Genomic DNA, 55,543 nt, shown 5'->3' with positions numbered 1-55,543 from the left:
TTGGCCGATCAGGCCCGGGCGCAAGAGGATATCGCTGCGTTGGAAGATCAGCGCGCATCTTTGAACCAGGCCCTGGCGCAAAGTCGCGCGGAAATTGACGCGCAGGCCGAGGCCGCACGCCTTGCCGCCGCCCGCCGTGAGGCACTGGAAGCGCTGGTTGCCGATCTGGAACAAACCGGCGCGGAGCGGGCCGCTCAGATTGCAGAACTGGAACAACAGCTGACCGAGGAAGAGGCCGCGCGCCTCGCTGAAGCCGCAGCAGCCGAAAATCTACGCAATCGGTTGCAGGATGCCGATGCAGAATTGACGGCTATGACTCTTGCGCTTGAAGCACAGCGGAAAGAGGCCGAAGAAACCCTGACACTGCTGGCCGCAGCGCGCGCCGCGCGCGCGGAACTGGAACGTCAGTTTGGTGATCTGGATACCGAAGAACTGAGGGCTCAGTTGCAGGCCGCTTTGGATGCACAGACCGAAGCGCAGGCAGAGGCGGCAGAGCAGCGATCGCTGGTCGAACGACAAGCCGCGCTTCTTGATGTCGCGCGCGAGACGCTGTCGGCCGAGCAAGCGATTTCCGCCAAGGCACAGCGCGAGGCGGCCTTGCTGAATCAGCAAATTGCAGCCCTGCGTGGTCAATTGGGGTCTTTGCAGGCTCTGCTGGATGACTATGAAGAACGCAACACCGCCGCAGAAATTCAGATCCAGACCTTGGGTCAGGATCTGAACGCCGCGTTGGCCCGCGCCGCTTCAGAGGAGCGCCGCCGCCGATTGCTGGAAGAGGCAGAGCGGATCCGGCTGGAGGCCGAGGCCGAGGAACTGACGGATCAGAACCAGGAGCTGACGGCGCAGGCAGAAGATCTGCAACGTTATCGGTCTGAGTTTTTTGGACGATTGCGCGACGTTCTGGGCAATCAGGAAGGCGTGCGGATCGAAGGCGACCGGTTCGTGTTCTCGTCCGAAGTATTATTCGACACGGGTTCGGCCGTGTTGTCGCCGGAAGGTAGGCAAGAGGTGGCGAAAGTTGCTGCGATCCTGCGCACTGTGGCCGCAGAAATCCCTGAGGGTTTGAATTGGGTCATTCGGGTCGACGGTCACACTGACAACGTACCGCTTGCCGGGTCCGGACGCTATCGCGACAATTGGGAGCTAAGCCAGGGCCGCGCGTTGTCGGTGGTCCGCTATATGGTCGACGCTTTGGGCATCCCGCCGAACCGTCTTGCGGCCAATGGGTTTGGAGAGTTCCAGCCGGTAAACCCAGACAATACGCCACAAGCACGGGCACAGAACCGGCGGATCGAGCTGAAGCTGACCGAAAGGTAGCTTCAGCCTACGCGATGCGGGTTTCAGGGCTTCAACGCCTTCCGAATTTGAAGCTTTGATCAGGTGTCCCTGAGAAACAGCGTGGAACTACCGGGTAATCTTCGGTCAGAAAGTAGGCATATGTCCCGTAGGGATACTCTTCAGATACTGTAAAGGCGCCGTTGCATTGATCCAGCCTACCGTGGCCAGGTCTATAGACGTAGTCCTCGTTGAACGTACCGTCGTATCGTCCGCTGGGGCCGTTCCCGCCGGGGCGGTTACCGGATTTCAAGCGGTAAGATGAGGTCATTTCAGCGACACGCCCGTTAACGACCCCGGTCATGGCGTAAATCGGAAACCCATCAGCGGCATATCCGATCAATGGCGAATGTCTTTCTGGCGACCAATCCAAAAGCTCGATCAGTCCGGTTGGGATGCCGTGGTAGTGGTACTTTCCGTTCGGCTGAACATGCGCATAGTTCGCATCCAGTCCCAAGGCAATCGCACCGCCTAGCGCATTGTAAGACCAGCCCGAATTTGGATCGCCATGCCAGAATTCCGCAGCGAGCGGGTCGAACACAACACCGTTCAATGAAACACCAAAATTCCACCCCATGCGCAGCGGTGTTACGTTTTCGGTGTTTTTGGGGTTGGCAGGAACGCTCAGCTTGACCTTCTGAGTTGAGATCTGGTGCGGGTTGCCGCGATTTGGAAACTGTCCCACCAGATGATCCGGAATGCCGTTAGCCGACAGTTTGATGTTCGAGCCGGTCATCTTTATTTTCGATCGGCTTTTGCCTGGGTCAACGGTTGCGGGAAGCAAATCCAGTGGTCTGGTCTGTGTTTCGTCATGATAACGGAACCGATGCTGAGCCGTGGCAACAACAGCAGCGGCTGAGATTGCAAACGCGGTGCTCCAGATAATGGCGATCTTGGTGTTCACACCGTTCTCCCTTGCTGATGTGTTATGGAATTGAAACGCAAGAGCGAGGTTTTTCCGTCGCCAGAGCTATATGAAATTATCTTTGTTCCACTCCCTAGGCGCAGAAAAAGCGCCCGACGGCGGATGGCCATCGGGCGCTCAATTGGGTGTACCAGTTCAGTCAGCCGTTAGTCGGCGGTCAGCAATGGGGGCTTATCCCCTGGAATGCGCGGCTGATCGGGACCCAGAATCTCAAGGTTAAGCTCACCTTTCTTGACCGACACGCGCACCACGCCACCCTTGGCCAATTTGCCAAACAGCAGTTCCTCGGCCAGAGGCTTCTTGATGTGCTCTTGGATCACGCGGCCAAGCGGGCGGGCGCCCATCTTGTCGTCATATCCTTTGTCAGCCAGCCACTCTGCCGCCTTGGGCGTCAGATCAATGGTCACTCCGCGATCCAGCAATTGAGCTTCAAGCTGCAGCACGAATTTCTCGACCACTTGCAAGATGACCTCTTTCGGCAGCGGCGCGAAGGAGATAACGGCGTCCAGACGGTTGCGGAATTCTGGCGTGAACATACGCTCAATTGCGGCGGTATCTTCGCCTTCGCGTCGGTCACGTGCGAAGCCGATGGCGGCCTTGGCTTGTTCCTGCGCGCCTGCGTTCGAGGTCATGATCAGCACAACGTTGCGGAAATTCACCGTCCGGCCGTTATGGTCGGTCAACTCGCCGTGGTCCATGACCTGCAGCAGGATGTTGAACACATCCGGATGGGCCTTTTCGATCTCGTCTAGCAGCAGCACGCAATGCGGATGCTGGTCAACGCCATCGGTTAACAGACCACCCTGATCGAACCCGACATAGCCCGGAGGGGCACCAATCAGGCGGCTCACGGCGTGTTTCTCCATGTATTCCGACATGTCGAAGCGAAGCAGCTCGACCCCCAAGGTATCAGCCAACTGTTTTGCAACTTCGGTTTTACCCACACCGGTCGGACCAGCGAACAGGTAGTTGCCGATGGGCTTTTCAGGCTCACGTAGACCGGCGCGCGCCAATTTGATCGCGCTGGACAGTGCCTCAATTGCCAAATTCTGCCCAAAAACGACGCGTTTCAGCGAGGCTTCAAGGTCTTTTAGAACCGCGGCATCATCCTTGGTGACATTTTTCGGCGGGATGCGCGCAATTTTGGCCACGACAGCCTCAATCTCTTTGACGCCAATGGTCTTGCGACGCTTGCTTTCAGCAACGAGATGCTGAGCAGCACCGGCCTCGTCAATCACATCGATGGCCTTGTCCGGCAGTTTCCGGTCGTTGATATAGCGCGCCGCCAATTCAACGGCAGTCTTGATTGCATCTGCGGTATATTTGATGTCGTGATGGTCTTCGAAATACGGTTTCAGACCCCGCAAAATCTTGACGCTGTCCTCAACCGAAGGCTCGTTCACGTCGATCTTCTGGAACCGGCGGCTGAGCGCGCGATCTTTTTCGAAATGCTGACGAAACTCCTTATAGGTGGTCGAGCCCATGGTGCGCAGCTTGCCGCCCTGCAACGCAGGTTTCAGCAGGTTGGACGCGTCCATTGCGCCGCCCGAAGTAGCCCCGGCACCGATCACAGTGTGAATCTCGTCAATGAACAGCACCGCGTCGGGATGATCTTCCAACTCGGTTACAACCGCTTTCAGGCGCTCTTCGAAATCGCCGCGATAGCGGGTTCCGGCCAGCAGTGCCCCCATATCGAGCGAATAGATAGTGGTCTCAGATAGCACATCTGGTGCCTCACCGCCTACGATCTTGTGGGCCAGACCTTCGGCAATGGCGGTTTTGCCAACACCTGGATCGCCCACCAGAAGCGGGTTGTTCTTGCGACGACGGCACAGGACCTGGATGCAGCGTTCAACCTCATCCGAGCGCCCGATCAGCGGGTCCACATCGCCAGCCCGCGATTTGGAGTTCAGGTCGACGCAGTATTTCGCCAGTGCGCTTTCCTTCTGCTCGCCCTCGCCGGCGCTGGACTGAACCTCTTCCTCGGCCTGATCCGCGCCGGAAACTGTACGGCTTTCGCCATAGGCAGGGTCCTTGGCGACACCATGCGCGATGAAGTTGACCGCGTCGTAACGGGTCATGTCCTGTTCCTGCAGGAAATAGGCGGCGTTGCTTTCGCGCTCGGCGAAGATGGCCACCAACACGTTGGCGCCTGTTACTTCGGTACGACCAGAGCTTTGGACGTGGATCGCGGCACGCTGTATGACACGCTGGAAAGCAGCCGTTGGAACGGCCTCTGATCCGTCGATATCGGTGACAAGGTTCGACAAATCTTCGTCGATAAACTCGACCAAAGTGCTGCGCAGCTCATCCAGATCGACGCTACAGGCTTTCATGACGCGGATCGCGTCAGGTTCTTCCAGAAGCGCCAGAAGCAGATGCTCCAGCGTTGCAAACTCGTGTCGCCGTTCATTCGCAGCCGCCAGGGCAGCGTGGATGGCTTGTTCTAATGTGCTCGAGAATGAAGGCACGCGGGTGCTCCTCTGTCTTGGGTCAGAAGGGGGCGGGCTGTCGGCCGGATCCCCATCCCAACCATGTCCTCATAGTATTAGAGTTTGGTTGATCGTGGCCCGGCTTCAAGGGTTTTCTTTCACTTGACAGTCACATTTGTTGTGACCGTGGCCGTGAAGAGGGGGAAATAGGCATCAGAACCGGTCTTTTCGAGCCCTGATTTCGGCAAAAACTACAGCGGGATCAGCGCCAACCATGCCCAGATGCGCCTGAATCGCAGAATCTGCAGCGCGCAGAAACGGATTTGTCGCCTTTTCCAGCGCCAGAGTTGAGGGCACTGTTGGTTGCTCGGCATCTCGTGCCCGCGCTATATCCATAACGCGTTGTTGCAATTCGGCGTTATCAGGATCGACCGTGACCGCAAACTTAGCGTTGGATTGTGTATACTCGTGGCCCGAGCAGACAATTGTTTCGTCGGGTAGCGCCGCCAGCTTACTGAGTGATGACAACATTTGCGCCGGTGTCCCCTCGAACAGGCGGCCACAGCCCAAGGCCATCAGGCTATCTGCGGTGAAGACAGTCGCGCTGTCGGGCAGGTAAAATGCGATGTGACCTACCGTGTGCCCCGAGACGTCTAGCACCTCGACCGGTTCGCCACCCAGTTCGAAAATATCCCCTTCCGACACCTGTTGGTCCAGTGGCGGCAGACGATGGGCATCTGCGGCCGCACCAATCACCTTCGCCGGGTGCTTTTCGAGAATGCCAGGCAGGCCATCGACGTGATCCCAGTGATGATGCGTCAGCAACACGTGGCTCAGGGACCACTCGCGTCGGTCCAGTTCGGCCAGAATCGGGCCGGGTTCTGGCGCGTCCACCAACGCGGTCTGGCCAGAGGCGGCATCATGCGCCAGAAAAGCATAGTTATCGCTGAGACATGGGATAGTTACGATCTCAAGAGGCATGGCCTTTTGCCCTTTCGTTGCTAGACTGCGCCCAGCTAAGCTGATTGATCAGGTCACCGCAATGCATCTTGATGTGCAGGATCTCAGGAATTTTTACTACCGCAGCACGTTGGGGCGCGCGGCACAGGGCGCTATTCGCGGTCGCCTGCTGGACCTTTGGCCCGAGGCCAAGGGGCAGACGGTTGCCGGTTTTGGCTTTGCGGTACCACTCTTGCGGCCATACCTGAAGGATGCGCGCCGCGTGATCGGCCTGATGCCGGGGCCGCAGGGGGTGATGCCCTGGCCTGCCGGTATGCCAAACGTGTCGGTTCTGACCGAAGAAACTATGTGGCCGATTGAGACCGGGCATGTGGATAAGCTGGTGGTGATGCATGGGCTTGAGACCTCAGAACGCCCAAGTCAGTTGCTTGAGGAATGCTGGCGTGTGCTCGGTCCTGGTGGCAGGGCCTTTTTTGTGGTGCCGAACCGGGCGGGGCTATGGTCTCGGTCGGATAAAACCCCATTTGGATATGGGCGACCCTATTCTGCGACACAGCTGGAAAATCAGCTGAAGGCCCATCACTTTGTGCCCGAAAAACACTGTTCTGCCTTGTATCTGCTGCCCTCGTTTCGAAAATACTGGCTGAAATCCAGCGGGCTGATTGAAAAAACCGGTCAGCGCTTGCCAACAATCATGGCGGGCGGCGTGTTGATGGTTGAGGTCAGCAAACACCTGCGCCCACCTAGCGGCAGCGTGACAAAAGATGCGGTGAGACGACCGATCAAAGCATCCGACGGATTGCTGAGACCGGCCTGACACAATGTCGTCGTTTTGAGGCGAATTCAGGTGTAAATCCGCGGCAAATAGGCCGCAGGAATCGCAAAAACCTACAGTTTCGAAACATTTTTTAAACGGTCAGACAGGTTCAAAGCGTCGCACTTTTTCTAACTTGCTGAATTTAAACGTTTTGTGGATAAATTCATTGCCACTATATTATGTTGCTAGGTTGGTTCACCTCTGCTACATCCCCGGTGATTTTGATCCCCGCCCTTTACGGACGGGGTTTCCTCACGCCCCAAGGTAGCGGCCGCTACTCAAAATCGGGGCCTCAAATATCGGAAGGGTGGACGTGTCCGAACCAGCTTCGATTTCCACAGGCATCGCCGAGCGCTATGCCACTGCGATCTTCGAGATCGCGAAAGAGAATAACGACCTTGCAGGTCTGGAAACCGGAATCAACGATCTGGCAGCAGCTTTGGGCGAAAGCGCCGATTTGCGCGATTTGATTGCTTCACCGCTGGTTTCCCGCGCCGAGCAAGAGGGCGCGATTGCAGCAATCGCTTCGAAAATGGGTCTGAACACCCTTCTCAGCAACACGCTCGGTCTGATGGCACAAAAACGCCGTCTGTTCGTGGTGCCTCAACTGGTGCAGGTTCTGCGCGAGATGCTGGCAGATGAGCGTGGCGAAGTGACAGCCGATGTCGCCTCGGCCAAGGCGCTGACCAAGACCCAAATGGATAAACTGTCCAAGACGCTGTCCGAGCGTGTGGGCAAGACCGTGACAATCAATGCGACCGTGGATGAAAGCCTCATCGGCGGTCTTGTCGTTAAAGTGGGCTCTAAGATGATCGACAGTTCGATCCGTTCGAAGCTCAACTCCCTACAGAATGCAATGAAAGAGGTCGGATAAATGGGAATCCAAGCTGCAGAGATTTCTGCAATCCTAAAGGACCAGATCAAGAATTTTGGTCAGGAAGCCGAAGTGGCCGAGATTGGCCGCGTGCTGAGCGTCGGTGACGGGATTGCCCGTGTATACGGCCTGGACAACGTGCAAGCCGGTGAGATGGTCGAATTCCCCGGTGGCATCATGGGCATGGCGCTGAACCTGGAAAGCGACAACGTGGGTGTCGTTATCTTCGGATCTGACCGCGACATCAAAGAAGGTGACACTGTTAAGCGCACCAACTCGATCGTGGACGTTCCAATCGGTGACGAACTGCTGGGCCGCGTTGTTGACGGTCTGGGCAACCCGCTGGACGGCAAAGGCCCGATCAACGCGTCGAAGCGTGGCGTTGCAGACGTTAAGGCCCCAGGCATCATCCCGCGTAAATCGGTGCACGAGCCGATGGCAACAGGCCTGAAATCGGTTGACGCGATGATCCCGATTGGCCGTGGTCAGCGGGAACTGATCATTGGTGACCGTCAGACCGGTAAAACCGCTGTGGCTCTGGACACCATCCTGAACCAGAAGGTCTACAACGAAGCCGCTGGCGACGACGAGTCGAAGAAGCTGTACTGCGTGTATGTTGCGGTTGGTCAGAAGCGTTCGACCGTTGCGCAGCTGGTGAAAAAACTGGAAGAGTCCGGCGCGATCGAATACTCGATCGTTGTCGCCGCGACCGCGTCCGACCCGGCGCCGATGCAGTTCCTTGCGCCTTACGCTGCGACTGCTATGGCTGAATACTTCCGCGACAATGGCCGCCACGCTCTGATCATCTATGATGACCTGTCGAAACAGGCTGTGTCCTATCGTCAGATGTCGCTGCTGCTGCGCCGTCCGCCCGGACGTGAAGCGTATCCGGGTGACGTTTTCTACCTCCACTCGCGTCTGCTGGAACGTTCGGCGAAGCTGAACGAAGATTTCGGCGCAGGCTCGCTGACCGCTCTGCCGGTTATCGAAACTCAGGGTGGTGACGTTTCGGCGTTTATTCCGACCAACGTGATTTCGATCACCGACGGTCAGATCTTCCTAGAAACCGAACTATTCTACCAGGGTATCCGTCCTGCTGTGAACACTGGTCTGTCGGTTTCACGTGTGGGCTCGTCGGCTCAGACTGATGCGATGAAATCGGTTGCTGGTCCGGTTAAACTGGAACTGGCACAGTACCGCGAAATGGCTGCGTTTGCGCAGTTTGGTTCGGACCTCGACGCTGCAACTCAGCAGCTGCTGAACCGTGGTGCGCGCCTGACCGAGCTGATGAAACAGCCGCAGTATTCGCCCCTGACCAACGCCGAGATCGTCTGCGTCATCTTCGCAGGCACCAACGGCTATCTCGATAAGATCGAAGTCTCGGATGTTGGCCGCTATGAGGCTGGTCTGCTGGCGCATCTGCGCGGCAAGCACGCTGACCTGCTTAAATGGATCACCGACGAAGATCCCAAGGTCAAAGGTGAAGCGTCCGACAAGATCAAGGCAGCGATCGACGAATACGCCGCAACCTTCGCTTGATAGGAGGTTCCGATGCCTAGTCTGAAGGACCTTAAAAACAGGATCGAGTCGGTCAAATCGACCCGCAAGATCACCAAGGCCATGCAGATGGTCGCGGCTGCAAAACTGCGCCGCGCCCAGGAATCTGCCGAAGCCTCGCGCCCCTATGCCGAGCGGTTCAATGTCGTGATGGCGGGGCTGGCGGCGTCGGTCGGGGGCAGCGACAGCGCCCCCAAGCTGCTCCGGGGTACGGGCAGTGATGATGTCCATCTGCTGGTTGTGCTGACAGCTGAACGCGGTCTGTGCGGCGGCTTCAACTCGAATATCGCCAAGCTGGCTCGCCAAAAGGCGGACGAGCTGCGAGGCCAGGGCAAGACGGTCAAAGTTTTGACCGTCGGCAAAAAAGGCCGCGACGCGCTCAAGCGTGATTTTGGCGATCTGTTCGTTGGACATGTCGACCTGAGCGAGGTCAAGCGCATTGGCTACACCAACGCGCAGGACATCGCCAAGGACGTTCTGTCCCGCTTTGACGGGGGTGAGTTCGATGTTGCCACGATCTTCTATTCGAAGTTCGTCAACGTTGTGACCCAGATCCCGACGGCACAGCAGGTCATTCCTGCCTCATTCGAGGACGATGCGGCGGGTGACGACAGCGGTGCCATTTTCGACTATGAGCCCAGCGAAGAGGCCATTTTGGCCGACCTGCTGCCCAAGGGGGTTGCAACCGCGATCTTCTCGGCTCTGCTCGAAAACGGAGCGTCTGAACAAGGTGCACGGATGTCCGCGATGGACAACGCGACACGCAACGCGGGTGAGATGATCGACAAGCTGACGATCCAGTTCAACCGCTCGCGTCAAGCCGTGATCACCAACGAGCTGATTGAAATTATTTCCGGCGCCGAAGCGCTGTAGAGACAAACCGGAGACGAAACATGGCGAATGCAAAAGGCAAGGTCACACAGATCATCGGGGCCGTCGTTGACGTGCAGTTCGATGATGCGCTGCCTGAAATTCTGAACGCGCTGGAAACCACCAACAACGGCAAGCGCCTGGTGTTGGAAGTTGCTCAGCACCTGGGTGAAAACACCGTCCGTACCATTGCGATGGATGCGACCGAAGGTCTGGTTCGCGGCGAAGCTGTGACCGACACCGGCGCTCCGATCTCGGTTCCCGTTGGTAACGCCACCCTGGGCCGCATCCTGAACGTGGTCGGCGAGCCGATCGACGAAAAAGGTCCGGTTGAGGCAAGCGAAGCCCGCGCAATCCACCAGCCTGCACCGACTTTTGCAGAACAGTCGACCGAGTCGGAAGTTCTGGTAACCGGCATCAAGGTTGTTGACCTTCTGGCCCCCTACGCCAAGGGCGGTAAGATCGGCCTGTTCGGCGGCGCCGGTGTTGGTAAAACCGTTCTGATCATGGAACTGATCAACAACATCGCAAAAGTGCACTCGGGCTTTTCCGTGTTCGCGGGTGTTGGTGAACGGACCCGTGAAGGCAACGACCTGTACCACGAGATGATCGAATCCAACGTCATCAAGCCGGACAACCTGTCGGAATCGCAGGTTGCCCTGGTTTACGGTCAGATGAACGAACCTCCGGGTGCGCGTGCCCGTGTTGCTCTGACAGGTCTGACCCTGGCCGAGCAGTTCCGCGACCAGTCCGGTACCGACGTTCTGTTCTTCGTCGACAACATCTTCCGCTTCACACAGGCGGGTTCCGAGGTTTCGGCTCTGCTAGGTCGTATTCCTTCGGCGGTGGGCTACCAGCCGACACTGGCCACCGACATGGGTGCCCTGCAGGAACGCATCACCTCGACCAAGTCGGGTTCGATCACCTCGGTTCAGGCGATCTACGTGCCTGCGGACGACCTTACCGACCCCGCACCGGCAACATCGTTTGCTCACTTGGATGCGACCACCGTTCTGAACCGTGCGATCTCGGAAAAGGGTATCTACCCGGCCGTGGACCCGCTCGACTCTTCGTCGCGTCTGTTGGACCCGGCCATCGTTGGGGAAGAGCACTACGCGGTTGCGACCGACGTTCAGCAGATTCTCCAGCGCTACAAGTCGCTGCAGGACATCATCGCCATCCTAGGCATGGACGAACTGTCGGAAGAAGACAAACTGACCGTGGCCCGTGCCCGTAAGATCGAACGCTTCCTGTCGCAGCCGTTCGACGTTGCCGAAGTCTTCACCGGTTCGCCGGGTGTTCAGGTTCCTCTGGACGTGACCATCGCATCGTTCAAAGCTGTTGTGGCTGGCGAATACGATCACCTGCCCGAGGCAGCCTTCCTGATGGTTGGTGGCATCGACGAAGTGATCGCAAAAGCGGAAAAGATGGCCGCAGAAGCCGCCTAAGGAGTATCCCTGATGGCAAACACGATGCAATTCGACCTCGTCAGCCCCGAGCGGAGCCTTGCTTCGCTTGAGGCCAGCGCGGTCCAGATTCCCGGCGCGGACGGGGATATGACGGCAATGCCCGATCATGCCCCCACCATCACCACACTGCGCCCCGGTCTGCTGAAAGTCGAGGCACCCGAAGGGTCCAGCGAATACCTGGTCACCGGCGGGTTTGCTCAGATCAACGGCGATAGCCTTTCAGTTCTGGCTGAAAAGGCGATCCCGGTTTCGGAAGTGACCCGGTCGCATCTGGATGAGATGATCGAAGAGGCGCGCGCCTCGCACGAGGCCGCCAAGGCCGGTGACGATCAGACCATCGTCGATGATGCCGCCAAACTGCTGGCCGATATGGAAGCCCTTGGCACGCACATGAGCCTGTAACAGGTTCAACAGCGCAACACTTGAACGGCCTCGCTTTTGCGGGGCCGTTTTTTGTCGTGCTTTCGCGAAAAAGGCAGAGTAGGTTTCTGGAATTCAAGAACAATGATGACAGAATGAAGAAATTTCTAACCCATCCCATCGGCATCGATCAGGGCGAAGAGGTGCTGTTTTCCGAGTTTGCCGAAGGGGGCGACATGTGGACGGGCGAAGGCCCGCGCGAGCGCCGATCTGCAATCCGGTTCGCCGAAGCGTTCCGCTCTGTACCGTTGGTGCAGGTTGGTATCTCTCTGTGGGACGTGGATACCTCGTCCGCGCTGCGCGCCGAGGTCAAAGCTGCGGATATAACACCTGAGGGGTTTACCGCGGTGTTCCGCACATGGTCAGACACCCGGGTCGCTCGAATTCGGGTGAGTTGGACAGCCATCGGCGAGGTCCCTCACGCGGATGATTGGAACATATCCTGAAGACACGCGGTGAGGGTGCCTAATCGTCCTCTGCCTCAATCATGTCCACGCGGGTCGCATGGCGGCCGCCCTCAAATTCAGCACCTAAAAACGCATCCACGATATCCAGTGCTGTGCCTTCACCCACAACGCGTGCGCCGATGGAGAGCATGTTGGCGTCATTATGCTGGCGGATCATACGGGCCGAAAAGGTGTCGGAGCATACGCCGCAGCGAATACCAGGCACTTTGTTGGCCGCCATCATAATGCCCTGTCCAGTGCCGCACAGAACAATCCCCAACTGACAATCGCCTGAGGCAACGACCTGAGCGGCGGCCTTGCCGTGTTTGGGGTAGTGCGTGCTTTCCGGCGTCGTCGGACCGATATCCAAAACATCCCAGCCTTGCGCCGAGATATGGGCTGCAACCGCCTGTCGCAACTCGATTGCAGCATGGTCACTGGAAAGGACGATACGTTTGATTGCGGTCATCTCACCGATATCCTGTTCAATATGGGTCGAATGATTGGCCTGCGCCTAATTTCGAACTCAGTCCATGTGATAGAGCGACTCGTAGATCGGCGTCAGCGTCTTGTCCTCAAACAGCGACGACACGCTGGTGCCGTTCCAGATATTCAGAATGGCCTGCGTAAAGATCGGTGCAGTCGGTACGACGCGGATGTTCGGGGCTTTCGCAACTTCGGGTGTCGGCTGGATGGTATCTGTCAGCACGAGCGACTTCATGACCGAGTTCGTCACACGCTCGACCGCCGGGCCACTCATGACACCGTGTGTGATGTAGGAATGGACTTCCTTGGCGCCGTTATCCAGCAGAACCTGCGCTGCTTTACACAGTGTTCCGGCGGTGTCGCACATGTCGTCTACAATCAGGCAGATCTTGTCCTTCACGTCCCCGATCACGGTCATTTCGGCGACTTCACCGGCTTTTTCGCGGCGCTTGTCCACGATCGATAGCGGCGCGTTGATCCGTTTGGCCAGTTCCCGCGCGCGGGCCACGCCGCCGACATCGGGTGAGACCACCATGATCTCGTCTAGATTGTTCTTGAACTGGGTTTTCACATCCAACGCAAAAATCGGCGAGGCATAGAGGTTATCGACCGGGATATCAAAGAATCCCTGAATCTGCGCAGCATGCAGGTCCATGGTCAAAACGCGCTCGATCCCGGCGCCGGTCAGCATGTTGGCCACAAGCTTTGCACTGATAGGCGTACGAGCCTTGGTGCGACGATCCTGACGGGCATAGCCGAAATACGGGATCACTGCGGTGATGCGCTGAGCAGAGGATCGGCGCAGCGCGTCAGCGATGATCAGCAGTTCCATCAGGTTGTCATTCGCCGGGTTCGAGGTCGGCTGGATAATGAACATATCCTCACCGCGCACATTCTCGAACACTTCGACGAAAATCTCTCCGTCATTGAAGCGTTCGACTCGCGCATCGACCAGTCCCTGGTCAACACCGCGATGCAAGCTCATGCGGCGTGCGATGGTTTCGGCAAGCGGAAGATTGGCGTTCCCAGCGATAAGCTTGGGTTCGTGAAGTGTCGGCATCGGCTGAGGTCCCCGGGCAGCTTTGGCAATGTGACAGATTCGTGATGTTGACACCGCTTAGCATGGGTCTACCGTCCCGCAAAGGTAACGCAGCGGAGAAAGTGAACATGACCCAGATTGACTACTATTTTGCGACAATTTCGCCCTATAGCTACCTTGCCGGCACCCGACTGGAGGAGGTCGCGGCGAAGCATGGTGCGACGATTAACTACAAACCGCTGGATATCATGGGCCTGTTCGCGCGCACCGGGGGCATTCCGCCGAAAGACAGGCATATCTCTCGCATTGAATACCGCGCGCAAGAGCTGCTGCGGCAGTCCAGGAATCTGGGCATGGATTTCAATCTGCAACCGGCGCATTGGCCCACCAATATGGCACCGTCGTCCTATGCGGTGATCGCGGCGATCAAGGATGGATCAGGCGATGTAGGTAAGCTGTGCCATTCGCTTTTGCGCGCGTGCTGGGCTGAAGAAAAGGATGTGGCACAAGATGATGTGATCCGGTCCTGCCTGTCTGATGCCGGGTTTGACCCGGATCTGGCCAATAGTGGGCTATTGGTTGGGGCAGAAACTTATGCCGCCAATTTAGAAGAGGCCGTAGACCGAGGCGTGTTCGGTGCACCATTCTACATCACACCAGATGATCAAAGGTTCTGGGGGCAAGACCGATTGGACGACCTCGATCGGCATCTGGCTGAACTGAAAGGGTGACATTTCCTTCCGAACCACAGCCCTCGATCTATGTCAGGCGGATCGGAGAGGGCGCGCGCGACGTGTTCGCCCTTCATTGCACGATTGCGCATTCCGGGGCGTGGGTCGCTTTGGCTGGAGCATTGGTCCCCGATGTTTGTATCACCGCACCGGATATGCTTTCGCATGGCCTGAGTCCGGATTGGGATGGGCAGGGTGACTATTTCGATGCGGTAAGCGGATTGTTTGCTGCTGAGTTGACCAAACCCATGGATATGGTGGGGCATTCGTTTGGCGCAATGATCGCACTGAAACTGGCGATCGAACATCCCGATCGCGTTCGCAGTTTGGTTTTGATCGAACCTGTCTTCTTCGCGATAGCAAAACGGGACGCGCGACATCTTTTTGACCAGCACGAAAAGGATGCTGAGCCGATAGCTGACGCCTTTGCCAATGGTGACAAGACCCTGGCGGCGCGGCTGTTCAACCGGATGTGGAGCACGCAGATCAGCCCCAAATGGTCTGATCTACCGGAACGTACACGGGCCAGTATGGTGCGAGGCATTGATGCAGTCCCCGCTGTTCATGCTGCGCTTAATGATGACGCGTTTGGGTTGCTCGCCCCGGAAGCCCTAAAGCGCGCCTCAATGCCAATCCTGCTGCTGAGCGGGTCCGAAAGTCATCCGGTGATGCCAGCCATTTGCAATGGACTAAAACAGCGCCTGCCCGATGCAACCCACACCAAAGTGTTTGGCGCAGGGCATATGCTGCCAATTTCACATCCGGCTGAAACAGCGGTGCTGCTTGATGAGTTTTGGGAAAGCCGAAGCCCGCTCAAAGCAGATTGAGAAAGCGATCGATATCCTCAGCCCCGATTGACCAGTCGCAAACCAGCCGACAGGCGAGCAACTCGCTCTCATCTTCACCGTCTAACGTAGCACCCCACAAATGATAGAGAGCACCCGCCTCATGCAGGTGCTTATGTTGAGAGCGTGGGAAGGAGGCGAAGATCATATTGGCCTGCGGTTCATGCAAAAACTCGGCCCCTTTTCCACGCAGGCCATCGGCCAGCCGGGCTGCGTTTGCATTTGCCCGACGCGCCAGTTTCAGCCACAGATCACCGTCCAGATAGGCCGCCATCTGGGCAGACAGGTAGCGGTGTTTGGAAAACAGATGCGCCCCGCGCTTGCGGCGCAATTCAAACTCCCATGCCTTGCTTTCGTCAAAGAATACAACGGCTTCGACACCCAACAACCCGTTCTTGGTGCCGCCAAAACTGAGCGCATCGACGCCGGCTTTCCATGTCATCTCAGCGGGCGAACAGTTCAAAGCAACCAAAGCGTTGGAGAAACGTGCGCCGTCCAGATGCACAGGCAGCTCGAATTCCTTGGCCACGGCGCAGAGAGCTTGCAACTCTTCCAGCGTATAGACCGATCCGCGTTCAGTCACCTGCGTGATCGACACAGGCCCGCGCTGCGGGCCGTGAACGCCGCGTGTTTCCTCGCCAAGGATCGAACCCCGCAACGCGTCGGGCGCCATCTTGTCACCGCCCGGAACAAGCGTCAGCTTGGCTCCGCTGTAGAATTCGGGCGCGTTGCACTCATCCTCGTGAATGTGGGCAACTGGCGAGCAAAAGATCGTCTCCCACGGGTTGGACAAGGTGGCCAGAGCCAGCGAATTCGCCGCCGTCCCGGTTGCTACCAGGTAGACCGCAGCGTTCGGAGACTCGAAGATCTCGCGAATGCGTGCACGAACCTCATCCATCATCGCGTCCGCCCCGTAGGCCATCTGATAGCCCTGATTGGCCTCGGCCAGTTTGGCCAGAACATTGGGATGGACCGGGCCGGAGTTGTCAGAGGCAAAGAACATTAGGTTGGCTCCTCAATAATGTGGTCTTCCCACTCTTCCATGGGAGTTTCAAACTCGGAGACGGTGCGCCCCTGAACGGAAACGCCCGCCGCGTGCACGCTGTCCGGCGTGCCAGATATCAGAGGGTGCCAATCGTACAGCCGCTTGCCTTCCCAGAGCAGACGATAGGCGCAGGTTTGCGGCAGCCAATAGGCGTGATCGTCGATGTTGTCGGGCGTCATGACGATGCATTCAGGCACAAATTGATGTCGAATATCATATTGCGTGCACCGGCAGCTTTCATCATCCAGCAATCGGCAAGCAACGCAGGTCAGGGCAACCTCGCCACTGTCCTCATCTTCCAGCTTGTTCAGGCAACATTTGCCGCAGCCGTCGCACAAAGCTTCCCATTCGCGCTGGTTCATCTTGCGCAGGGGTTTGCGTTCCCAGAACCGGGCAGGCAAGCCTCTGCGTTCAATCGGGTCTTTGCTCATAGGCTGTCCAGAATGCTGCGCGCCTTTTCGCAATCCGCATCCATTTGCACGATAAGGGCGTCCAGCCCGTCAAAGGTCAGTTCCGGGCGCAGGAAATCAATCAAACCCACCGACAGAGTCGCCCCGTAGAGATCGCCTGAAAAGTCGAAAAGGAAGGTTTCAATATTGGGCACTTCACCGTTGAACATGGGCCGCACCCCAACTGACGCTGCGCCGTGATAGCTGCCCTGATGCGGGCCATCCAGCACATCGACCAATACGGCATAGACACCGAATTTTGGTGGGTGCAGCCCTTCGATGGACATATTGGCGGTGGGAAAACCCAACTCGCGCCCGCGCTGCTCGCCCCCAATCACTTCACCTTCGATCCGGTGCCAGTGGCCGAGCATGGTGGCAGCGTCCCGCGGGTGGCCTTCGCTGAGTGCTGTGCGGATCGCGGTCGAGGATACCACGTTGTCGGAGCGCTCCATCAGCGGTGCGATGGTCACGCCAAATCCCATATCCTGCCCAAAGCGGACCAGATCATCTGCCGTTCCGCTGCGCCCTTTGCCAAAGCAGAAATCGGCGCCGACAACTACATGCGACAGGCCGAGGCCATCGCAGATCACATTGCGGGCAAACTCTTCGGGTGACAGACCAGCAAGTGCAGCGTTGAAGGGCAGTTCATACAGTTTTTCCACGCCCAGCTTTTCCAGCCGGTGCGCCCGCGCATTCCCGCGCATCAGCCGAAAGGGCTGTGTGTCGGGGGCAAAATACTCACGCGGATGTGGCTCGAACGTCAAAACACCCAGCGGCGCATCAGGGGCCGCGTTGCGGGCCAGCGTGATGACCGACTGATGCCCAAGGTGTACGCCATCAAAATTCCCGATCGCCACGCTCGCGCCGCGATCTTTTGGCTCAACAAACTGGAAGTCTCGGATGATCTGCATGCGAAGTGGGTACTGTTCATCCCAGCTATGTTCAAGCACCTCATCCGAGTGGTCGAAAAATTCCTGCTAGGAACGCTGCGGGTCTTTCTGACTAGTCAGCGCGTTAGAGCGACTTCAGCCTTGCCCTAATGTACTTGGCGGCTGACCGGAAATGACTGGGTCCTGCTGCCTCAGCCCAACGGCCTGTTGTCCAGTTGTTGTTCGCCCCTTTCATAGGGCCATCATAAAGTTCGGCGTTTGAACAGGAACGCAAGAATGCGTCCAGCTTTTCCGTAGCTTGATCCAAAGCCACCAGCGCATCTTCCCAAGAGATGTGTGCCTGTTGCTGACGCAGTTCAGCATTGTAGCGGCGCAGATCGTTCCATTTGTAGCCCTCTGCCGGAAAATACACTGTCTTTCCAGCCTGACCGTCGGTGTACCAACCCAAGAACAGCTCGATCCAATGTGCCCTGTGCGCGATTACATCCTTGATTGATGTATCCTCATCATCCTTGCGCAGTGCATTGGCCGCCGAAATAGGGGCGATCAGTGTCTTCAGTTTCAGGAACTCTTTCCGCGTAATGCTTAGTAATTCTTCTTTGCTTGTTGCGGCCATAGATAACCTCTGATGCGAAACCTGTGGATTGCGCAGAGGCTAGCGGTTTTGCATCTGAGGCGAATGACACAGATCAACTGTGCACCATGGCATCTTAGAAAATAGTGCTTATCAGTCGAATTTACGCGACGGGGCCAGTACCATGGCTTCGCCGATCAGAACCTTCTTCCCATCGACCGAGCAATGACAGTCCAGCTTGACGCGGCGCTTGGCGAATTCGATGTCGATCACTTTGACCTCTGCATAGACCATATCGCCGGGGCGTACCGGGGCCAGGAATTTTAGCGATTGGCCCATGTATACTGTGCCATGGCCCGGCAGTTGCTCGCCAATCACGGCCGAGATCAGACCCGCTGTTAGCATCCCATGTGCAATACGGCCCTCAAAGATCGTATCGCGCGCATAGTCATCATCCAGATGCACCGGGTTCCGGTCGGTGGACACCTGGGCAAACATCTCGATATCTTCGTCTGTCACCACTTTGCGCAAGTAACGGGTCATGCCCATTTCGATGTCTTCGATACAGATCGTTCCGCGCGGAAGATTGTCCAACATGTTGCCCTCACTTGACATCGATCGTGAAACAAAAATCCACTGATCGCCCTAGAATGGCAACTTTATTACTTCGCAACTGCAGAAAATCAAGCCCAAAATTTCTATCTCAAACGCCCAATCGTGTAGGTTGGGTTGATCTTTTCTTTTTGAATATAGCCAGTTAGGGATTCTTCGTGCGGATGATGTGTTGTTTTTGTTTCAGCTGCGGCCAAACCGCCCGAGATAAACAGCGTATCGATTCCCTCACCCATACCACCCAGAATGTCGGTGTGGGGGCCATCACCAATGGCCAGGATGTCCCCATCCGGGATGTCTGCGCCCAGCTCCTGTAACCTGCGACGGGCCAAATCGTAGATCGGCGGATGAGGTTTGCCAAAATAGAGGCTTTCGCCTCCCATTTCAGTGTAAAGCTTCGCCAGGGCCCCGGCACACCACTCGCGCACCTCGCCCCGATCCACCACGATATCCGGGTTCGCACAGAGCAGTTTCATTCCCATCTGCTTGGCATACAGAAAATCCGCGCGGTTCACATCCGGGTCCGCCATGGGATCAAAGGGCCCGCAACATACGATCCCTTCGGCCTGATCCAGTGGAACGCGGTCGATATGGATTGGGTGATCCAGCAGCTTCAGTGGCTCGAAAAAACCAGCGTCGCGCTCCCATTCTCCCATGAAATAGACCTTGTGCCCCACAACGCCGCGGAACATTGCAGACCGGGCGGAATCTCCACTGGTCGCGATGGTGTCATAGGCATCGGCTGGCACATTGAACTGCGCCAATTGCGACGCAACCCCGGCCCGTGGTTTGGGCGAATTGGTCACCAGAACAACCAAACCGCCCGCCGCACGATAGGATTGCAATGCAGCTACCGCTTCGGGAAACGCCGTAATACCGTTGTGGACGCATCCCCAGAGGTCAACAAACAGCGCTTTGTAACGGTCCGAAATCTCGGTCAGCGAGGAGATGATCTGGGTCATTGGCTCTCTTTCAGCGATGGGGCGCGGGTTGCTTAGGCTATGGCAGACGGAAACAGGTTTTGCCAGAGGGGGCTCTGCCCCCGCCGCCCTTTGGACGGCTCCCCCGAGATATTTAGAGCCAGATGAAGCAGGGATCCTTTGTTCATCTGGCTCTAAATATCTCGGAGCGCGAGGCAGAGCCTCGCAAAAAGAAGAAAGGCGCCCGGATGGGCGCCTTGGTCTGTTAGGTGGTCTGCGATCAAACTTTCAGATTTGGGATGATCTGTTTCTTACGGCTCATGACGCCGGGCAGGACCACGGTGTCTGCATCAACGGTAGCGTCAAAGCTCTTTTCGGCGACAGTTTTGACCAGATCGTTGGGCACCAGCAGCGTGGCTTCTTCGTTCAGAATATCAACGACGAACATCAACACCTGATCGACGCCGTCTTCCTTGGCAACGTCTACCATCGAAGCAGCCAGGCTGTCTTTGCGGTCCAGCACAACTCCGGGCGCTGTTGTTTCCAGAACCGAGACGCGGAACTTGGTGCCGTCAACTTCGTATTCCTTGCTATCCATGCGGATCAGTTCGGCGTCCGAGAAAGACGAAACATCCGATTTTGCTGCGAACATATCGGCCGCATATGCCGAAACGTCCAGCCCCAGCTCAGCCGCCAGTTTCTCGGCTACGGCGCGGTCATGCGCAGTGGTGGTGGGTGAGCGGAACTCCAGTGTGTCGGAAAGGATGCAGGTCAGCGCGGCCCCTTTGACGGCGTCGGGCATCTTGGCCACGTCGTCGCCGATCAGGTCGACCATGATCGTCGCGGTACACGCAAGCGGGCGCACAGTGATGTCGATCGGGCCTTTGGTTTCCAGACCGCCAACCAGCTTATGGTGGTCGATGATGGCGCGGATATCCGCGCTGTTGACGCTTGCGGGCAGTTCGGCCGGGTTGTTGGTGTCGACGATGACAATTGGCGAGTCTGCCTCGACATCCGAGATGATGCGCGGTTTGGGCAGGTCCCAACGCTGCAGCATAAAGGCGGCCTCGGTGTTGGGTTCGCCCAGCAAGACGGGCTCGGCTTGTTCGCCTTTGATTTCGTTCAAATACCAGGACCACAGGATCGGTGAGCCTGTGGAATCGGTGTCCGGAGATTTGTGGCCAAATACAAGGGTTGTCATGATTGTATCCTGAGGATTGTAATTTTGCGCGCCTTATAGGTTGGTCCAAACCAATTGTCACCAACAGCTTCGCGCATGCGACGGTTCGTCTGATGCGTCCTGGGCGGTGCCCGAATGACTAAAAAGGTGCAGGGGTCAGCGTGTATCCGGCCTGTTCCAGCAAGGCCAATAGCCCGAAATCATCACCTAAGTGGCCAGCGCCCACCGCGATGACGGCGGTCTGGTTCTGAATGCTCAGGATGTGCTCCATCCAATTGGCATTGCGTTGTACCAACATCTTATATTCGAACCGGTCCCATTCCACCGCGTATTCGGTTTCAGAAAGCCCCGACGCCTCAAGCCCTTGTAGCCGCGCGAGTTGCAGGATTTGGGCGTGCTTTTCTTCCAGATAGGCGTTGGCCATCGTGGCCAGGTGATTGGCGTCGCTTTGTAACGCACCGGTCATCCGAACCAGTGACTCTACCTGCTCTTGCATTGGAAGATCGTCAAACATGGTCATCAGATCTTCGACCCGTTCAAGGGATTGCTGCGGGATGTCATGTGTCTCGGCCAGATCGGTCAGCCGCGCATCCATACCATATTTGGCATCTGGGCTCTGCATCAGGCAGGGCGGGATACCCAGCATCATGCTGAGAAACCAGGGGCGCATCTTTGCCGCCATCCAGCTGGGAATGCCACGCTCCGCCAGTGTGTTGGACAGCTTCGCCCAGTCCTCAGCGCTCATCAGGTCGATCAGTGTGGGCCCTGAGGTGATCATGACTGGGCTGAGATCCTGTGCGAGACCCTGTTCAAATGTCTTCATCTCGGCCTGAGTGACCTCGAAGTAAAAGGCATCCGCCTGGCTGAGGGCAGGGGTCAGGCGTTCAACCACCGCATCCATGCGAGGATCATTGGTATGGAGCGTTCCGATCAGGTGCAGCGTGGTGTCCCCTTTGCGGGCGATCCAATGGTTGCCTTCCGCATAGGGAATGCTGGCGAGGGATTGATCCAGGCGGTCCTGCTGTGCGGTAGACATCAGCGGGCGCAGGTCGTGCCCTTCGCAGGTGGCGTGTACCGTGGCGGGCAGCAGCATAAATCCGATCAGGGCCAACAGGCGCATGTGCGATCCTCCGGGATGGGTCAGGCAAGGACTTAGTCATGCAAATGCAGCATATTCAAGGCGACGCATCTGGTATTTCTGCCCGAAACCCATAGCATCGGGCCATGGAGCGCGAGCAGGATCTTTATCCCCCGATCAAGGCGTTGTTAGAGCGTCAAGGTTATACCGTGAAGGGCGAGGTGGGCCCGGCGGATATCATGGCGGTGCGCGACGGGTCTGACCCCGTAATTGTCGAGCTTAAATTGCGGTTCTCGCTGGCCTTGTTTCATCAGGCCATTGCGCGGCTAAAGATCACCGATCAGGTCTATCTGGGGGTCAGCAAGCCTACGGGGCGCACGGCCAGACGCGCGCTGCGCGATAACCTGGCGATGTGCCGCCGTTTGGGTTTGGGGCTGATCACTGTTCGTGCCGATGGCGCGGTCGAAGTGCAGTGTGATCCCGGGCCCTACGCGCCGCGAAAGAACAAGGTCAAAGCAGCGCGCATGCTGCGGGAATTTGATCGACTGGAGGGTGACCCCAACGCTGGTGGTGCGACTCGGTACGGGATTGTGACCGCTTATCGTCAGGATGCATTAAAGTGCGCCGCTCATCTGGCAGAGCACGGCGCAACCAAAGGTTCTGAGGTTGCGGCTGCGACCGGTGTTTCCGTCGCTACACGTTTGATGCGTGAAAACCACTATGGCTGGTTCGATAAGGTTGAGACAGGTGTTTATGGCCTGTCCCCTGCGGGTGAAGAGGGGCTGAAGCACTGGGCCTATAGCTGGGAAGATGCGGATGAAACCTAGCCGCGCGGATGGGCTTATTCACTCAGCATGCGCGTCGATTTCGGCAATCATTGCACGGCCAATATCGGAAATCACAGCGTTGCGTTTTGCAAAGGATGCGCTTGTTTCAGTGAGATAGATAGCCGCCAGATAGGTGCGAGGTTCTGGTGTTTGGAGAAAAGCGATGATCGCGCGGTTACCGTGGCCGCCAGCGCCGGTCTTGTCACCGATTGTCCAACCTTCCGGGACATGAGGGCGGATGAGCTCGTCGGCGACCTGATCTTCGATCATCCATTGCCTGAGTTGAGCGGCGGAGGCTGGTGAAAGGCGCGTGCCATCCAGCAGCCTTTCCAACGTCTCCAAAATCGCCCGGGGCGTTGTTGTGTCGCGTGGATCACCTGGTGTGGCTTGGTTCAGCGCTGTTTCCCAGCGATCAAGGCGAGTGGTGGCGTCGCCTGTAGTCCGCAGAAAGCTGGTTAGTTCGCTGGGCCCGCCCAATCGCTGCAACAACAGGTTGGCTGCGGTGTTGTCGCTGATCGTTATGGTTGCTTTGCACAGGTCTCGCACGGTCATGCCGGATTCCACGTGCTTACTGGTGACTGGCGAGTAGTCGACGAGGTCAGATGACTGATAGGTAACGCGTTCCAATAACGCTTGGGTACCTGTGTCGACCCCTGCCAAAATCGCGCCGCACAAAAGAGGTTTGAATGTGCTGGACATCGCAAACCGTTCATCCGCGCGATAGGCAACCTCCAATCCGCTGTCGACCTCGTACAGCAGCACCCCAATCCTTGCGTCAAGTTCGCGCTCCCATGCCTTGACAGTATCAGTCAGGCTCTGCGCTTGAACCGGCGTGGCCGGACCTGTGGTCACATAAGTCAAAAGTAGAAGGCCGACGGCAAGAAATTGGAATCTGCGCATCGAATTTGCCCCATATTGTTTTTGTCGTGGCCTACCTATGCAGCTGGCCTTCGCAATCAACCACATGACCGATCAGGTTTGGCCAAAAAATTTCGCTTCAACTTGTTGACTCGCTTCTTTCGACACCCTAGCTATGCCGCGTTATCACTCGAACCCACTGAGTGCTAACGCCTCACCGACAGGTGAGGGGAGGATAGATAAACTTTGAGCCCAAGGAGCTGCAAAGATGGCATTGAAACCGCTTCATGACCGTGTGCTGGTTCGCCGTACCGAAAGCGACGAAAAAACCGCAGGCGGACTGATCATTCCCGACAGTGCAAAAGAAAAGCCCAGTGAAGGCGAAGTTGTCGCGACCGGCGAAGGCGCCCGCAAAGACAGCGGCGAGCTGATCGCAATGGCTGTCAAAGCTGGCGACAAGATCCTGTTCGGCAAATGGTCGGGCACCGAGGTTCAGGTCGACGGCGAAGAGCTGCTGATGATGAAAGAAAGCGACATCATGGGGATCATCGAGTAAGCCGCCGCGCTTCACTCTGATCTTCATTTACAACTTATTTCTCAAGGAGAAACGACATGGCTGCAAAGGACGTCAAGTTCGACACCGATGCCCGTAACCGCATGCTGGCAGGTGTGAACATCCTGGCCGATGCTGTTAAAGTGACCCTGGGCCCCAAAGGCCGTAACGTGGTTCTGGACAAATCCTTCGGTGCACCGCGCATCACCAAAGACGGTGTTTCGGTTGCCAAGGAAATCGAACTGGAAGACAAGTTCGAAAACATGGGCGCGCAGATGGTGAAAGAAGTCGCCAGCCGTACCAATGACGAAGCCGGCGACGGCACCACCACCGCAACCGTTCTGGCACAGTCCATCGTCAAAGAAGGTCTGAAGCAGGTTGCTGCTGGCCTGAACCCGATGGACCTGAAGCGCGGCATCGACCTGGCAACTGCCAAGGTTGTTGAAGGCATCAAAGCTGCTTCGCGCGAAGTCAAGGACTCGGCTGAGGTAGCTCAGGTTGGCACCATCTCGGCCAACGGCGAAGCCGAAATCGGCAGCCAGATCGCAGACGCGATGCAGAAGGTTGGCAACGAAGGCGTTATCACCGTCGAAGAAAACAAAGGTCTGGAAACCGAGACCGATGTTGTCGAAGGCATGCAGTTCGACCGTGGCTACCTGTCGCCTTACTTCGTCACCAACGCAGACAAGATGATCGCAGAACTCGACGACTGCATGATCCTGCTGCACGAAAAGAAACTGTCCTCGCTGCAGCCGATGGTTCCGCTGCTGGAACAAGTGATCCAGTCGCAAAAGCCGCTGCTGATCATTGCTGAGGACGTTGAAGGCGAAGCGCTGGCAACTCTGGTTGTCAACAAACTGCGCGGCGGCCTGAAAATTGCTGCTGTCAAAGCACCGGGCTTCGGCGACCGCCGCAAAGCCATGCTGCAGGACATCGCAATCCTGACCGGTGGTCAGGTCATCAGCGAAGACCTGGGTATGAAGCTCGAGTCCGTCACCATGGACATGCTGGGCACCGCCAAGAAAATCGAAATCACCAAAGACGAAACCACCATCGTCGACGGTGCTGGCGAGAAAGCCGAGATCGAAGCCCGCGTTGGCCAGATCCGCACTCAGATCGAAGAAACCACCAGCGACTATGACCGCGAGAAGCTGCAAGAGCGCGTTGCCAAACTGGCAGGCGGTGTTGCCGTTATCCGCGTCGGCGGCATGACCGAAGTCGAAGTGAAAGAGCGTAAGGACCGTGTGGACGATGCTCTGAACGCAACCCGCGCTGCTGTACAAGAAGGCGTTGTTGTGGGCGGTGGTGTTGCTCTGGTTCAGGCCGGTAAAGCACTGGAAGCGCTGAAAGGTGCAAACGCCGATCAGGACGCTGGCATCAACATCGTTCGCAAGGCCATCGAAGCGCCGCTGCGCCAGATCGCCGAGAACGCAGGTGTTGACGGTGCGGTTGTTGCGGGCAAAGTCCGTGAATCTTCGGACGCAGCATTTGGCTTCAACGCTCAGACCGAAGAATATGGCGACATGTTCTCGTTCGGTGTGATCGACCCTGCCAAAGTTGTCCGGACAGCTCTGGAAGACGCGGCATCGGTTGCTGGCCTGCTGGTCACCACCGAAGCGATGGTTGCCGACAAGCCCGCCAAAGAGGGCGCGGCACCTGGTGGTGGCATGCCCGACATGGGCGGCATGGGCGGCATGATGTAAGCTGCTTAGGCCTTAGTGCTTATCGATGGGGTCGCCTTCGGGCGGCCTCGTTTCGTTTTGAATGCCCGCTTTGCGGCCATGCCTCCGGCGGAGGTATTTTTGAACAGAAGAAGCTATGGAGGCTTTTGCAGGAATGTGAGTGTGCAAACCTGAAAGAAGCAGGTATGCGGTTGGGATGAGAGTGCTTTTGCTGACCGCCCTGACCATGTGCGCCTTTGCGGCGAATTCGATCCTGAACCGGCTGGCGATTGACAGTGGTGCCAGCGATCCTGCCAGCTTTGCAGTTGTACGCGTTCTGGCTGGCGCGGTGGTTCTCAGTCTGTTGGTGTGGGCGCGCAAGGGTGGAATGCCGCTGCGTTCTAGGTGGCGGGTTTTGGGGGCAGGGTCCCTATCCTTGTACATGATAGGGTTTTCGGTGGCCTATCTAACGCTGGATGCGGGTCTTGGGGCGCTGATCCTGTTCGGGGTTGTTCAGATATCCATGTTTGTGATCGGCGCATTGACTGGGACGACACCCACAGGACGCCAAATTGCAGGTGCTGCGGTCGCTTTGATTGGTTTGACCTTTGTACTATGGCCGACCGAAGCGGTTCAGGTAGACGCAGCGGGGACGGCGCTGATGGTCGCCGCTGGTTTTGGTTGGGCGATCTATTCTTTGGTTGGGCGGTCCGAGCCTGACGCCTTGGCCGGGACAGCGGCGAACTTTGTTGTCGCGTTTCCAGTAACGACGTTGGCGCTGGTTTTCTTGGGGGGCGACTGGCAGATCAATGCAGCCGGATGTGCGCTGGCTATTTTGTCAGGCGGGGTGACGTCGGGCCTGGGATATGCGCTTTGGTACCGGGTCTTGCCGCAACTCGCGCCCTCGGTTGCCGCGGTGGTTCAGTTGAGTGTGCCAGTGATCGCGATTGTCGGCGGCATGGTCCTGTTGGGTGAAGTTGCAGGCGCGCGGCTGTTGGCTGGGGCAGCTTTGGTGCTGGGTGGCATCGCCTTGGCCGTTCTGCGCCGGACCCAAGGGTAGGTCTTCCCTCAGACCCTCATAGGCAGTATTGGGCGGTCATGAGAATTCTGCTTGCCCTCATTTTCCTATGCCTGCCCGCAGTGGCCAGCGCCAAATGTGTCATCCTGCTGCATGGGCTGGCGCGGACCGAGGCGTCGTTCTCGGTGATGGAGCAGTTGTTCAAAGCCCATGGCTACACCGTCATCCGTCCGGGCTATCCGTCGACAGATCTGGGCATTCCCGAACTGGCTGAACAGACCCTGCCCGATGCGTTTGCAGCCTGCGGCGAAGATACAGTCAATGTTGTCGCGCATTCCATGGGCGGTATCCTGTTGCGGTATTGGCTTCAGGACAACGCACCGGAAAAACTGGGCCGTGTCGTCATGCTGGGCCCACCCAATCAGGGCAGCCAACTTGTTGACGAACTTAGCGCATGGGAAGTGTTCGGTTACCTGAACGGCCCCGCCGGATTGCAACTGGGCACTGGACCCGAAGGCATCCCCCAAAAGCTACCGTCAGTGGAGTTCGAACTGGGTGTGATCGCGGGCGAGAACTCATTGAACCCGGTGTTTTCTTCACTGATCGATGGGCGGGACGATGGTAAGGTTTCGGTTCGAACCACCAAGGTGGATGGCATGGCGGATCATCTCGTTCTGCCGGTGACACACACGTTCATGATGAACAATCCGCGCGTGATGGCACAGGCCCTGCATTTCATCGAGTTCGGTGAATTTGATCCACAGATAACCTGGCTGGATGGGGTCACTGACATCATTGACGAGATTTGCATCGGGCAGGACTGCTCTGAGCCAGAGTCGGAGCCAACCAGATGACCATGCTGGAGCTGACGCTCTGCAACGCCGAAGTGCTGTTGCCGAGCGTAGGGCTGACACAGGAGCCCGTTGCAATAGCTGATGGGCAGGTGCAGGCCTCAAGCGCTGGGCGTCAGATTGACCTGACTGGTTTTTTGGTTCTTCCGGGAATCATCGACCTACATGGTGACGGTTTCGAACGCCATATCGCCCCGCGCCGGGGTGCCATGAAACAAATGAACGAGGGCATTTTGTCGGTCGAGGCAGAGCTGGCGGCAAACGGGATCACCACCGGAGTACTGGCGCAGTTCTATAGCTGGGAAGGTGGCGTACGCGGCCCCGATTTTGCCGCGCAGGTCTTTGATGCGATTGCTGCTGTTAGGAACAGCACCGTCACAGACTTGATCCCCCAGTTAAGGTTCGAAACCCACATGCTGGACGACTATGCCGGTCTGGCTGTTCGGATCAAAGACTGGCAAGTGCCTTACGTGGTCTTCAACGACCACTTGCCACATGATCGACTTTCGCAGGGAAAAAAACCGCCACGCCTGACCGGGCAAGCTTTGAAAGCAGGGCGCAACCCAGATGCTCATTTCCAGATGTTGCTTGATATGCATGCCCGCCAGGCAGAAGTTCCCGCTGCGATCGAAGCGCTATGCGCTGAGCTAGAAGGGCTGGGTATTCGCCTCGGCAGCCACGATGATGCAACCGCAGATGCCCGGGCATGGTGGCGGGAGCGCGGCATTCACATCTCTGAATTCCCCGAAACTCTGGAAGCGGCCGAGGCCGCGCGTTCGGCTGGGGATCACATTATCCTCGGTTCACCCAATGTGGTCCGGGGTGGTTCACACAAAGGAAATGCCAGCGCGGTTGAACTGATTGCCATGGGGCTCTGTGATGCGCTGGCCTCGGACTATCACTACCCCAGCCCGCGCCGTGCGGCGTTGATGTTGGCCAAAAGCGGCCTGCGGGATCTGGCTGGTGCCTGGGATTTGATCTCATCAGGTCCCGCGCGCGTTCTGGGCCTAAAAGACCGAGGCACGATAGAGCCGGGCAAACGCGCTGACCTTGTCATTCTGGATCGGAAGAGCCACCGCGTCGCCGCCACGCTGGCCGGAGGGCGTATCAGCTACATGTCCGGGGACATCGCGGCCCGGTTCATCTCTTAAACCCGGCCCGCTTCTCTTGTTCACAAATACCTCCGCCGTAGGCATCACGCGTCAGCGTGATTTCTATTCGCGCGTGATCCGGTTAAAATGTCCCATCTTCCGGCCTGCCTTTACTTCGGCCTTACCGTAGAGGTGCAGGGCGACGTCCCGTTCCTGAGCCAGCTCAGGAACGCGGTCCATATCGGCGCCGATCAGGTTTTCCATCACGACATCCGAATGACGCTGCCCGTCCCCCAAGGGCCAACCAGCCACAGCGCGGATATGCTGTTCAAACTGATCGACGGCGCAACCATTCTGCGTCCAATGGCCAGAGTTATGGACGCGCGGCGCGATCTCATTCACGATCAAACCCTCTGATGTCACAAACAGCTCGACCCCCATTACCCCGACATAATCAAGCGCGTTCAGGATGTTAGCCGCCAGCAAGATCGCATCTGTGCGCTGCGCGGGACGCAGGCGGGCAGGCACTGTGGTCGTGTGAAGAATACCGTCCCGATGAACGTTCTCGCCTGGGTCAAAACAGGCGACCTGACCGTCCAGCCCGCGTGCGGCAATAATTGACACCTCATGGCTGAAATCAACGAACCCTTCCAAGATCGAGGGCGCGCCATTCATGTCTGCCAAGGCCGCTTCGGCATCCTCGGGTGTCCGCAAACGCGCCTGACCTTTGCCGTCGTAACCGAACCGGCGGGTTTTCAGGATGGCCGGGGTTCCGATCTGATAAATTGCGGCCTCAAGGCTGCTCAGATCTGACACATCCGCAAAAGGCGCCGTGTTCAGACCCAGATCTTGCAAGAACCGCTTTTCGGTCAGCCGATCCTGGCTGACGCGCAAGGCTTCGCGTCCAGGGCGAATAGGGCGGTGCGCTTCCAGTATATCCAGCGCCTCGGTCGGGATGTTCTCGAACTCATAGGTGATGACATCGACCGAATCTGCAAAGGCCCTCAGCGCCTCGGCATCGTCATACGCCGCCGTTGTCACCCGATCTGCGACCTGACCGGCAGGTGGGTTCGCGCCGGGCTCGTAGATATGGCTGACAAAGCCCAGCCGCGCCGCCGCGACTGACAGCATGCGGCCCAACTGACCACCGCCCAGAATTCCAATCGTTGCACCGGGGGCCAGCGTTTTTGTCATCATCAGGTCTCCAACCGTTTACCGATCGCGGCCAGGGCTACGTTCAGCGCGTCATGTGCTTTGCCTGACCGCAAGGCATCGGTCATCTGCAGGCTCAGCGTTCCATCGGTGGCCAGCGCATCGCGCTCTGCCGCAAGTTGCCCCGCTTTGCCCTTTTCCATCGCGGAAAGAAAGCCCGAGATCAGTTGCGTCGTATAAAATTCTGCTCCGTCTGCGTTTCCGGTTTGATCGGACAGCCAATTCGCGCCGGTTGCCATCAAATCCAGCATCCCCGGCACCATGGCGCAGATCGCGAAATGGGCGTTCAGCGCGGCCTCATCCGCGACCTTGATCACCGGATTTTCCGGTTCGAACAGATCGGCCAGCAGGCGATCATTGCCAAGGGCGGCCAAGGGGCAACCGCCGGTTGCCAGAAAGCCCAGCGGGATGGTTTGTACGAAATCTGATGCGGGTGCGCAGAGCTTTGCCAGCTGATCCGTCGAAACGGCGGCCATCACGGAAATAATCTGTTGATCCGCGTGAAAGGTCAGAGGGGTCAGAATATCAGCGGCCACCTGTGGGCGCAGACACAAAAACACGATGTCCGATGCGTCGAGCACTGATTGGACATCCGCGACCGTCACACCCAGTTCTGATTTGAGTTGCGCCGACACCTTGACACTGCGTTCGGTGACCCAGATGTCATGACCTCTGGCCGCCAGAAAGCGCACCATAGGTGCCGCGATGTGGCCGGTTCCGACAAAGCCGATCCGGCTCATCCTTCGGGTTCTTCTGCGATAGAGGCTGACAAAGCCATGCGCCATGCATCCAGCCGCTGGGCCAACGCGTCATCCTGAAGTGCCAGAATACCGGCGGCCATCAGCCCTGCATTTGCGCCACCCGCCGATCCGATGGCCATGGTGGCAACCGGGAAACCCTTGGGCATCTGCACAATGGAATACAGCGAATCAACGCCGGACAGCGCGCGTGTCTGAACGGGAACACCAATCACCGGCACCCGCGTTTTCGAGGCCATCATGCCCGGCAGATGCGCCGCGCCGCCTGCGCCTGCGATGATCACGTTCAGGCCGCGCTCGACAGCGGTTTTGCCATACTCCCACAGACGATCTGGCGTGCGGTGGGCTGAAACAATGCGTTTTTCGTAAGATACGCCCAACTCATCCAGAATATCGGCGGCCTCTTTCATGGTGGGCCAGTCCGACTGGCTGCCCATGATGATCCCGACTTTGACGTTGCCCATCCGCTTGATCCCCGCCCGTTAGCAGCGCGCGCAATATATCCAAATCCGCCTTCGTGGCAATGCGTTAGGCTTGGATCATGCGATGATGTCCGGCGTCAGGCGATCCTCGATCAATCGGATGATGTCCTTCAGGCGCAGTTTTTCCTTTTTCAGCCGCCGCAAGGTCAGCTGATCTGCCGTGCCGCGGTCATGCAGTGCTTCGATGGCTTCGTCCAGATCACGGTGCTGTCGTCGAAATACCTCAAGCTCAACCCGCAAAACGTCATCGGTTTTCATCGAAAGGTCGGTGGGCGCGTTCATTGGCGACTCGGGCTGGTTGTGGTGCTTATCCAACAAGATAGTGTGTCAGACGTTATCACGCCAGACCTTGTGGACATCCTGGTTTCTTCCCATATTCTATAGTGCGCGGTTGCCAAAACGGGGCCGCACCACACGTCGCTTTGGCAATAAAGGACGAGAAAACGTGTCAAAACTTACTCTTGGCTCATACCCGCATCTTTTGGGGTTCGAGCAGTTGGAACGCCTTTTGGAACGGTCTGCAAAGGCCGGCAACGAAGGGTACCCGCCCTACAATATCGAACAGACGTCGGATTTTTCGTACCGGATTACTCTGGCTGTGGCCGGGTTTGCCGAAGAAGACCTGTCGATCACCATCGAGGATCGCCAATTGGTGATCCGGGGCCGTCAGCGCGACGATAGCGAGGGGCGCATCTTCCTGCACCGTGGCATCGCGGCGCGCCAGTTTCAGCGCATGTTCGTGCTGGCCGATGGTGTCGAGGTGGGCGAGGCGATCATGGAGAACGGTCTGCTGCATGTGGATCTAACCCGCGCCGTACCGGAAACCGTGGTGCAGACAATCAACATACGGAAGGGGTAAGAGCAATGAATACACCGATTGAAATCAACACCGAAGGCGACCGTATCGTTTATGTCAAAACGGTCGAGGTTGCCGATCTGCCAAGCGATCTGCAGGATCAGGCAGGTGACCTGGATCAGCTTTACGCCGTGCACGATTCCGATGGTCAGCAATTGGCGCTAGTCGCCGACCGCAAGCTGGCCTTTGTTCTGGCGCGACAGCATGATCTGTCTCCGGTGGCCGTTCACTGAACGGCCCTGCGACGTCCGATTTGGGCGTGACAATCCCAATGACGCGCGCGATGGTTTGAAACCGGCGAACCCCGCCGCTTTTTTCCTGTGTTCGGAGGCCGCGCGATGAGCTGGTTCGACTTTGATTGGGTGGATGCTTTCAGTGACCGCGCCTTTGGTGGAAATGGCTGCGCCGTTGTCCACGATGGCGCGGTTCTGCCAGCAGATGTTTGCATGGCCTTTGTCCGCGAGACCTCACTGGTGGAATGCACATTCACCGGGCCATCCGATGTTGCCGATATCCAGGTGCGGTATTTTCTGGCCAGTCGCGAGATCCCCTTTGCCGGACATCCGACAATCGCGACGGTGGCTGCGATGCGGTCGCGTGGTTTGATCTCTGGCGATGTTCTGACACTTGAAACAGGTGCGGGGATTGTTTCGATTAAGCTGAATGGGGATGAGATCGAAATGACCCAGGTCGCGCCGGAATTCGGTGCGCATGTACCTGCTGACCTCGTTGCCACGACCATCGGGCTGCCAGAAAGTGCCATCATATCTCCGCCTCAGTTCGTTTCGACCGGGCTGCCCTTTTGCATAACGGTTCTGCGAGATCATGAGGCGCTGCGCGCAGCACGGCTTGATGTGGAGCCGTTGCGCAAGGTTGCCGCCGCTGCCGGGTTTTCCGGTTCGGACATGGCAGAGCCGTTTCTGGTAACCTTGCAGGGCGCAACAGCCGAGGGAGATACATTCTCGCGTCTCTTGTTGGCCCCTCCCAGCCCGCCCGAGGACCCGTTTACCGGATCAGCGACTGGTGCGATGGCTGCCTATCTTTGGAAACACGGGTTGATGGCAAAAGACAGTTTCATCGCGGAACAGGGGCATGACATGGGTCGCCCCGGTCAAGCGACGGTAACCCGCGTTGGGCCCTATGATGCGATGACTGGGATCAAGGTTGCGGGGCGCGGTCATGTGCTGATGCGTGGGCAGGTGGATTTGCCGGATCAGATGTAACCGCGTGTTGGATTAAACCGAGAAGAAAAGCCCCTGTTTTGGCGGGAGCTTTCTGTATTCTTATATGTTACCCGGCGATCAGGCCCATGCTTTCCAGTTTTAGCAGGACCTGGTGGGCGCAATTGTCGACCTCGACATTCTCGGTCTCGACGCTCAGTTCAGGGTTCTGCGGGACGTCATAGGGGTCCGATATCCCGGTGAACTCCTTGATCTTCCCTTCGCGCGCCAGCTTGTAGAGTCCTTTGCGGTCGCGGCGTTCGCATTCCTCGATGCTGGTCGCTACATGCACCTCGCAGAATGCCCCGAACTGCTCGATCTCCTCGCGCACGGCGCGGCGGGTTGTGGCATAGGGCGCGATCGGGGCGCAGATGGCGATGCCACCGTTTTTGGTGATCTCAGACGCTACATACCCGATGCGGCGAATGTTCAGGTCGCGGTGCTCTTTCGAGAAGCCCAGTTCCGACGACAGGTTTTTCCGCACGATGTCACCATCCAGCAGCGTCACCGGACGGCCACCCATCTCCATCAGCTTGACCATCAGCGCGTTGGCGATGGTAGATTTGCCGCTCCCTGAGAAACCTGTGAAGAACACGGTAAAGCCCTGTTGGCTACGCGGCGGCTTGGTCTTGCGCAGTTCTGTGACAACTTCGGGGAAGCTGAACCATTCTGGGATTTCAAGCCCCTCGGACAGACGGCGGCGCAACTCGGTGCCTGAAATGTTCAGGATCGTGACATTATCCTTGTCCAGGATTTCGTCATTTGGTTCGTACTGGGCGCGTTCCTGCACATAGACCATATGTTTGAAGTCGACCATTTCGATGCCGATTTCATCCTGGTGTTTGCGGAACAGGTCCTGCGCGTCATAAGGCCCGTAGAAATCTTCACCAGCCGAGTTTTTACCCGGCCCGGCATGGTCGCGCCCGACGATGAAATGGGTGCAGCCGTGGTTGGCGCGGATCAGGCCGTGCCACACCGCCTCACGCGGGCCAGCCATGCGCATCGCCAGGTTCAGCAGGCTCATCGACGTGGTCGAGGCTGGGTATTTGTCCAACACCGCCTCATAGCAGCGGACGCGGGTGAAGTGATCGACGTCGCCCGGCTTGGTCATGCCAACAACTGGGTGGATCAGCAGGTTGGCCTGCGCTTCTTTGGCGGCGCGGAAGGTCAGTTCCTGATGCGCGCGGTGCAGGGGGTTGCGTGTCTGGAAGGCCACAATGCGGCGCCAGCCCAGCTTGCGGAAATAGGCGCGCAGCTCGTTCGGCGTATCGCGACGGGCGCGGAAATCATAGTGCACCGGCTGCTGGATGCCGACAACGGGACCGCCCAGATAAACCTTGCCAGCCACGTTGTGCAGGTAGTTAACCGCAGGGTGTGCATCGTCATCGGCACCAAAGACCTTCTCGGCCTCACGCGACTTGTCCGGGGTCCACCGGTCAGTCACAGTCATGGTGCCAAGGATCACGCCTTCCTGATCGCGCAAGGCAATATCCTGGCCCAGCTCAATCCCTTCGGCAAAGTCTTCGCTCACATCCAGTGTGATGGGCATGGGCCACAAGGTGCCATCGGCCAAGCGCATGTTTTCGACGACATTGTCATAATCGGCTTCGCTCAGGAAACCCTTGAGCGGGTTGAACCCGCCATTCATCAACAGCTCCAGATCGCAGATTTGCCGCGGGCTCAGGTCCCAGCTTGTCAGATCGGCGGCTTCAACTTTTAACTTCTGCGCCGAGTCATATGACACATACAGTTCGGGGATCGGAGCCAGATTGCTTAACATCGTCATCAGAATACTCTTGTCACAGTGTAAATTTGCCGGTGATTCTCGGCCGTTTCGGGGCGGATTTGCCCCGACTCTTACCCGAAGTCCACCACCGTCGCGAAACAAAGGACGATATGCGCTGATTTCCCCGGAAATGGAAGGATTTTCCGGTGCACAATTCCAAAGGCGACTGAGGTTCTGTTTCAATAACGCGATCCAATCAGGCAGAGGATACCTGTTCTTCTCTGGCGGTGATGTCGCTTAGCTCTGCGGCACGTGTGACAGGCACAGCGGGAACCGGCTCGGTCACGCCGCGCAGTTGGAACAATTGGATCTGCTCGGGATCGATCGCAACCCCCGCCGCTTGCAACAATTCCTCTGATACCAGCAGTTCGACCCCAAGTGCTTTGGTTTCGCTTTCAAGGCGGCTGGCGACATTGACAGCATCGCCTATAATGGTCTGCGAGGCGTGCCCTGCGGCGCCGATTTCACCCAGCACTAGATCACCTAAATGCAGACCCATTCCGATACGAATGCCCGGGCTGCCTTCGGCTGCGAGGCGTTGATTGAAACCATCCAGAGCAAGGCTGATTTCAATCGCGGCATCTAGCCCCGACTTGGCAGAGTCGGCCGCGTTGGCTTTGTTAAACACGGCCAACAACCCGTCACCCATGTATTTGTCGACCACGCCGCCCGCATCCGTGATGGCCGGGACTATGGCGTCAAAGAACCGGTTCAGCAGAAAGACGATGTCGTAAGGAAGCTGCCCGGTCGTACGCGCCGTGAAACCCCGCATATCCAAAAACAGCACGGCCAATTGCCGTTCCTGCCCTTGGCTGGCGTGCCCTCGATTCCGCTCGCCATCCGGGCGAAAGACGCGAAACACAGTCAGCGGGTCGGTTGGGCGGATTTGGCAGGCGAGCCGGGTTTGGGGCGAGGCACCCACCGCTGCCAGGCTGCGGGCCTCGACCTCACTGGGGGCATCCAGCCCATCGCCGCCATCTTCGACAATGACACGGCATGTGGTACAACGCCCCTTGCCACCGCACAGCGCCGTGTGTGGGATGCCGTTGGCTTGAGATATTTCAAGCAATGTCATGCCTTTTTCTGCAACCACATCAGGGCCTTGCGCATAGGCGACCCGCACCGAATGCCTGCGACGCCAAAGCTTGCGGCCCAGAAAGAAGATCCCGCATGCGCCGAGCGTGAACAGAAAGCCCAGAACGGCGTTGTTCTTCATAGCAAGCAGGACGCCGAAGGTTTCAGGCGATGGCCAGTTATAGTGCTCAATGTATTGCTCGCGCAGAAATTCATCTGCGAAATCCACCCAGATACGCCGGCCCTCAGTTAAGACACCGGCCAAGGCAAAAGAGGGTACAAAAACCGCCACGCCGATCAGATAGGGAACAGTTTTTGACCACCAACTGGTCAGGCGCAGCCACATATGAAGGCCGATACAGCCATGTATCCAGACGATCAGCAGCAGCAGGCTCTGCATCCAGATGGCTGAGCTAGGCCACATCAGTATGATGATGTACCCCATCTCATCATTGACGTCGAACACCTCATGCGCGACGCGGGTATGCACGATGTGCGAAATCAATTGCAGCGGGATTAATAACCCGAGCACAACCTGCAATGCCGAACTGAAAGGCATCCGCAAGGTTCTGCGTTGGATGATCGAGATGACCGCAAGGGCTGCGTGAAGGATCAGCGCGGCATAGAATAGGAGGCTGATGACATTGTGCCGGGTGATCGCCTGTCTACCATCCTGCATCCCGTGCAGGTAATCGGTGTGAAACAGGCCTAGCCCGATGTTAATGAAGTGAAAAAATGCAAAAACAAACAGGATCAGGCCGCTGCCAATCCGTAGCTGGGCTGCCCACCCGCCGCGCCAAAGTGCGTTATCCAATGCCGGTACCCGCGAATGCTTCGTTAGGGTGGAGTGTGAGGGGCGGGCTTGCGCGGGTCAAGCCGACCTGAACCGCCGAAGGTAAAAGGACAGAGGTTTCGACGTGCCCCGAAACCTCTGCGCGCCACGCTATTCCTGTTCGGCCAAAAAACGCTCGGCATCCAGGGCGGCCATGCAGCCCATGCCCGCGCTGGTCACGGCCTGGCGGTAGATGTGATCGGTCAGATCGCCCGCTGCAAACACGCCTGGGATTGAGGTTTCGGTCGAGCCTGGCTTGGTCACGACATAGCCGCCCATGTGTGTTTCCAATGTGTCTTTGACCAACTCATTGGCGGGTGCGTGACCGATGGCTACAAACACCCCCTTACAGGGAATCTCAGAGATTTCACCGGTTTGGACATTCTTGACCCGAACACCTTCAACCCCCAGTGGCGCATCCGTGCCAACGACTTCTTCCAACTGGTGGAACCAAAGGGGCTCGATCTTTTCGTTTTTGAACAGGCGATCTTGCAGGATTTTTTCGGCGCGCAACTCATCCCGGCGGTGGATCAGGGTCACTTTGCTGGCAAAGTTGGTCAGGAACAAAGCCTCTTCCACGGCCGTGTTGCCGCCGCCGATCACAACGATCTCTTGCCCGCGATAGAAGAAACCGTCGCAGGTTGCACAGGCCGAGACGCCAAAGCCTTTGAATTTCTCTTCCGATGGCAGACCAAGCCATTTGGCGCGGGCGCCAGTGGCTAGAATAACCGCATCCGCAGTATAGATGGTGCCGCTGTCGCCCTTGGCGGTAAAGGGGCGCTTGCTGAGGTCCAGATCGCTGATGATATCGCCGATCACCTCACAGCCCATGGCCTTGGCGTGATCCTGCATGCGTACCATTAGATCAGGACCCTGAACCTCGGTATCGCCGGGCCAGTTCTCGACCTCGGTCGTGGTGGTCAGCTGACCACCTGGTTCGATGCCCTGCACCAGAATGGGTTCCAACATGGCCCGGCTGGCATATACGCCTGCGGTATATCCTGCGGGTCCCGATCCGATGATCAGAACCTTGGTATGTCGTGTCTCGGCCATGGTACCCCCGCTCGAACTGCCTGACTTGGGCGTTTCGCCCGTCGCACCGATATAGCGGCGTGCGCGCAGGGCTTAAAGCCCTTTCCTGTTCACGAATGGGGCAGGGGCTTGGTGGTAGTTGCGATCTGAAAACAAAGAATATTGCGCAACAGCGAAAGATTATTGCGCAAGCGGTGGGTGCTGATATAAGAACCGAAAAATCAGGAGCATTTTATGGTCACCACACGGCTGGATGAGATTGATCGCAAGATTCTGGCAGAGCTGCAGGCTGATGGTCGGATGACCAATGTTGAGCTTGCAAAACGTGTCGGTATCTCAGCGCCGCCGTGTCTGCGCCGTGTGCGCACTTTGGAAGACTCAGGCTACATCAACAGTTACCACGCTGCGGTAAACGCGCGTGAATTGGGATTCGAAGTCCAGGTTTTTGCCATGGTCGGCTTGGACAGTCAGGCTGAATCTGAACTGCGCGCATTCGAAGAACGTTGCCGCGAATGGCCGCTTGTCCGTGAATGCCACATGCTAAATGGCGAAGTGGATTTCATTCTGAAATGCGTCGCCCCCGATCTGAGCAGTTTTCAGCAATTCCTGACCGGTGAATTGCTGACCACGCCGAACGTGGCCAGCGTCAAAACCTCGCTTGTTATCCGAGGCGCAAAAGACGAGCCAGGCGTACCATTCGACGTTCTGGAAGAGCGTATGAACCGTACCGCGTGAATCGCGTCTGTTTTGGATGTGGCTGGCAGGGTGGCAGCATTGCCGCCACCGCCAAGGATACAATCCAGCTTAGTAAAATCTGCATGATGCCCCCGCTCTGCAGTAGTATGTAAATTTCACGCCGTCAGAGCGTCGACCTCTCCGTCTCCGGCGCGCGGCATCAGCAACGGGCCGAAATCGTTCAGTGTTTCGACATGCGCGAACAGATTCAAATAGATCGACCGTAGAGAATGGCTGATCAAACGAACTGCGTTTACCCCTGGATGATAGGTTTCAAACTGCAACCCATCAACGCGAATGACCGAATGCTTCTTCAGGCAAATGTGAAACAGCTCTACCGGAGTTGGCGGCATTGTTTCAATAACGTTCATGCCGTCCTGAAACTCTGACGCTGGTGTCAGAACCGGTCCGTCCCCATAAATGTGCCGCAAGTGGCCCGGCGTGCCTAGCAATCGCGCTGCCGGGCCGGCGATCACACCGGACAGAGGCTTCTGCATGCCGAACGTATCCGCCATGATCCGTGTCAGAGGACGTGTGCGCCCATACGAATCTTCGCGCCCCGGGATCAGAGTGACTGACCCTTTCCAAACGACTGTTTCCGACGACCCATCTTGGGTCAGAACGGTATCCCCCGGCATAAGGTCTTCAATTGCCATAGGGCCATGTTCGGTTTCCACCAGCGATCCACGCGAAAAGGCGCAAAATGCGTCTTCGAACATGGGTAATGCTGGTGCGATATGACGTGTCTGCGCGACATCCCCATTGTCGAGCAGAGTGCTTACTTCATACCGGCGCAGTTGCGCCTTTGGCTTCGATGCTTGTCTTGGAACCTCGCGCAGCAACGCGGATGTATCAACCGCATTACGGGCCGCACGGGCTAGTGAGCCAGGAATAGTCACTTATATTCCTTCCTTTCTAATCTCCGAACAGACGAGGCATACCCCCGTACAGGCCCGTCCAACGGAATCGTTCTTTGCCTTGAAATAAATGAGGGACCCTTGGGCACTGCCCATGACGGCGGTGCACAGCGACAAAACCTTCGCTTTCCATTGGTCAACACATTGACCCCCCAGGCAAACTCGTACTTTGCGGGCGCAAATTGCCCGCACACACACTCCTGAACACATGATCGCCGTTGTACGGCGATCCCACGTGCACCGGGTCGGAGCATGCCCGATGCGCTCCACCGCAGGACCGGCAGCTTGGCCCTGGTGGTTTTCTGGTTCAGCGTCGCGCCATCAACCGGCGCGCGACCCTGACAGAATGGCTTGAAACCCGTTTCCATGGCATTTCCAGATTCTGGTCCTGCGTCGCGGCTAAAACCGCGTTTAGAAAGCGAGTTTTCGATTTCATTCTCTGATCCTGTATTGACAGGGCTTACTGCCCTTTTTCCCTTATGCCACCAAGATCACGCCGTTTTGCGGCAGAGTTGTGGCTTATCCGGGATAAAATCAGGACTGAAAGTGAAGTTTGGCAACTCCTCCAACTTGAAGCGCCAGAGCCCACTTGTGTGGACGTCAGGTAACGATCTGAACACTGGCAAAAACACTACGATTCTGCCTTCAGATAAACACAATGATTGTGGCGGAAAGGTGGCGGTTTCGCCTTAATTGGAACTATTTCTATAACCGGATCGCAGAAATCAAACGTCCGTAATCCGCTTCTTTCGAATGGGTTGCGCGTCTGTAAGAATAGAACCGGTCAGGGTCGGAATAGGTGCAATGCCTGGTCCATTCGGCTTGGCCAACGCCAGCCCGGCGCAGCCGGTGAAGCCCAAATGCTGGCAGGTCAAATTGCATCCGATCTTCCTGCCCATTTGCAAAGAAACGGCTGTTATCCGGGGACTCTGCCAGAAAATCATCCAGAAATTCCGGCCCGACTTCGTAGGCGCGCTGCGAGATGGATGGCCCGATTACCGCGCGGATGTTTGCACGTTGCGCCCCCAACGCCTCCATCGCGTCAAGCGTTGCTTCCAGCACCCCGTCCAGCGCCCCGCGCCAACCGGCGTGGGCGGCACCGATAACCTCAGCCTCCGGATCGGCAAACAGAACCGGTTGGCAATCGGCGGTCAGTATGGTCAGCGCAAGATCGGGGGTCGCGGTAACAATTGCATCAGCTTTGGGTTTCTCACCCTGAATCGGTGCATCAATTGTCAGAACGGTTGGTGAATGGACCTGATGAATGCCAATCAGCCGTTCAGGCGCCACTTCCATGGCCGCCGCGACCCTGTTCCGGTTCAGGGCAACCGCTTGTGTCTGGTCCGACGATCCGTGCCCGCAATTCAAACCGGCAAAAATACCAGAGGAAGCGCCGCCCCGTCGTGTAAAGAACCCGTGCCGCACGGGCGACAGCATGTCGGAGGTCAAGATTTCCAGTGTCATGGCTCCAGTCCCGGCGGTGGTGCTGATTGTGCAGGGTACAGGCCCAGCACTTTGAACAGGTTTCCCATTTCATCAGGATGCGTCAACCGGCGATGTGCGCTGATAAGGCGTTTCTGCTCTGGCACGTTCAGGTTTCTTATCAATGCCTGCGCGCGTGTGGTGATCCCCAATCGTTCCAGAAACACGCCTTGTGGCGTCAGCCGGGTATGCGCGCATCCTGAAGCACGGGCGGCCATTGCCGGCCGCTCAAAATCGACATGCGCGGTCAGATCGGATTGCCCCGGATCGTCCAATGGTCTGGTTTTCTCATGCGCCTTAACGGCTTGCAGCGTATCGCCCAGCGAGCGCCAATCGCCGTAGTCGATGATCAAAGCCAATCCGCCATGGGAGGCGATGCAATTGGCGATATCCGTCACGATCGGGGTTGCGGTCGCGCACAGTTCGACAAGGTCGCCATCCTTGGTGTCGCCAAGCCTGTCGTTTAAGGCAATCTGAGGCGCATTAGGTCCCAGACCGAATGCAAGACCGTCTTCAGTCACGCCAATCCGTCGTTCACGCCAACCTTCGCCCTCTCGGATGAACTGGCGAATGGGCAGGGCGTCAAAGAACTCATTGGCGACCAAGTACAGGGGCTGTTCGGGCAGTTCGGTGGCGGTACCGATCCAGTTGGGCGTGTACTGGCCCAGCGTTTTCGCCTGAACCTGTCTAAGCGCGGGCGAAGCTTCGACCAGATAAATCTGCGCTGCTTCGCGAAATCCTGGAACCTGCAGGGTGGCGCGCAGGATATCGGACATCAAAGTCCCGCGTCCGGGGCCTAGCTCGGCCAGTGTAAACGGGCTTGGGCATCCCTGATCCATCCAGCTTTGTGCAAGTGACAGACCGATCAGTTCCCCAAACATCTGGCTGATCTCGGGGGCGGTAATGAAATCCCCTTCCGCCCCAAACGGGTCGCGCGTGTTGTAGTAACCCAGCGTGGGATGCAGCAGGCATTCGGACATGAAGTCAGCCACGCTCATTGGGCCGTCATGGTGAATGCGACCGATCAGATGGTCCTTTAGCGTCATGCCACCCGCCGGGCACGCAGAGCAAACCACAGACCAATAGCGATCATGGGAAGCGATAATGCCTGACCCATTGTCAGACCGTAGCCTCCGACATGCCAGGCCAGGCCCAAGGGGTTGCCGGGTGAGACGAACTGAGCATCCGGTTGCCGAAAGAATTCGACAATGAACCGTGAGGCGCCATAGCCCGCAAGGAATACGCCCATGATCAGGCCGGGTTTTCGAAAGGCACCGCGGCGATAGACCAGCCACAGAAGTACGGCACCCAAGATCAACCCTTCAAGCGCGGCTTCATAAAGCTGCGATGGATGACGCGCGCAAAAGCCCGCAACGACGCCGGGGCAATCCTGCGCGGCAGTGCCGGGGAAGATCACAGCCCAAGGCAGCTCACTCGGGCGGCCCCATAATTCGGCATTGGTAAAATTGGCCAGACGTCCCAGCAATAGCCCGGGCGGCACTGTATAGGCCACCAGATCGCCCAACGACAGGATCGGTAGGGCATGACGACGCGCACAGAGGTAAGACGCAAGAATAACCCCCAACAGACCGCCATGAAAGGCCATACCACCTTGCCAGACCTTAAGAATATCCACCGGGTGCGTTAGGTAGTAGGCTGGTTGATAAAACAGAACGAAACCAAGGCGCCCACCGAGGATGACGCCTAGAATGATCCAGGTCATCAGGTCCTCCAGCTGTTCGGGCTGCATCGGCGGTGCATTGTTGCGCCACAACGCAGGTCGCCGCAAGGCAATGATAGCCATACGCCAGGCAATCAGAATACCAGCGATATAGGCCAGCGCGTACCACCTCAGGGCGAATTCCATCCCGAATAGAGAGATCGAGAAGAGTTCGGGCGACAGATCGGGGAAATTCAGAACAGCCTGCATGTGCGTCTCATTGCCCGGGGTTTGCATGGCAAGTCAACCTTGAGCCTGCGCCAAACATTCCCCATATAGAGAACAACAGCGCTATTGGAGTAAAGCCATGCAAACCCGCAACAAGATCCTCGACGATGTCTCTCAGTTGATGACCAACGCCATGGGCGTGGCGCAGGGCGCACGGGAAGAGGCCGAGAACGCGATGAAATCAATGCTGGACCGCTGGTTGGCAGACCGGGATTTCGTAACGCGGGAAGAGTTTGATGCGGTGCGCGCGATGGCTCAGAAAGCGCGTGAGGAGAACACGGCGCTCGAAGCCCGCATAGCCGCGCTTGAGGCGAAACAGGACAAGTAACGCCCACACGTTTGATTTTCTGAAAACACCGAGCACCGCGCAGACCTTTCCCGGTTTGTGCGGTGTTGTGCATCTTGCCGCCTTGCAGGATTTAATCAAGACAAAGCTGCATCCAACGCCAATATTTTGATCGTCGTTGCCAGCTGTCCACAACTTATTGCTGTTATCCCCAAGAAATAGGGTTGCCAGAACTCGCCTCGCGTCGCACCATATTTAGTACAGGCCTACGGGGGAAGCCCGGCTTGTAGAGCAGGCAACTAGCGCTGGGGCGCTGCCAGCCCCAACATGCTAGAGATTAGTGAGGTGGCATTATGGCCCTTTCCGAGCAGTTTCTCGAAGAAGACCTTCATCCAATCGATATTGTTGAACACCTGGCCGAACATCACGACTGGGATTTTGATCGTATTGGGGACGATCAGATTGCTATGGCGGTTGAAGGGCAGTGGCGGACATATTCGATCACGTTGGCCTGGTCGAACTATGACGAAACACTGCGCATGGTCTGTTCGTTCGAGATGGAACCCCCATCCGAGCGTGAGAGCGAGCTTTATGAACTGCTGAACAAGATGAATGATCAGTGCTGGGCCGGTGCATTCACCTACTGGGCAAACCAGAAACTGATGGTCTACCGTTATGGCCTGGTTCTGGCTGGTGGCCAGATGGCCAGCCCGGATCAGATCAACACCATGATCTCAGCTGCGGTCATGAGCGCTGAACGCTACTACCCCGCAATTCAACTGGTCACATGGGGCAATCGCGATCCGGAAGATGCGATACAGGTTGCCATTGCAGAGGCATACGGCCGGGCGTAAAGCTTTGCCCCGAACCGATATGTAAGGGGAGGGGCAATCATGGACATGTCGCGCGTGGCCGAAAACGGCCTGGTGCTTTTGGGTTGCGGAAAGATGGGGTCCGCGATGTTGGCGGGTTGGCTGGAACACGGTCTGCCCGCTTCATCCGTTTGGGTGATCGATCCTTATCCCTCAGATTGGCTGCGGGCGCAGGGCGTTCATATCAACACTACATTGCCGAACGCGCCTGCTGTTGTTCTGGTTGCCGTTAAACCGCAGATGATGGGGGATGCTCTGCCTGCCATTCAGGTGCTGGGCGGTGGTGGCAGCCTGTTCGTGTCTGTCGCCGCGGGTACGTCGATTGCAACATTCGAGAGTGTTTTGGGCGCAGGCACCCCGATCATTCGCGCCATGCCCAACACACCGGCGGCGATCCGGCGGGGGATCACGGCGATGATTGGCAATGCGCATGTAAGCGAGGAGGACCTGAACCTGGCCGAGGACCTTCTTGCTGCGATTGGCGAAACCGTCCGACTGTCGGAAGAGGCGCAGATTGATGCGGTCACCGGTGTCAGCGGTTCAGGTCCGGCCTATGTGTTCCATTTGATTGAAACACTGGCGGCTGCGGGTGCAGCGCAAGGGTTGCCGGATGATCTGGCCATGAAACTGGCGAAGTCCACGGTTGCCGGGGCAGGGGCGCTTGCCATCGCTGCCGAAGACGACCCGACGCAGCTACGCGTCAACGTCACCTCACCCGACGGCACCACTCAGGCTGCGCTTGAGGTGTTGATGGACGAAGAGGATGGCTTCCCCGATCTTCTTCACCGCGCGGTCAAAGCTGCGACCGATCGGTCGAAGGAATTGTCTCGTGCCTGAAATCAGCTTTGATGACTTTCTGAAAGTAGATATCCGGGTTGGTGAGGTTATCCGTGCCGAACCATATCCCGAAGCCCGCAAGCCCGCGATCAAGATGTGGATCGATTTTGGTGATGAGATTGGTGAGCGGAAAACCTCGGCCCAGATCACAGCCCATTACGATCCCGCCACTTTGGTGGGCAAACAGGTCATGGCCGTGGTCAATTTTCCGCCGCGCCAGATTGGCAAATTTATGTCCGAAGTGCTGGTGCTGGGTCTGCCCGACGAAAGCGGTGAGATCATGTTGATCGGACCGGATGGAAATGTTCCTCTGGGCGGCCGTATGCACTGAACACACTTTGAGTCGGCTCTAGACCCTAGTCGCCGACAGCCTCGCGCCAGTGTTTGCGGCAAAGTGAGACATAGGTCTCATTCCCGCCGATCTGCACCTGCGCGCCTTCCATGATGGCATTGCCGTTCGCGTCCTGACGAATCACCATTGTGGCTTTGCGCCCGCATTTGCAGATGGTGCGAACCTCGCGCATTTCATCGGCCAGGGCCAACAGTGCGGCAGAGCCGGGAAACAACTTGCCCTGAAAGTCGACGCGCAGCCCGTAGGCCAGAACCGGGACATTCAGGTCATCGACCGCGCGGGCCAGTTGCCAGACTTGATCTTCAGACAAAAACTGAGCCTCATCAATGAAGACACAAGCGACGGCGCCGCGTTTCAAGCGGGCATCAATCATCACAAACACATCATCATCGGGCCGAAAGGTGTCTGCCTGTTCCGAAATCCCGATACGCGATGCGATACGGCCTTGACCGGCGCGCCCGTCAACGGCTGCCGTCATCAAATAAGTTTCCATGCCGCGCTCACGATAGTTGTGCGAGGCCTGCAGTAACACGGTCGATTTGCCCGCGTTCATGGTTGAATAGTTAAAATACAGCTTTGCCATGGGCCGGGTCTAAATCGCATCGGCGGACGGAACAAGGCTTCAGAAAAACACCTGAAAGAATAGACGCCGCCATTGCAGTTGCAAAGGTCGAGCACAGGCTCTTTGGGGATGGAACCCATGCGCCTACAACAGCGACGCTATCGGCCTTCATTAGGCCTGAACAGCGTGAGACCCAATAATCTTGCCTCACGTTCACTCGTTACCGGCAGGAACTGCCGCCACTCACTCACAAAATCCCCCGCATATCTGAGGGATAGCCAATGTATGACATTTCAATTATGACTCTGTTATGGGAAATTTCCCGGCGCTTTCCCCCAATTTGAGCGGTGGAAGAGCGGATGCAGGTAACAAAGGTAAAACAATGGCAGATATCGGGGCTTATCTGAAGAAACACACCGAGGCGCTGGTCAAAGACGTCGGAATCGAGGCGGCCTGCGAGATCACCGGAAAATCCAAGGCCACACTTGGCCGGTATTATTCCGACAACGCGGAACATGCCGACCGGTTCATGCCCGTGGATGCGGTCGCCCGACTTGAAAACGCCGCATCCTATCCGCATGTCACCTCGGCGTTGGCTGATCTCAAAAACATCACACTGTCCTATGATGGACGGAACACTGATGCCCCTCGTACGGGCGGCGTAAACTCGGATGTCATCGCACTGAGCCAGCGTTTTGCGATGCTGATGACAGAATACCAGGCCGCTATCGAAGACGGTATCATCACCGTGAACGAGGCCAAGCGTTTGCTGAAAGAAACCAGCCTTCTGCAACAGGTCCTGATCGAGATGAAGCTGCATCTGGAAGAAGAAAGCGTCAGCTGAGTAAGGGGCGACCCCCCGTGATGCGCCAAGGCTCTGGTGCGGATGCCTGGTGCCTCAATTCCGTCATTTCTGGTGGATATGAAAGCGACCAAGGCAGGTCGGTCAAAGGCAATCCAAAATGAACACACGGCATGAGGCGTATAGCATCCTGTCCGACAGGTTGGTTTTCCGCCTGTACTGGTTTGCTTTGGTGATCCTTGTCGCCTTGATGACTTTGGCGGGCCCGATTGATGGGCCGGATGATTTCATGCGCTGGGTCTCGGTTCAGGATCTGCGAAACGGGCAGGGGTGGTTCGATCCCTATCAGCATCGTTTGGGTCTAGGCGAAGGGACGCTGATGCATTGGTCCCGGTTCGTGGATGCACCGATTTTGGCACTATATGAATTCGGCGCTTTGTTCCTGCCGTCTGAAGCCGCCTTTGCGGTTACCGGCTTTGTCTGGCCTACCTTGCTGGCGGGTCTCACCCTTTGGGCTTTTGCAGCCACAGGCGGCGCGTTGGGCGAGCGTGAAGGGGCGGTTGCAGCGCTGCTTTTTGGCGTTTTGGCCCTGCTGAACTCAGGCAAGTTCGATCAGTATTCCTTTGATCACCACGGTTTGCAGATTCTGCTGTTTGCGGCAGCACTGATGTTCTTTGCACAACGGCTAGACAGGCGGTACGCCGGCTTGTGGTTGGGTGCGTGTCTGGCACTGTCCCTGTCGATCGGCACTGAGTCGCTGGCGCAGATTTCCTTGATCGCAGTTTTTGCGGCGCTCGACTGGGCCCTAACGGGGGCCGAGGCCCGGCGCACAACCATCGCGATGTGCCTTGGGATTTTGGCGAGTTTGTCGGTGGCAATCCTTGTGACGGCCAGCCGCACCAGTTTCTTCTATCCAGGCTGCGATGCTCTGACGCTCAGCGTCGCATTGCCACTTAGCCTGGCAGCGCTGGGATTGTTTGTTGCAGCTGCCTTAACTTCTCAAAGCGCTGTCTGGGGGCGTTTCACAAGCCTTGTGTTGGTTGCAGCCGTCGCGGTGTTCGCGGCGTATGTTTATGCACCCTATTGTCTTGGAAACCCAATTGATCAAATGCCGCTGGCCATCAGGCAATTCTGGCTTAGCCAGATCACCGAATCTCAGAACGTTCTGATGGTCCTGCAAAGACATGCAGGTGAGACGATTGCCCTGATCCTGATCTCGATTTTCCTGATCCTTGCATCTGTGATGTTCATCCGAAGGAGCGATGCGAAAATTGAATACACACTGTTTCTGAGCCTGATTGCTGCGGGGCTTGTTCTGTTCTTGTATCAGTCCCGACTGATGACGTTCCTCACCATGTCACTGGTCGCCGTACAGGCGCAGGTCTTGGCCGTGATGTATCGCAGATACAGGGCCGAGGGCCGCTCGGCCCTTGGGATTCTGATGATTCTGTTTGTCGTCTTCATGTCACCGAAAACGGGTTCCGCGATTGAGGATCGTGTTGCGCCCCAAACGGCCTCGGACGAACCGGGGGCTGAGCAAACAGCGGCACCGGCTTTTGAATGTAACACCCAGCAGGCCATTCTTCCGCTGCAGGAGCTTGAGCCGGGTTTCATCCTCGCTGATTTCGACTATGCCGCTCAGATCCTGCGATACACGGATCATTCGGTCTTGGCGGGGAACTATCACCGGAACAAGGCCGGTATGCTGGCACAGATTGATCTGTTCCGGTCCGAATCGACCGATGCTGGTCCGCGCCTCAGCGAACTGGGCGTGGACTACATTCTGATCTGCAAGTCCCATCCTCGGGCTGAGTACTGGTCCAGCGTCTCGGATGGCGTTGGGTTCCCGGCAGGTATGATCCAGGACAAGTTGCCAGAAAACGTGGTGGAGATACCTACCAGCGCTGACGCGGTGTTCCAGATTTTCCGCGTGACAGATGTGCCAGGACCCTAGTCAGATGTGGCGTTTCACGATCACCGATCCGACCGAATAGCCAGCGCCAAACGAACAGATCAGGCCGATATCTCCGTCTTCCAAATCGTCCGAATGCTTTGAGAACGCGATAATCGAACCGGCAGATGATGTGTTGGCGTAATCCTGAAGGATGTTGGGCTGCTCATCCGCTTCCGGCTCACGGCCCAGAACCTTTTTGCCGATAAAATCGTTCATGGTCTTGTTGGCCTGATGCAACCAAAGACGTTTGAGGTCTTCGCTGCCAACGCCTTCGGCGCTCATGTGATCGCTTATATGTTTGCTGACCATTGGCAGCACTTCTTTGAAGACTTTGCGCCCGTTCTGCATGAACTGCATGTCGCGGCGATCATCCATCCCGTCGGGGCGCGAACGGCGCAGAAAGCCGTTGTTGTTGCGAATGTTGTTGGAAAATGCCGTGGCGCAGCGGGTCGAGAGAATCTCGAAATGAGGCCCTTGTGCGTCCTCGATCCGTTCGATCAGAGTTGCCGTTGCCACGTCGCCGAAGATGAAGTGGCAATCTCGATCTCGCCATTCCAGATGACCCGAACATATCTCGGGATTCACCACCAGCGCAGCCCGAATTGAACCAGACCGCACCATGTCAGCCGCGGCTTGAATGCCGAATGTGGCCGATGAGCAGGCGACATTCATGTCGAACCCGAACCCGTCAATGCCCAGGGCTTGTTGGATTTCAATCGCAACCGCGGGATAGGCCCGTTCGTGGTTTGAAGCCGCGCAAATGACCAGATCGACATCCGCAGCCGTGCGCCCGGCCTGCGCCAGTGCTTTGTTGCAAGCGTCGATGGCCATTTCCGTCATGATACCCGGTTCATCATCGCTGCGCTGACGCAGTGCTGGGTACATCTTGTCCGGATCAAGGACGCCGGTCTTGTCCATGACATAGCGGTTTTCGATGCCAGAGGCCTTTACGATGAACTCTTCCGAGGAATGCTGCATCGGTTCCAATTCACCATTAGCAATGGCTTCGGCGTTTTCGGCGTTCTGCTTATCAGCATAGGCGTTGAACGCTTGAACAAGCTCAGCGTTGGTGATGACGTTTTCTGGCGTGAAAACACCAGTACCGGTGATGGCGGGCGTATGCATGACGGGTCCTGAAAGTTTCGAATCCGCCTAAAATGCAGTCACCAGGGGTTTTGATCAAGGGGAGTTGACCCAAGGGAATGAGCGCGAGCTTGCCTTAGCGCAGCTTCATAACTTGAATAGTTCAGATAATGAAGTATATGGCGACCACCTAAGTGGAGAAATCCTTTGTCAGAAGATGTCAGCGAAAGACTTTGCCGCCTGAGTCCTGAAATTCAGTCCATAATGGGGGTCTATGCCCTGTACTGGAAACTGGAAGAGGCGTTTGAGAGCATCGAAACAGAGCTGAGCCATCCCGAATGCCACATGTTGATCAAGCTGGATCAACCCAAGCGTATGGGCGTTCTAGCGGCTGATATGCTGACCGTTCCGTCCACGATCACGGCGACGGCAGATGCGCTGGAGAAGTCGGGGTACCTCAAGCGGGAGCGTGACCCAATGGATCGGCGCGCCTGGTTGTTAGTTTTGACCCCGAAAGGCGAAGATGCCCGAAACATGCTGGTCGCCGAAGCCGGGGCATTGTTCCATCGTGCCTCGGGTCTGAATGCGGACGAAACCGCTCAATTTGCGCAACTGGCGCATAAAATCCGTGATACCATTCTGAAAACGGGAATTCCCGAGGGACTGAAGAAATGAAATTGCTGACTTCTCTGGGCCTTGCCCTGACTGTTCTTTCGTCGCCACTGGCTGCACAAGATGTCGCCAAGCCAGTTAAGTTGATGCTGGTGCAGGAGACGATGCCGGGGTTTTCACGCCAGTTCTTCGGGCGCGTCGCGGCGCGGCAGACCGTCGATCTGGCCTTTCAGGTGTCAGGTCAGATTGTCGAAATGCCGGTCACCGAAGGGTTTGTCATCCCCAAGGGCCAGCTGATTGCGCGCCTTGATCAGGAACCCTTTCAGCTGCGTTTGGATCGGGCAAAGCTGCAAAAGGAACAGGCAGACCGGACCGAAGCCCGCTTGTCACGCCTGCGCGGAACAACTGCCAGCCAGGTTGCCGTCGATGACGCCGTGACTGACGCCCAGTTGGCGGCTATCGCCCTTCGCGATGCGGAATACGAGCTGGAACATGCAACCCTAACCGCTCCCTTCGATGCGCTGGTGTCCAGCCGTGCGGTCGAAGCCTTTACAACTGTCTCGTCGGGTACGCCCATTGTGCGGATCCACGATATGTCCGAGCTGCGGATCGAAGTAGATGTGCCGGAAATCCTATTTCAGCGTACCGGGCAGCAGGATGACATTGTCCTGACCGCGAAGTTCCCGGTCAGCGATGAAGTGTTTCCTTTGGAGATTCGCGAATTTGATGCCGAATCCTCCAGCGTCGGGCAGACCTTTCGCATTCAGTTCGGCCTGACCCCACCTGAGGGTCTGCAGATTCTACCTGGGTCCTCTGTGACCGTGACTGCGCAGGTACAGGATCACAATCGGGGCATTACAATTCCCGCAACCGCTATTGTCGCTGACGCCAGCGGCGCGCTCTCAGTGATGGTGTTTTCCCCTGCTGGCGCCGATGAGGGCACCGTGCGCCGTGTGCCCGTTACAATCGAGCCAACCCAGTCGGGCGATGTTCGGGTGCTGACAGGCTTGTCCAGCGGCGACGAGATTGTCGTCGCGGGAGGGGCTGTGCTGAAAGATGGTCAGGCGGTGCGCCGCTTTACCGGCTTCGCCAACTGAGGGGCTGAGATATGAACATCGCGCGCGCCTCGATTGACCGGCCAATCTATACGTGGCTGATCATCCTCATTGCCTTGTTCGGTGGTATCTGGGGGTTTCTGTCATTGGGTCGCTTGGAAGACCCGGCCTTTACCATCAAAAACGCCGTTATTGTCACGCAGTACCCTGGTGCGACGGCCGAACAGGTGGCGCTGGAAGTGTCCGAGCCCCTTGAATCGGCCATTCAGCAGATGGGTGAGGTGGACACGATCACGTCAGTTAATCAGCCCGGGCGATCCCTGATCGAGGTTGAGATCAAATCCACCTATGATGGCACCGAGCTACCCGCCGTCTGGACCCGATTGCGTGCCAAGATACGCGATGCGGCGCGTGGGCTGCCCTCGGGGGTCGACCAGCCCTTCGTCAATGACGGTTTTGGGGATGTGTTCGGTCTGTTCTATGCGGTCACAGCCGAGGGGTTTTCGGACGCAGAAAAGCATGAACTGGCGACCTTTCTGAGGCGCGAATTGCTGACCGTGTCTGGCGTTGCGGATGTCGAGGTTCAAGGCTTGCCGCAAGAGGCGATATTTATCGAGCCCGATCTTGCGATTTCTGTCAATCAGAACGTTCCGATTCAGGCGATTAACGAGGCGATTTCCAACGCCGATTCCGTCAACGCATCGGGGTCGGTGCGGTCAGCCGATGATCGCACCACGATTCTAACGGCCGAAGGGTCTGACAGCGTGTCCGCTATCGCCGGGCTATCGGTTGGTTCGCAGGGGCAGGTGATTAACCTGTTTGATATGTCCAACGTCTACCGCGCGCGGCAGACCGACCCTGACGTAATCATCCGGTTTGACGGGGTCGAGGCCTTTACGTTGGGTGTGGCGGGTCTGTCGACCGAAAACATCGTCGAAGTCGGCAAACGCGTAGACGCAAAATTTGCTGAGCTTGATATCGCGATCCCCTATGGTGTCGACATCCTGCCGATCTATCAGCAGCATGTTGTGGTCGAGCAGGCATCCAATGACTTTCTGGTGAACCTAGCGATGTCGGTAGCCATCGTGGTTGCCGTGTTGGGCCTGTTCATGGGCTGGCGGGCCGCCGTTGTTGTTGGGTCGACTCTGTTGCTGACTGTGGTCGGCACGCTGCTTTTTATGGCGTTGTTCTCGATTGAGATGGAGAGGATTTCGCTTGGCGCATTGATCATTGCGATGGGGATGCTGGTCGACAACGCCATCGTTGTCGCCGAGGGGATGCAGATTGCCATGCTGCGTGGCAAACCCTCTCGCGATGCGGCGGAAGAGGTCGCTTCAAAAACGCAAATACCGCTGCTTGGTGCGACGGTCATCGGGATCATGGCCTTTGCCGGTATCGGCCTGAGTTCGGACGCAACCGGAGAGTTCCTTTTCTCGCTATTCGCGGTGATTGGGATCTCACTTCTGCTCAGCTGGGTGTTGGCGATCACAGTGACACCAATGTTGGGGCACTATTTCTTCAAACAGGGTGCAGAGGGGGACGTAGACGCTTATGGCGGGATTCTGTTCCGAATCTACGGATCGATCCTGCGCGGTGCATTGCGGTTGAGGTGGCTGGTTGTTGTTGGGTTGGTTGCAGTCACTGTCGCATGCTACGCCGGTTTTGGGCTTGTAAAGCAACAGTTTTTCCCGGATTCGAATACACCGCTGTTCTTCGTGCACTACAAACTGCCGCAAGGTACAACCGTCGCCCGTACCGCCGAAGACATGGCCGTGTTCGAAGAGTGGTTGAATGAACGGGATGATGTCGTTTCGGTCACAACCTTTGTCGGGCAGGGGGCTACGCGGTTTATGCTGACCTATTCGGCAGAGGACCCGAACCCAAGCTATGGTCATATGATCATCCGTACCGAAACGCTGGAGGACATCCCGCTGTTGCAGGCTGATCTGGAAGAGTTTGGCTCTGTCCAGTTCCCCGAAGGTGAGTTCCGGACCAAGCGGCTGGTCTTTGGACCTGGCGGCGGCGACCCGATCCAGGCACGTTTTTCGGGCAGCGACCCGGTGATCCTGCGGCAACTGGCAGACGAAGCGGTGCAGCGCATGGCGTCCACTTCGCCGAATGCGTTGAACATCTCTCATGACTGGCGCGAGCAAGAGCTTGCGATACAACCGATCTATGCGACCGAACGGGCGCAGACGGCTGGGGTGACGCGGGAAGACATCGCAGCGACCTTGCAGTTCTCAACCGACGGGATCACGGGCGGCGTGCTACGTGAGCGAGACCGCCTGATCCCGATTATCCTGCGTCGCCCGGCCGATGGCGAATATTCGATCGTCGATCAGGTGGTATATTCCGATCAATCGCAGCGTTTTGTTCCGATCGAACAGATGGTGGATGGTTTTGAATACCGTTCGCTGAACACTTTGGTCCACCGGCGCGATCGTGTTCTAACCATCACGGTCGGCGCCGACATTCCGCCCGGCTTCACGGCAGCTCAGGTGCATTCTGAGGTTCGAGATGCGATTGAGGCTATTGATCTGCCACCTGGATACAAAATGGAATGGGGCGGCGAGTTTGAGAACTCTCGTGATGCGCAAGAAAGCCTCGGGCGGCAACTGCCGCTCAGCTTATTGATCATGGTACTGATCTCAGTTCTGTTGTTCAACGCGATCCGTCAACCGATCATTATCTGGCTGTTGGTACCGATGTCCGTGAACGGAGTGGTGATTGGCCTGTTGGGCACCGGGTTGCCCTTCACCTTTACCGCGCTTTTGGGTCTGCTGAGCCTGTCGGGGATGCTGATCAAGAATGGCATTGTACTGGTTGAGGAAATCGATCTGGTCCGCGCAACCGGCAAACCGTTACAGGACTCGATCATCGAAGCCTCAATCTCGCGTCTGCGCCCGGTCATGCTGGCCGCGATCACCACGATTCTGGGCATGGCCCCGCTACTGACAGATGCGTTCTTTGTATCGATGGCGGTGACGATTATGGGTGGTCTTGCCTTTGCTACCGTCTTGACGATGGTCGCCGCACCCGTGTTCTACATGCTGTTTTTCAAGCGGGATGAGCGGCTTCAGGCGGCCGAGCAATCCGCTGCTTAAATGAAAAACCCCCGGTTCGCGACCGGGGGTTTTGCTCTACTCTTTGGGGAATTTACCCCTGCAGTGACTGTACCTCGACATCGCCTTCGGCCTGCGCCTTGATGGCCAGTGCGGCGGCGTGGCTGGCGGCGGCTGTGGTGAAATAAGGGATCTTGTCGTAGAGGGCGACGGAACGGATGACCTTGCTGTCTTCAACCGCCTGGGCGCCTTCGGTTGTGTTCATCACCAGCTGCACCTGACCGTCTTTCAGCATGTCTGCCACATCCGGGCGGCCTTCATAGACTTTGTTGACCAGATCGCAGGCAACGCCCTGTTCCGCCAGCCAGCTTTGCGTGCCGCGGGTGGCGACAAGGGCAAAGCCCTGTGCGGACAAAACCTGTGCGGCTTCGAGCATCGCGGGGGTTTTGTCGGCATCCTTGATCGAAATAAACGCGCGGCCCGATGTCGGTAGGACCATGCCAGCGCCCATCTGAGCCTTGAGGAATGCGCGTGGGAAGTCACGATCCCAGCCCATGACCTCACCGGTTGAGCGCATTTCGGGGCCAAGAATGGTGTCGACACCGGGGAACCGGGCGAAGGGCAGAACCGCCTCTTTCACCGAGAACCAAGGCATGTCCGGGTCGGCCAGTGTCATCTGATCGGCGATCTTGGTGTCCTGACCTTCCCGATAGGGCGGGCGTTGCGGGAAGTTCGAAAGCTTCTCGCCCGCCATCAACCGCGCCGCGATGGACGCAATTGCGCTATCGGTGGCCTTAGCGACGAAGGGCACGGTGCGCGAGGCGCGCGGGTTCACCTCGATCAGATAGATCTCGTCATCCTTGATCGCGAACTGAACGTTCATCAGGCCCACGACGTTCAGCGCCTTGGCCAGTTTGAA

At 57.3% G+C, this 55,543-nt stretch carries 58 protein-coding genes (2 of these 58 only partly in view); 29 read left to right on the top strand and 29 right to left on the bottom strand.

The genetic code is table 11. The annotated features are described in order from the left end of the window. Positions 1–1,317, top strand: the 3' portion of a protein-coding gene (locus tag ACR0EL_RS09935) for a peptidoglycan -binding protein (protein WP_480499679.1). 342 nt of this gene lie to the left of the window's left edge; only the last 1,317 of its 1,659 coding nucleotides appear in the window; its start codon lies off the left edge, out of view; its stop codon occupies positions 1,315–1,317. A 31-nt stretch (positions 1,318–1,348) separates the two neighbouring features. Here the strand turns inward: ACR0EL_RS09935 and ACR0EL_RS09930 are convergent, their stop codons facing one another. From ACR0EL_RS09930 to gloB, 3 genes are all read right to left on the bottom strand, one after another. Beyond that, positions 1,349–2,239, bottom strand: coding sequence for a YHYH protein (locus ACR0EL_RS09930; RefSeq protein WP_480499678.1), 891 nt, complete (start codon positions 2,237–2,239; stop codon positions 1,349–1,351). Between the two features lie 167 nt (positions 2,240–2,406). Beyond that, on the bottom strand, positions 2,407–4,731 hold the full coding sequence (clpA, locus tag ACR0EL_RS09925; RefSeq protein WP_480499676.1) for an ATP-dependent Clp protease ATP-binding subunit ClpA: 2,325 nt from the start codon (positions 4,729–4,731) through the stop codon (positions 2,407–2,409). Positions 4,732–4,905: 174 nt separating this feature from the next. Next, positions 4,906–5,673 (bottom strand): hydroxyacylglutathione hydrolase, encoded by a 768-nt coding sequence (gene gloB / locus ACR0EL_RS09920; RefSeq protein ID WP_480499675.1) that lies wholly within the window; start codon positions 5,671–5,673, stop codon positions 4,906–4,908. Positions 5,674–5,734: 61 nt separating this feature from the next. Between gloB and ACR0EL_RS09915 the strand changes: the two genes are divergently transcribed. The 7 genes from ACR0EL_RS09915 (at position 5,735) to ACR0EL_RS09885 (ending at position 12,105) form a co-directional block, all read left to right on the top strand. After that, a complete protein-coding gene (locus ACR0EL_RS09915) occupies positions 5,735–6,469 on the top strand; it encodes a class I SAM-dependent methyltransferase (RefSeq protein ID WP_480499674.1) in 735 nt (244 codons plus the stop codon). Positions 6,470–6,782: 313 nt separating this feature from the next. After that, on the top strand, positions 6,783–7,343 hold the full coding sequence (locus ACR0EL_RS09910) for a F0F1 ATP synthase subunit delta (RefSeq protein WP_480499673.1): 561 nt from the start codon (positions 6,783–6,785) through the stop codon (positions 7,341–7,343). After that, complete coding sequence (gene atpA, locus ACR0EL_RS09905; protein ID WP_480499672.1) at positions 7,344–8,882, top strand: F0F1 ATP synthase subunit alpha; 1,539 nt, start codon at positions 7,344–7,346, stop codon at positions 8,880–8,882. 12 nt (positions 8,883–8,894) lie between these two features. Continuing rightward, on the top strand, positions 8,895–9,773 hold the full coding sequence (locus ACR0EL_RS09900) for a F0F1 ATP synthase subunit gamma (RefSeq protein ID WP_480499671.1): 879 nt from the start codon (positions 8,895–8,897) through the stop codon (positions 9,771–9,773). A gap of 20 nt (positions 9,774–9,793) precedes the next feature. Beyond that, positions 9,794–11,218: a F0F1 ATP synthase subunit beta gene (gene atpD / locus ACR0EL_RS09895; protein ID WP_170536211.1), complete on the top strand. Its 1,425-nt coding sequence runs from the start codon at positions 9,794–9,796 to the stop codon at positions 11,216–11,218. Positions 11,219–11,230: 12 nt separating this feature from the next. Beyond that, entirely contained in the window at positions 11,231–11,641 is a 411-nt protein-coding gene (locus ACR0EL_RS09890) for a F0F1 ATP synthase subunit epsilon (RefSeq protein WP_353010399.1), read from the top strand. 113 nt (positions 11,642–11,754) lie between these two features. After that, positions 11,755–12,105: an H-type lectin domain-containing protein gene (locus ACR0EL_RS09885; RefSeq protein WP_480499670.1), complete on the top strand. Its 351-nt coding sequence runs from the start codon at positions 11,755–11,757 to the stop codon at positions 12,103–12,105. Between the two features lie 19 nt (positions 12,106–12,124). Here ACR0EL_RS09885 and rpiB read toward each other — a convergent pair whose 3' ends face one another. Next, positions 12,125–12,574: a ribose 5-phosphate isomerase B gene (rpiB, locus tag ACR0EL_RS09880; RefSeq protein ID WP_480499669.1), complete on the bottom strand. Its 450-nt coding sequence runs from the start codon at positions 12,572–12,574 to the stop codon at positions 12,125–12,127. Positions 12,575–12,631: 57 nt separating this feature from the next. Beyond that, on the bottom strand, positions 12,632–13,651 hold the full coding sequence (locus ACR0EL_RS09875; protein ID WP_353010405.1) for a ribose-phosphate pyrophosphokinase: 1,020 nt from the start codon (positions 13,649–13,651) through the stop codon (positions 12,632–12,634). 107 nt (positions 13,652–13,758) lie between these two features. Here ACR0EL_RS09875 and ACR0EL_RS09870 point away from each other — a divergent pair, with 107 nt between their 5' ends. After that, positions 13,759–14,361 (top strand): 2-hydroxychromene-2-carboxylate isomerase, encoded by a 603-nt coding sequence (locus ACR0EL_RS09870; RefSeq protein ID WP_353010407.1) that lies wholly within the window; start codon positions 13,759–13,761, stop codon positions 14,359–14,361. Continuing rightward, positions 14,358–15,188: an alpha/beta fold hydrolase gene (locus tag ACR0EL_RS09865; protein ID WP_480499668.1), complete on the top strand. Its 831-nt coding sequence runs from the start codon at positions 14,358–14,360 to the stop codon at positions 15,186–15,188. The genes ACR0EL_RS09870 and ACR0EL_RS09865 overlap by 4 nt, the downstream gene beginning before the upstream one ends. Here ACR0EL_RS09865 and ACR0EL_RS09860 read toward each other — a convergent pair. The 8 genes from ACR0EL_RS09860 to ACR0EL_RS09825 form a co-directional block, all read right to left on the bottom strand. Next, positions 15,175–16,209: a threonine aldolase family protein gene (locus ACR0EL_RS09860; protein WP_480499667.1), complete on the bottom strand. Its 1,035-nt coding sequence runs from the start codon at positions 16,207–16,209 to the stop codon at positions 15,175–15,177. The genes ACR0EL_RS09865 and ACR0EL_RS09860 overlap by 14 nt on opposite strands. Beyond that, positions 16,209–16,682, bottom strand: a complete 474-nt coding sequence (locus tag ACR0EL_RS09855) for a YcgN family cysteine cluster protein (protein WP_480499665.1) — start codon at positions 16,680–16,682, stop codon at positions 16,209–16,211. Before ACR0EL_RS09855 ends, ACR0EL_RS09860 begins: the two co-directional genes overlap by 1 nt. Further along, on the bottom strand, positions 16,679–17,611 hold the full coding sequence (locus ACR0EL_RS09850) for a bifunctional riboflavin kinase/FAD synthetase (RefSeq protein ID WP_480499664.1): 933 nt from the start codon (positions 17,609–17,611) through the stop codon (positions 16,679–16,681). The genes ACR0EL_RS09855 and ACR0EL_RS09850 overlap by 4 nt, the downstream gene beginning before the upstream one ends. 103 nt (positions 17,612–17,714) lie before the next feature. After that, complete coding sequence (locus ACR0EL_RS09845) at positions 17,715–18,206, bottom strand: ClbS/DfsB family four-helix bundle protein (protein WP_480499662.1); 492 nt, start codon at positions 18,204–18,206, stop codon at positions 17,715–17,717. Between the two features lie 111 nt (positions 18,207–18,317). Next, positions 18,318–18,761, bottom strand: a complete 444-nt coding sequence (locus tag ACR0EL_RS09840) for a MaoC family dehydratase (RefSeq protein ID WP_353010419.1) — start codon at positions 18,759–18,761, stop codon at positions 18,318–18,320. Positions 18,762–18,862: 101 nt separating this feature from the next. Next, on the bottom strand, positions 18,863–19,738 hold the full coding sequence (locus ACR0EL_RS09835) for a TIGR01459 family HAD-type hydrolase (RefSeq protein ID WP_480499661.1): 876 nt from the start codon (positions 19,736–19,738) through the stop codon (positions 18,863–18,865). Positions 19,739–19,976: 238 nt separating this feature from the next. Next, the gene (locus ACR0EL_RS09830; RefSeq protein ID WP_480499660.1) at positions 19,977–20,897 is read right to left on the bottom strand and encodes a manganese-dependent inorganic pyrophosphatase; all 921 of its coding nucleotides are present in this window, start codon (positions 20,895–20,897) and stop codon (positions 19,977–19,979) included. A 118-nt stretch (positions 20,898–21,015) separates the two neighbouring features. Next, the gene (locus tag ACR0EL_RS09825; RefSeq protein WP_480499659.1) at positions 21,016–21,996 is read right to left on the bottom strand and encodes a TraB/GumN family protein; all 981 of its coding nucleotides are present in this window, start codon (positions 21,994–21,996) and stop codon (positions 21,016–21,018) included. A gap of 104 nt (positions 21,997–22,100) precedes the next feature. Here ACR0EL_RS09825 and ACR0EL_RS09820 point away from each other — a divergent pair, with 104 nt between their 5' ends. Beyond that, positions 22,101–22,781, top strand: coding sequence for a DUF2161 domain-containing phosphodiesterase (locus ACR0EL_RS09820; RefSeq protein ID WP_480499658.1), 681 nt, complete (start codon positions 22,101–22,103; stop codon positions 22,779–22,781). 18 nt (positions 22,782–22,799) lie between these two features. Here the strand turns inward: ACR0EL_RS09820 and bla are convergent, their stop codons facing one another. Then, positions 22,800–23,681, bottom strand: a complete 882-nt coding sequence (gene bla / locus ACR0EL_RS09815) for a class A beta-lactamase (RefSeq protein ID WP_480499657.1) — start codon at positions 23,679–23,681, stop codon at positions 22,800–22,802. Positions 23,682–23,907: 226 nt separating this feature from the next. Between bla and groES the strand changes: the two genes are divergently transcribed. The 5 genes from groES to ACR0EL_RS09790 all read left to right on the top strand — a co-directional run bounded on the left by groES (position 23,908) and on the right by ACR0EL_RS09790 (position 28,873). Further along, positions 23,908–24,195 carry a co-chaperone GroES gene (groES, locus tag ACR0EL_RS09810; RefSeq protein ID WP_170536247.1) on the top strand — a complete coding sequence of 96 codons (288 nt, stop codon included), beginning with the start codon at positions 23,908–23,910 and terminating at the stop codon, positions 24,193–24,195. 56 nt (positions 24,196–24,251) lie between these two features. Continuing rightward, the gene (gene groL / locus ACR0EL_RS09805) at positions 24,252–25,895 is read left to right on the top strand and encodes a chaperonin GroEL (protein ID WP_170536249.1); all 1,644 of its coding nucleotides are present in this window, start codon (positions 24,252–24,254) and stop codon (positions 25,893–25,895) included. A 175-nt stretch (positions 25,896–26,070) separates the two neighbouring features. Beyond that, positions 26,071–26,913, top strand: coding sequence for a DMT family transporter (locus ACR0EL_RS09800; RefSeq protein ID WP_480499656.1), 843 nt, complete (start codon positions 26,071–26,073; stop codon positions 26,911–26,913). A 38-nt stretch (positions 26,914–26,951) separates the two neighbouring features. Next, the gene (locus ACR0EL_RS09795; protein ID WP_480499655.1) at positions 26,952–27,725 is read left to right on the top strand and encodes an alpha/beta fold hydrolase; all 774 of its coding nucleotides are present in this window, start codon (positions 26,952–26,954) and stop codon (positions 27,723–27,725) included. Further along, complete coding sequence (locus ACR0EL_RS09790; RefSeq protein ID WP_480499654.1) at positions 27,722–28,873, top strand: alpha-D-ribose 1-methylphosphonate 5-triphosphate diphosphatase; 1,152 nt, start codon at positions 27,722–27,724, stop codon at positions 28,871–28,873. Before ACR0EL_RS09795 ends, ACR0EL_RS09790 begins: the two co-directional genes overlap by 4 nt. Before the next feature lie 63 nt (positions 28,874–28,936). Here ACR0EL_RS09790 and ACR0EL_RS09785 read toward each other — a convergent pair whose 3' ends face one another. The 4 genes from ACR0EL_RS09785 to ACR0EL_RS09770 form a co-directional block, all read right to left on the bottom strand. Beyond that, positions 28,937–30,007, bottom strand: a complete 1,071-nt coding sequence (locus ACR0EL_RS09785) for a 5-(carboxyamino)imidazole ribonucleotide synthase (protein ID WP_480499740.1) — start codon at positions 30,005–30,007, stop codon at positions 28,937–28,939. A gap of 2 nt (positions 30,008–30,009) precedes the next feature. After that, the gene (locus tag ACR0EL_RS09780; protein ID WP_480499653.1) at positions 30,010–30,765 is read right to left on the bottom strand and encodes an NAD(P)-binding domain-containing protein; all 756 of its coding nucleotides are present in this window, start codon (positions 30,763–30,765) and stop codon (positions 30,010–30,012) included. Then, positions 30,762–31,247: a 5-(carboxyamino)imidazole ribonucleotide mutase gene (gene purE / locus ACR0EL_RS09775; RefSeq protein ID WP_480499652.1), complete on the bottom strand. Its 486-nt coding sequence runs from the start codon at positions 31,245–31,247 to the stop codon at positions 30,762–30,764. The genes ACR0EL_RS09780 and purE overlap by 4 nt, the downstream gene beginning before the upstream one ends. Positions 31,248–31,322: 75 nt before the next feature. Beyond that, positions 31,323–31,547 carry a YdcH family protein gene (locus ACR0EL_RS09770; RefSeq protein WP_170536261.1) on the bottom strand — a complete coding sequence of 75 codons (225 nt, stop codon included), beginning with the start codon at positions 31,545–31,547 and terminating at the stop codon, positions 31,323–31,325. Between the two features lie 163 nt (positions 31,548–31,710). On the opposite strand from ACR0EL_RS09770, the gene ACR0EL_RS09765 reads away from it, so the two are divergent. From ACR0EL_RS09765 to ACR0EL_RS09755, 3 genes are all read left to right on the top strand, one after another. Continuing rightward, positions 31,711–32,124, top strand: a complete 414-nt coding sequence (locus ACR0EL_RS09765) for an Hsp20 family protein (RefSeq protein ID WP_058275530.1) — start codon at positions 31,711–31,713, stop codon at positions 32,122–32,124. Positions 32,125–32,129: 5 nt separating this feature from the next. Further along, on the top strand, positions 32,130–32,354 hold the full coding sequence (locus tag ACR0EL_RS09760) for a DUF1150 family protein (protein WP_170536263.1): 225 nt from the start codon (positions 32,130–32,132) through the stop codon (positions 32,352–32,354). Positions 32,355–32,459: 105 nt separating this feature from the next. Next, on the top strand, positions 32,460–33,344 hold the full coding sequence (locus tag ACR0EL_RS09755) for a PhzF family phenazine biosynthesis protein (protein WP_480499650.1): 885 nt from the start codon (positions 32,460–32,462) through the stop codon (positions 33,342–33,344). A 67-nt stretch (positions 33,345–33,411) separates the two neighbouring features. Here the strand turns inward: ACR0EL_RS09755 and ACR0EL_RS09750 are convergent, their stop codons facing one another. The 3 genes from ACR0EL_RS09750 to trxB all read right to left on the bottom strand — a co-directional run bounded on the left by ACR0EL_RS09750 (position 33,412) and on the right by trxB (position 38,086). Continuing rightward, positions 33,412–35,127 carry a bifunctional sulfate adenylyltransferase/adenylylsulfate kinase gene (locus ACR0EL_RS09750; protein ID WP_353010449.1) on the bottom strand — a complete coding sequence of 572 codons (1,716 nt, stop codon included), beginning with the start codon at positions 35,125–35,127 and terminating at the stop codon, positions 33,412–33,414. Between the two features lie 196 nt (positions 35,128–35,323). Beyond that, complete coding sequence (locus tag ACR0EL_RS09745; RefSeq protein ID WP_480499648.1) at positions 35,324–37,015, bottom strand: adenylate/guanylate cyclase domain-containing protein; 1,692 nt, start codon at positions 37,013–37,015, stop codon at positions 35,324–35,326. Positions 37,016–37,144: 129 nt separating this feature from the next. Beyond that, a complete protein-coding gene (gene trxB, locus ACR0EL_RS09740; RefSeq protein WP_480499646.1) occupies positions 37,145–38,086 on the bottom strand; it encodes a thioredoxin-disulfide reductase in 942 nt (313 codons plus the stop codon). 213 nt (positions 38,087–38,299) lie between these two features. On the opposite strand from trxB, the gene ACR0EL_RS09735 reads away from it, so the two are divergent. Beyond that, entirely contained in the window at positions 38,300–38,800 is a 501-nt protein-coding gene (locus ACR0EL_RS09735) for an Lrp/AsnC family transcriptional regulator (RefSeq protein ID WP_170536272.1), read from the top strand. Positions 38,801–38,916: 116 nt separating this feature from the next. On the opposite strand, the gene ACR0EL_RS09730 is transcribed toward ACR0EL_RS09735, so the two are convergent. The 5 genes from ACR0EL_RS09730 to lgt all read right to left on the bottom strand — a co-directional run bounded on the left by ACR0EL_RS09730 (position 38,917) and on the right by lgt (position 43,129). Continuing rightward, positions 38,917–39,699 (bottom strand): Hint domain-containing protein, encoded by a 783-nt coding sequence (locus tag ACR0EL_RS09730; protein ID WP_170536274.1) that lies wholly within the window; start codon positions 39,697–39,699, stop codon positions 38,917–38,919. Positions 39,700–40,024: 325 nt separating this feature from the next. Then, positions 40,025–40,153 (bottom strand): hypothetical protein, encoded by a 129-nt coding sequence (locus tag ACR0EL_RS09725; RefSeq protein WP_353010457.1) that lies wholly within the window; start codon positions 40,151–40,153, stop codon positions 40,025–40,027. A gap of 269 nt (positions 40,154–40,422) precedes the next feature. Then, positions 40,423–41,181: a peptidoglycan editing factor PgeF gene (gene pgeF / locus ACR0EL_RS09720; protein ID WP_480499644.1), complete on the bottom strand. Its 759-nt coding sequence runs from the start codon at positions 41,179–41,181 to the stop codon at positions 40,423–40,425. Beyond that, a complete protein-coding gene (locus ACR0EL_RS09715; RefSeq protein WP_480499643.1) occupies positions 41,178–42,245 on the bottom strand; it encodes a class I SAM-dependent methyltransferase in 1,068 nt (355 codons plus the stop codon). The genes pgeF and ACR0EL_RS09715 overlap by 4 nt, the downstream gene beginning before the upstream one ends. Beyond that, complete coding sequence (gene lgt, locus ACR0EL_RS09710; protein ID WP_480499642.1) at positions 42,242–43,129, bottom strand: prolipoprotein diacylglyceryl transferase; 888 nt, start codon at positions 43,127–43,129, stop codon at positions 42,242–42,244. The genes ACR0EL_RS09715 and lgt overlap by 4 nt, the downstream gene beginning before the upstream one ends. Before the next feature lie 97 nt (positions 43,130–43,226). On the opposite strand from lgt, the gene ACR0EL_RS09705 reads away from it, so the two are divergent. The 4 genes from ACR0EL_RS09705 (at position 43,227) to ACR0EL_RS09690 (ending at position 45,473) form a co-directional block, all read left to right on the top strand. Continuing rightward, complete coding sequence (locus tag ACR0EL_RS09705; RefSeq protein ID WP_170536281.1) at positions 43,227–43,475, top strand: accessory factor UbiK family protein; 249 nt, start codon at positions 43,227–43,229, stop codon at positions 43,473–43,475. Positions 43,476–43,786: 311 nt separating this feature from the next. Further along, entirely contained in the window at positions 43,787–44,287 is a 501-nt protein-coding gene (locus ACR0EL_RS09700) for a type III secretion system chaperone family protein (RefSeq protein ID WP_170536283.1), read from the top strand. Between the two features lie 39 nt (positions 44,288–44,326). Next, the gene (gene proC, locus ACR0EL_RS09695; RefSeq protein ID WP_480499640.1) at positions 44,327–45,142 is read left to right on the top strand and encodes a pyrroline-5-carboxylate reductase; all 816 of its coding nucleotides are present in this window, start codon (positions 44,327–44,329) and stop codon (positions 45,140–45,142) included. Further along, on the top strand, positions 45,135–45,473 hold the full coding sequence (locus ACR0EL_RS09690) for a tRNA-binding protein (RefSeq protein WP_480499639.1): 339 nt from the start codon (positions 45,135–45,137) through the stop codon (positions 45,471–45,473). The genes proC and ACR0EL_RS09690 overlap by 8 nt, the downstream gene beginning before the upstream one ends. 25 nt (positions 45,474–45,498) lie before the next feature. On the opposite strand, the gene ACR0EL_RS09685 is transcribed toward ACR0EL_RS09690, so the two are convergent. Next, a complete protein-coding gene (locus ACR0EL_RS09685; RefSeq protein ID WP_480499637.1) occupies positions 45,499–46,077 on the bottom strand; it encodes a thymidine kinase in 579 nt (192 codons plus the stop codon). A gap of 361 nt (positions 46,078–46,438) precedes the next feature. On the opposite strand from ACR0EL_RS09685, the gene ACR0EL_RS09680 reads away from it, so the two are divergent. Both ACR0EL_RS09680 and ACR0EL_RS09675 read left to right on the top strand, forming a co-directional pair. Next, entirely contained in the window at positions 46,439–46,900 is a 462-nt protein-coding gene (locus ACR0EL_RS09680) for a hypothetical protein (RefSeq protein WP_170536584.1), read from the top strand. A gap of 118 nt (positions 46,901–47,018) precedes the next feature. Further along, entirely contained in the window at positions 47,019–48,812 is a 1,794-nt protein-coding gene (locus ACR0EL_RS09675) for a hypothetical protein (RefSeq protein WP_480499636.1), read from the top strand. Here ACR0EL_RS09675 and ACR0EL_RS09670 read toward each other — a convergent pair whose 3' ends face one another. Then, positions 48,813–49,937 carry a beta-ketoacyl-ACP synthase III gene (locus ACR0EL_RS09670; protein WP_480499635.1) on the bottom strand — a complete coding sequence of 375 codons (1,125 nt, stop codon included), beginning with the start codon at positions 49,935–49,937 and terminating at the stop codon, positions 48,813–48,815. It abuts the gene before it with no gap. 222 nt (positions 49,938–50,159) lie between these two features. On the opposite strand from ACR0EL_RS09670, the gene ACR0EL_RS09665 reads away from it, so the two are divergent. Genes ACR0EL_RS09665 through ACR0EL_RS09655 form a run of 3 tightly spaced genes read left to right on the top strand, consistent with a single transcriptional unit; the run spans position 50,160 to position 54,666 of the window. Then, positions 50,160–50,570 (top strand): MarR family winged helix-turn-helix transcriptional regulator, encoded by a 411-nt coding sequence (locus ACR0EL_RS09665; RefSeq protein WP_480499634.1) that lies wholly within the window; start codon positions 50,160–50,162, stop codon positions 50,568–50,570. Next, complete coding sequence (locus ACR0EL_RS09660; protein WP_480499633.1) at positions 50,567–51,604, top strand: efflux RND transporter periplasmic adaptor subunit; 1,038 nt, start codon at positions 50,567–50,569, stop codon at positions 51,602–51,604. Before ACR0EL_RS09665 ends, ACR0EL_RS09660 begins: the two co-directional genes overlap by 4 nt. Positions 51,605–51,615: 11 nt before the next feature. Further along, positions 51,616–54,666 (top strand): efflux RND transporter permease subunit, encoded by a 3,051-nt coding sequence (locus ACR0EL_RS09655; RefSeq protein ID WP_480499632.1) that lies wholly within the window; start codon positions 51,616–51,618, stop codon positions 54,664–54,666. A 52-nt stretch (positions 54,667–54,718) separates the two neighbouring features. On the opposite strand, the gene carB is transcribed toward ACR0EL_RS09655, so the two are convergent. After that, positions 54,719–55,543 carry the end of a carbamoyl-phosphate synthase large subunit gene (gene carB, locus ACR0EL_RS09650; protein ID WP_480499631.1) on the bottom strand. Its footprint extends 2,520 nt past the window's final position, so 825 of the gene's 3,345 nt are visible here — the last part of the coding sequence; the start codon falls outside the window, past its right edge; its stop codon occupies positions 54,719–54,721.

Source organism: Ruegeria sp. AH12 (genome assembly GCF_056541465.1).
This window is presented reverse-complemented; position numbering and strand designations above follow the sequence as displayed.

Coding starts and splice junctions, on each gene's coding strand:
- ACR0EL_RS09670 (WP_480499635.1), bottom strand. CDS start 49,937: ATGCATACGCCCGCCATCACCGGTACTGGTGTTTTCACGCCAGAAAAC.
- ACR0EL_RS09830 (WP_480499660.1), bottom strand. CDS start 20,897: ATGACAACCCTTGTATTTGGCCACAAATCTCCGGACACCGATTCCACA.
- ACR0EL_RS09785 (WP_480499740.1), bottom strand. CDS start 30,007: ATGACAAAAACGCTGGCCCCCGGTGCAACGATTGGAATTCTGGGCGGT.
- ACR0EL_RS09795 (WP_480499655.1), top strand. CDS start 26,952: ATGAGAATTCTGCTTGCCCTCATTTTCCTATGCCTGCCCGCAGTGGCC.
- ACR0EL_RS09660 (WP_480499633.1), top strand. CDS start 50,567: ATGAAATTGCTGACTTCTCTGGGCCTTGCCCTGACTGTTCTTTCGTCG.
- ACR0EL_RS09750 (WP_353010449.1), bottom strand. CDS start 35,127: ATGACGATGTTAAGCAATCTGGCTCCGATCCCCGAACTGTATGTGTCA.
- pgeF (WP_480499644.1), bottom strand. CDS start 41,181: ATGACACTGGAAATCTTGACCTCCGACATGCTGTCGCCCGTGCGGCAC.
- trxB (WP_480499646.1), bottom strand. CDS start 38,086: ATGGCCGAGACACGACATACCAAGGTTCTGATCATCGGATCGGGACCC.
- groL (WP_170536249.1), top strand. CDS start 24,252: ATGGCTGCAAAGGACGTCAAGTTCGACACCGATGCCCGTAACCGCATG.
- ACR0EL_RS09680 (WP_170536584.1), top strand. CDS start 46,439: ATGGCAGATATCGGGGCTTATCTGAAGAAACACACCGAGGCGCTGGTC.
- lgt (WP_480499642.1), bottom strand. CDS start 43,129: ATGCAGGCTGTTCTGAATTTCCCCGATCTGTCGCCCGAACTCTTCTCG.
- groES (WP_170536247.1), top strand. CDS start 23,908: ATGGCATTGAAACCGCTTCATGACCGTGTGCTGGTTCGCCGTACCGAA.
- ACR0EL_RS09685 (WP_480499637.1), bottom strand. CDS start 46,077: ATGGCAAAGCTGTATTTTAACTATTCAACCATGAACGCGGGCAAATCG.
- ACR0EL_RS09850 (WP_480499664.1), bottom strand. CDS start 17,611: ATGCAGATCATCCGAGACTTCCAGTTTGTTGAGCCAAAAGATCGCGGC.
- ACR0EL_RS09735 (WP_170536272.1), top strand. CDS start 38,300: ATGGTCACCACACGGCTGGATGAGATTGATCGCAAGATTCTGGCAGAG.
- ACR0EL_RS09675 (WP_480499636.1), top strand. CDS start 47,019: ATGAACACACGGCATGAGGCGTATAGCATCCTGTCCGACAGGTTGGTT.
- ACR0EL_RS09875 (WP_353010405.1), bottom strand. CDS start 13,651: ATGCCGACACTTCACGAACCCAAGCTTATCGCTGGGAACGCCAATCTT.
- ACR0EL_RS09890 (WP_353010399.1), top strand. CDS start 11,231: ATGGCAAACACGATGCAATTCGACCTCGTCAGCCCCGAGCGGAGCCTT.
- ACR0EL_RS09825 (WP_480499659.1), bottom strand. CDS start 21,996: ATGCGCCTGTTGGCCCTGATCGGATTTATGCTGCTGCCCGCCACGGTA.
- ACR0EL_RS09820 (WP_480499658.1), top strand. CDS start 22,101: ATGGAGCGCGAGCAGGATCTTTATCCCCCGATCAAGGCGTTGTTAGAG.
- ACR0EL_RS09725 (WP_353010457.1), bottom strand. CDS start 40,153: ATGAAATCGAAAACTCGCTTTCTAAACGCGGTTTTAGCCGCGACGCAG.
- proC (WP_480499640.1), top strand. CDS start 44,327: ATGGACATGTCGCGCGTGGCCGAAAACGGCCTGGTGCTTTTGGGTTGC.
- ACR0EL_RS09760 (WP_170536263.1), top strand. CDS start 32,130: ATGAATACACCGATTGAAATCAACACCGAAGGCGACCGTATCGTTTAT.
- ACR0EL_RS09715 (WP_480499643.1), bottom strand. CDS start 42,245: ATGACGCTAAAGGACCATCTGATCGGTCGCATTCACCATGACGGCCCA.
- ACR0EL_RS09915 (WP_480499674.1), top strand. CDS start 5,735: ATGCATCTTGATGTGCAGGATCTCAGGAATTTTTACTACCGCAGCACG.
- ACR0EL_RS09885 (WP_480499670.1), top strand. CDS start 11,755: ATGAAGAAATTTCTAACCCATCCCATCGGCATCGATCAGGGCGAAGAG.
- atpD (WP_170536211.1), top strand. CDS start 9,794: ATGGCGAATGCAAAAGGCAAGGTCACACAGATCATCGGGGCCGTCGTT.
- ACR0EL_RS09845 (WP_480499662.1), bottom strand. CDS start 18,206: ATGGCCGCAACAAGCAAAGAAGAATTACTAAGCATTACGCGGAAAGAG.
- ACR0EL_RS09860 (WP_480499667.1), bottom strand. CDS start 16,209: ATGTTCTTTGCCTCTGACAACTCCGGCCCGGTCCATCCCAATGTTCTG.
- atpA (WP_480499672.1), top strand. CDS start 7,344: ATGGGAATCCAAGCTGCAGAGATTTCTGCAATCCTAAAGGACCAGATC.
- ACR0EL_RS09700 (WP_170536283.1), top strand. CDS start 43,787: ATGGCCCTTTCCGAGCAGTTTCTCGAAGAAGACCTTCATCCAATCGAT.
- ACR0EL_RS09705 (WP_170536281.1), top strand. CDS start 43,227: ATGCAAACCCGCAACAAGATCCTCGACGATGTCTCTCAGTTGATGACC.
- ACR0EL_RS09755 (WP_480499650.1), top strand. CDS start 32,460: ATGAGCTGGTTCGACTTTGATTGGGTGGATGCTTTCAGTGACCGCGCC.
- ACR0EL_RS09870 (WP_353010407.1), top strand. CDS start 13,759: ATGACCCAGATTGACTACTATTTTGCGACAATTTCGCCCTATAGCTAC.
- ACR0EL_RS09900 (WP_480499671.1), top strand. CDS start 8,895: ATGCCTAGTCTGAAGGACCTTAAAAACAGGATCGAGTCGGTCAAATCG.
- ACR0EL_RS09780 (WP_480499653.1), bottom strand. CDS start 30,765: ATGAGCCGGATCGGCTTTGTCGGAACCGGCCACATCGCGGCACCTATG.
- ACR0EL_RS09790 (WP_480499654.1), top strand. CDS start 27,722: ATGACCATGCTGGAGCTGACGCTCTGCAACGCCGAAGTGCTGTTGCCG.
- bla (WP_480499657.1), bottom strand. CDS start 23,681: ATGCGCAGATTCCAATTTCTTGCCGTCGGCCTTCTACTTTTGACTTAT.
- ACR0EL_RS09770 (WP_170536261.1), bottom strand. CDS start 31,547: ATGAACGCGCCCACCGACCTTTCGATGAAAACCGATGACGTTTTGCGG.
- gloB (WP_480499675.1), bottom strand. CDS start 5,673: ATGCCTCTTGAGATCGTAACTATCCCATGTCTCAGCGATAACTATGCT.
- ACR0EL_RS09800 (WP_480499656.1), top strand. CDS start 26,071: ATGAGAGTGCTTTTGCTGACCGCCCTGACCATGTGCGCCTTTGCGGCG.
- ACR0EL_RS09855 (WP_480499665.1), bottom strand. CDS start 16,682: ATGAGCAAAGACCCGATTGAACGCAGAGGCTTGCCTGCCCGGTTCTGG.
- purE (WP_480499652.1), bottom strand. CDS start 31,247: ATGGGCAACGTCAAAGTCGGGATCATCATGGGCAGCCAGTCGGACTGG.
- ACR0EL_RS09835 (WP_480499661.1), bottom strand. CDS start 19,738: ATGACCCAGATCATCTCCTCGCTGACCGAGATTTCGGACCGTTACAAA.
- rpiB (WP_480499669.1), bottom strand. CDS start 12,574: ATGACCGCAATCAAACGTATCGTCCTTTCCAGTGACCATGCTGCAATC.
- ACR0EL_RS09840 (WP_353010419.1), bottom strand. CDS start 18,761: ATGTTGGACAATCTTCCGCGCGGAACGATCTGTATCGAAGACATCGAA.
- ACR0EL_RS09665 (WP_480499634.1), top strand. CDS start 50,160: ATGGGGGTCTATGCCCTGTACTGGAAACTGGAAGAGGCGTTTGAGAGC.
- ACR0EL_RS09655 (WP_480499632.1), top strand. CDS start 51,616: ATGAACATCGCGCGCGCCTCGATTGACCGGCCAATCTATACGTGGCTG.